The sequence below is a fragment of the Kutzneria sp. NPDC052558 genome (assembly GCF_044547355.1).
Taxonomy (GTDB): domain Bacteria; phylum Actinomycetota; class Actinomycetes; order Mycobacteriales; family Pseudonocardiaceae; genus Kutzneria.
The window spans coordinates 1-57671 of record NZ_JBIUAG010000036.1 but is presented as its reverse complement, the minus strand read 5'-3'; the positions used below and the strand labels follow the sequence as shown (position 1 = coordinate 57671).

Annotated in this window: 34 protein-coding genes and 4 pseudogenes; 27 read left to right on the top strand and 11 right to left on the bottom strand. The window is 68.8% G+C overall.

What is annotated here, in order from left to right; translation table 11 throughout:
- Nucleotides 1–17: 17 nt before the first annotated feature.
- Nucleotides 18–2663 (bottom strand): AAA family ATPase, encoded by a 2646-nt coding sequence (locus tag ACIG5F_RS40990; protein WP_396525538.1) that lies wholly within the window; start codon nt 2661–2663, stop codon nt 18–20.
- A 295-nt stretch (nt 2664–2958) separates the two neighbouring features.
- On the opposite strand from ACIG5F_RS40990, the gene ACIG5F_RS40985 reads away from it, so the two are divergent.
- From ACIG5F_RS40985 to ACIG5F_RS40950, 8 genes are all read left to right on the top strand, one after another.
- A complete protein-coding gene (locus ACIG5F_RS40985) occupies nt 2959–4626 on the top strand; it encodes a thiamine pyrophosphate-binding protein (RefSeq protein ID WP_396525537.1) in 1668 nt (555 codons plus the stop codon).
- A gap of 1 nt (nt 4627) precedes the next feature.
- A complete protein-coding gene (locus ACIG5F_RS40980; protein WP_396525536.1) occupies nt 4628–6052 on the top strand; it encodes an aldehyde dehydrogenase family protein in 1425 nt (474 codons plus the stop codon).
- A gap of 216 nt (nt 6053–6268) precedes the next feature.
- Nucleotides 6269–7330, top strand: coding sequence for a 3,5-dihydroxyphenylacetyl-CoA synthase DpgA (gene dpgA / locus ACIG5F_RS40975; protein WP_396525535.1), 1062 nt, complete (start codon nt 6269–6271; stop codon nt 7328–7330).
- Complete coding sequence (gene dpgB / locus ACIG5F_RS40970; protein WP_396525534.1) at nt 7327–7983, top strand: enoyl-CoA-hydratase DpgB; 657 nt, start codon at nt 7327–7329, stop codon at nt 7981–7983. The genes dpgA and dpgB overlap by 4 nt, the downstream gene beginning before the upstream one ends.
- On the top strand, nt 7980–9245 hold the full coding sequence (dpgC, locus tag ACIG5F_RS40965; RefSeq protein WP_396525533.1) for a (3,5-dihydroxyphenyl)acetyl-CoA 1,2-dioxygenase DpgC: 1266 nt from the start codon (nt 7980–7982) through the stop codon (nt 9243–9245). The genes dpgB and dpgC overlap by 4 nt, the downstream gene beginning before the upstream one ends.
- Nucleotides 9242–10033, top strand: a complete 792-nt coding sequence (gene dpgD / locus ACIG5F_RS40960) for an enoyl-CoA-hydratase DpgD (RefSeq protein ID WP_396525532.1) — start codon at nt 9242–9244, stop codon at nt 10031–10033. The genes dpgC and dpgD overlap by 4 nt, the downstream gene beginning before the upstream one ends.
- Nucleotides 10034–10050: 17 nt before the next feature.
- Nucleotides 10051–11007, top strand: coding sequence for a diiron oxygenase (locus ACIG5F_RS40955; protein WP_396525531.1), 957 nt, complete (start codon nt 10051–10053; stop codon nt 11005–11007).
- On the top strand, nt 11008–11487 hold the full coding sequence (locus tag ACIG5F_RS40950; protein WP_396525530.1) for a hypothetical protein: 480 nt from the start codon (nt 11008–11010) through the stop codon (nt 11485–11487). It abuts the gene before it with no gap.
- A gap of 3 nt (nt 11488–11490) precedes the next feature.
- On the opposite strand, the gene asnB is transcribed toward ACIG5F_RS40950, so the two are convergent.
- Nucleotides 11491–13329 carry an asparagine synthase (glutamine-hydrolyzing) gene (asnB, locus tag ACIG5F_RS40945; RefSeq protein ID WP_396525529.1) on the bottom strand — a complete coding sequence of 613 codons (1839 nt, stop codon included), beginning with the start codon at nt 13327–13329 and terminating at the stop codon, nt 11491–11493.
- A 180-nt stretch (nt 13330–13509) separates the two neighbouring features.
- Between asnB and ACIG5F_RS40940 the strand changes: the two genes are divergently transcribed.
- From ACIG5F_RS40940 to ACIG5F_RS40905, 8 genes and pseudogenes are all read left to right on the top strand, one after another.
- Nucleotides 13510–25479, top strand: a complete 11970-nt coding sequence (locus ACIG5F_RS40940) for an SDR family NAD(P)-dependent oxidoreductase (protein WP_396525528.1) — start codon at nt 13510–13512, stop codon at nt 25477–25479.
- A 9-nt stretch (nt 25480–25488) separates the two neighbouring features.
- Nucleotides 25489–30963, top strand: a pseudogene (locus ACIG5F_RS40935) (SDR family NAD(P)-dependent oxidoreductase); the annotation flags it as partial.
- Nucleotides 30960–32282 carry a condensation domain-containing protein gene (locus tag ACIG5F_RS40930; protein WP_396525526.1) on the top strand — a complete coding sequence of 441 codons (1323 nt, stop codon included), beginning with the start codon at nt 30960–30962 and terminating at the stop codon, nt 32280–32282. The pseudogene ACIG5F_RS40935 and the gene ACIG5F_RS40930, both read left to right, overlap by 4 nt.
- A 41-nt stretch (nt 32283–32323) precedes the next feature.
- Complete coding sequence (locus tag ACIG5F_RS40925) at nt 32324–33568, top strand: fatty acid--CoA ligase family protein (protein ID WP_396525525.1); 1245 nt, start codon at nt 32324–32326, stop codon at nt 33566–33568.
- Nucleotides 33565–33810 (top strand): acyl carrier protein, encoded by a 246-nt coding sequence (locus tag ACIG5F_RS40920; RefSeq protein ID WP_396525523.1) that lies wholly within the window; start codon nt 33565–33567, stop codon nt 33808–33810. The genes ACIG5F_RS40925 and ACIG5F_RS40920 overlap by 4 nt, the downstream gene beginning before the upstream one ends.
- Before the next feature lie 341 nt (nt 33811–34151).
- Nucleotides 34152–34559, top strand: coding sequence for an aldo/keto reductase (locus tag ACIG5F_RS40915; RefSeq protein WP_396525522.1), 408 nt, complete (start codon nt 34152–34154; stop codon nt 34557–34559).
- A 7-nt stretch (nt 34560–34566) separates the two neighbouring features.
- Nucleotides 34567–34983 (top strand): hypothetical protein, encoded by a 417-nt coding sequence (locus tag ACIG5F_RS40910; protein ID WP_396525521.1) that lies wholly within the window; start codon nt 34567–34569, stop codon nt 34981–34983.
- Between the two features lie 612 nt (nt 34984–35595).
- A complete protein-coding gene (locus ACIG5F_RS40905) occupies nt 35596–37911 on the top strand; it encodes a hypothetical protein (protein WP_396525520.1) in 2316 nt (771 codons plus the stop codon).
- 91 nt (nt 37912–38002) lie between these two features.
- Here ACIG5F_RS40905 and ACIG5F_RS40900 read toward each other — a convergent pair whose 3' ends face one another.
- Entirely contained in the window at nt 38003–39601 is a 1599-nt protein-coding gene (locus ACIG5F_RS40900) for a hypothetical protein (protein WP_396525519.1), read from the bottom strand.
- Nucleotides 39602–40200: 599 nt separating this feature from the next.
- Nucleotides 40201–41391, bottom strand: a complete 1191-nt coding sequence (locus ACIG5F_RS40895) for a hypothetical protein (RefSeq protein WP_396525518.1) — start codon at nt 41389–41391, stop codon at nt 40201–40203.
- A 281-nt stretch (nt 41392–41672) separates the two neighbouring features.
- On the opposite strand from ACIG5F_RS40895, the gene ACIG5F_RS40890 reads away from it, so the two are divergent.
- On the top strand, nt 41673–43208 hold the full coding sequence (locus ACIG5F_RS40890; RefSeq protein WP_396525517.1) for a transcriptional regulator: 1536 nt from the start codon (nt 41673–41675) through the stop codon (nt 43206–43208).
- On the opposite strand, the gene ACIG5F_RS40885 is transcribed toward ACIG5F_RS40890, so the two are convergent.
- The 4 genes from ACIG5F_RS40885 to ACIG5F_RS40870 all read right to left on the bottom strand — a co-directional run bounded on the left by ACIG5F_RS40885 (nt 43180) and on the right by ACIG5F_RS40870 (nt 45599).
- Nucleotides 43180–43530 (bottom strand): signal peptidase I, encoded by a 351-nt coding sequence (locus tag ACIG5F_RS40885; RefSeq protein WP_396525516.1) that lies wholly within the window; start codon nt 43528–43530, stop codon nt 43180–43182. The two genes, ACIG5F_RS40890 and ACIG5F_RS40885, sit on opposite strands and share 29 nt — an antisense overlap.
- Nucleotides 43530–44063 (bottom strand): hypothetical protein, encoded by a 534-nt coding sequence (locus tag ACIG5F_RS40880; protein WP_396525515.1) that lies wholly within the window; start codon nt 44061–44063, stop codon nt 43530–43532. Before ACIG5F_RS40880 ends, ACIG5F_RS40885 begins: the two co-directional genes overlap by 1 nt.
- Entirely contained in the window at nt 44006–45085 is a 1080-nt protein-coding gene (locus ACIG5F_RS40875) for a hypothetical protein (RefSeq protein ID WP_396525514.1), read from the bottom strand. Before ACIG5F_RS40875 ends, ACIG5F_RS40880 begins: the two co-directional genes overlap by 58 nt.
- Before the next feature lie 130 nt (nt 45086–45215).
- Complete coding sequence (locus ACIG5F_RS40870; protein WP_396525513.1) at nt 45216–45599, bottom strand: XRE family transcriptional regulator; 384 nt, start codon at nt 45597–45599, stop codon at nt 45216–45218.
- A 157-nt stretch (nt 45600–45756) separates the two neighbouring features.
- Here ACIG5F_RS40870 and ACIG5F_RS40865 point away from each other — a divergent pair, with 157 nt between their 5' ends.
- The 7 genes and pseudogenes from ACIG5F_RS40865 to ACIG5F_RS40835 all read left to right on the top strand — a co-directional run bounded on the left by ACIG5F_RS40865 (nt 45757) and on the right by ACIG5F_RS40835 (nt 52017).
- The gene (locus tag ACIG5F_RS40865) at nt 45757–45951 is read left to right on the top strand and encodes a helix-turn-helix domain-containing protein (RefSeq protein ID WP_396525512.1); all 195 of its coding nucleotides are present in this window, start codon (nt 45757–45759) and stop codon (nt 45949–45951) included.
- The gene (locus ACIG5F_RS40860) at nt 45948–46289 is read left to right on the top strand and encodes a WhiB family transcriptional regulator (RefSeq protein ID WP_396525511.1); all 342 of its coding nucleotides are present in this window, start codon (nt 45948–45950) and stop codon (nt 46287–46289) included. The genes ACIG5F_RS40865 and ACIG5F_RS40860 overlap by 4 nt, the downstream gene beginning before the upstream one ends.
- On the top strand, nt 46286–46615 hold the full coding sequence (locus ACIG5F_RS40855; protein WP_396525510.1) for a hypothetical protein: 330 nt from the start codon (nt 46286–46288) through the stop codon (nt 46613–46615). The genes ACIG5F_RS40860 and ACIG5F_RS40855 overlap by 4 nt, the downstream gene beginning before the upstream one ends.
- A pseudogene (locus ACIG5F_RS40850) lies at nt 46612–47185 on the top strand (hypothetical protein). Before ACIG5F_RS40855 ends, ACIG5F_RS40850 begins: the two are co-directional and overlap by 4 nt.
- Nucleotides 47182–49296 (top strand): cell division protein FtsK, encoded by a 2115-nt coding sequence (locus ACIG5F_RS40845; protein ID WP_396525509.1) that lies wholly within the window; start codon nt 47182–47184, stop codon nt 49294–49296. The pseudogene ACIG5F_RS40850 and the gene ACIG5F_RS40845 overlap by 4 nt, the downstream one beginning before the upstream one ends.
- A 189-nt stretch (nt 49297–49485) precedes the next feature.
- Nucleotides 49486–50412: pseudogene (locus ACIG5F_RS40840) on the top strand (recombinase family protein); the annotation flags it as partial.
- 834 nt (nt 50413–51246) lie between these two features.
- A complete protein-coding gene (locus ACIG5F_RS40835) occupies nt 51247–52017 on the top strand; it encodes a hypothetical protein (protein WP_396525583.1) in 771 nt (256 codons plus the stop codon).
- A gap of 254 nt (nt 52018–52271) precedes the next feature.
- On the opposite strand, the gene ACIG5F_RS40830 is transcribed toward ACIG5F_RS40835, so the two are convergent.
- The 3 genes from ACIG5F_RS40830 to ACIG5F_RS40820 are packed head-to-tail and all read right to left on the bottom strand — an operon-like array spanning nt 52272 to nt 55130.
- Complete coding sequence (locus tag ACIG5F_RS40830) at nt 52272–53669, bottom strand: DNA cytosine methyltransferase (RefSeq protein ID WP_396525507.1); 1398 nt, start codon at nt 53667–53669, stop codon at nt 52272–52274.
- Nucleotides 53666–54502 (bottom strand): DNA methyltransferase, encoded by an 837-nt coding sequence (locus tag ACIG5F_RS40825; protein WP_396525506.1) that lies wholly within the window; start codon nt 54500–54502, stop codon nt 53666–53668. Before ACIG5F_RS40825 ends, ACIG5F_RS40830 begins: the two co-directional genes overlap by 4 nt.
- Entirely contained in the window at nt 54495–55130 is a 636-nt protein-coding gene (locus ACIG5F_RS40820; RefSeq protein ID WP_396525505.1) for a hypothetical protein, read from the bottom strand. The genes ACIG5F_RS40825 and ACIG5F_RS40820 overlap by 8 nt, the downstream gene beginning before the upstream one ends.
- A 349-nt stretch (nt 55131–55479) precedes the next feature.
- Between ACIG5F_RS40820 and ACIG5F_RS40815 the strand changes: the two genes are divergently transcribed.
- The 3 genes and pseudogenes from ACIG5F_RS40815 to ACIG5F_RS40805 all read left to right on the top strand — a co-directional run.
- The gene (locus tag ACIG5F_RS40815) at nt 55480–56322 is read left to right on the top strand and encodes a hypothetical protein (RefSeq protein ID WP_396525504.1); all 843 of its coding nucleotides are present in this window, start codon (nt 55480–55482) and stop codon (nt 56320–56322) included.
- 50 nt (nt 56323–56372) lie between these two features.
- Complete coding sequence (locus tag ACIG5F_RS40810) at nt 56373–56717, top strand: hypothetical protein (protein ID WP_396525502.1); 345 nt, start codon at nt 56373–56375, stop codon at nt 56715–56717.
- A 48-nt stretch (nt 56718–56765) separates the two neighbouring features.
- Nucleotides 56766–57671, top strand: a pseudogene (locus ACIG5F_RS40805) (hypothetical protein); the annotation flags it as partial.

Here is a 57671-nt window from a genome sequence, read left to right as displayed (position 1 = left end):
CGTCCACAGTGGACAGCTCAGGCGAGGTTGGCCATCTCGGCCAGCGGCAGCACCGGCAGGTCGTCGCGGTGTTTGACGTTGAGCTTGCGGTAGATCTTGGTCATGTGCTGCTCAACGGTGCTCTCGGTGACGAACAGCTTGCGGGCGATGGCGCGGTTGCTGTGGCCGGCGGAGGCCAGCACGGCGACGCGGCGTTCGGCCCTGGTCAGAGAACGGATGGCGTCGTCGTCGGCGATGTCGGCGTCGATGTCGTCGCCGTCGGGGAACAGCTCCCGGCAGAGCGGCTCGGCGTGGCAGCCACGGGCCATGTGCCAGGCGCGGCGGGCGATCAGGCGGGCCCGGCGCTGCTCGCCGGCTGCCTGGTGGGCGCGGCTGAGGTCGGCAAGGGCGCGGGCCAGCTCGTAGCGGTCGCCGCCGGCCTCGATGATCTCGACGGCGTCGCCGAGCAGGTCGACCCGGCGGTGCTCGGCGCCGCATGCGGCGAGCAGCCGCAGGGCCCGGCCGCGGTGGAAGCCGAGGTCGGCGCCGATGCGGGCCAGCTGGTCGTTGAGCAGCCGGCGGGCCTGGTCCACCTCGCCCTGTCTCAGCAGCGCCTCGGCTGCGTTGATCCGCCACGGCACGAGCTCGGGCCGGTCAAGGGACCAGCTGCGCACCAGGTCCCCGCAGGTATGGAAGTCGGCCAGTGCGGCCCGGCTGTTGTCGCAGGCCAGATGGTAGTGGCCGCGGGCGTGCAGGTAGTGCAGGCCGTAGCGGCTCTCGAACATCGCCGGCGGAACGGGCAGCCGGAGGTGTTCGGCGGCCGCGGCGAGGTCCCCGGTGCGGGTGGCGGCCAGGATCGCGGCGCCGAGGGGGAAGCCGACAACGGTTCCCCATGACCGCGGCGACAGCTGGGTGAGGCTGTCCTTGGCCTCGGCCAACGCGGTGGCGAAGTCGCCCCGCCGGACCGCGATCTCGGCTGCCGTCGCGGCCAGCCGAGCCCGAATGACCGGCAGTTCGCGGACCCGCTTGTCCTGCGTCCACCGCTCGCACCAGCGGGCCGCCGATTCGGTGCGCCCGGCGTACATCTGGGACATCAGCGGGACCAGCGGGGTCTCCTTGGTCCAGAACGTGTCCCGGCGCAGGTCGGCCTGGCGCAGCAGGCCTTCGGCGGTGTCGTCCAGGTCGCCGTGCACAAGGACCCCGGCCAGCACCAGGCCGCCGGTCGTCTGGGCGGGCCGCGGCGGCAGCCGCTGGTTGGTGCGGCGGGCCAGCCGCGGATAGGTGCACGCCAGCCAGTACTCGAACGCCTGGAGCTCGGCAAGTGTGCCCTCGTCGTAGCGGTCGGCCTCCGCCCACAGCCGGTCGACGACCACGGCGGCCTCGTCGCTGCGGCCCTGCCACAGCAGCTGCCGGCACAATTCGAGGCTGTGGCTCAGACTCAGCTCCCCGGCGCGGACGTCGGTGATCAGCTGGGTCAGGTGCCTGGCCGCCGCCATCGGGTCGGCGCGGCACTCGACCAGCGCCAGTCGTGCCCGGATGTCCGGGGTGGGGCTGTAGCTGACCGCGTGTTCCAGGCAGGCCACGGCGGTGGTCATTCCGTTGTCCAGCAAATGGTTCTCGGCGGCGGTCAGCAACACCGTGGTCGAGGGGACGTCCTCGGCGTGGCCGCCGGCCACGATGTGCGGCGCCACCACCACCGCCGGCTCGCCGCGGTCGTGCAGCAGTCGCGCGGCCGCCTGGTGCAGCTCGCCGCGGTTGGGCAGCTCGTCGAGCACGGCCTGACGGCCGGTGTCGTTGATGAAGGCGCCATCGGCGAGAAGCCCGGAGGATTCCAGTGACCGCATCACTTCCGCGCCGTGGTCCAGGCCGAGTAGACGGTCCAGCAGCGTCGGGTCGCCGATGACCGCCAGCCCGCCGGCGACCAGCGTCGCGTCGGGGCCGGTCCGGCGGATTCCGGCCAGCAGCGCCTCGCGGTAGCACCGTCCGACGATCTCGTGGTCACGACGCCAGTCCTCGATCATGGCCGTCACCAGGAGCGGATTGCCACTGCTGGCGGCGTGCACGGCCGCGGCGTGGCGGCGGGCGATCGGCTCGCCCAGCTCGCGGGCCAGCAGCTCGTCGACCGCAGGCCGGGACAGCAGGTCGAGCGGCAGCACCTCGCAGTTGGGCAGCCGCAGCAACTCGGCCCGGGTGGCGCGAAACTCCGGACCGCAATTGGACACGCTGCTGGCCACCACGAGCACAGGCGCGGCGCCGATCCGGCGGGCCAGGTAGGCGAGCCAGCGCAGCGAAGCAGGGTCGGCGTGATGGACGTCGTCGATGCTGACCAGCGTTGGCCGGCGGTCGGCGAGGTCGAGCACGTCCAGGCACAGGGTGCTGAGCACCTCGGCGCTCGCGTCGCCATTGCGGATCACGCCTGCGGCGTGGGCGCGTAATCGCGGGGGCAGTCCGGGACGGGCCAGCAGCTGGCCGACCACGCCGAGGGAGAGCGAGCTTTCCGCCGGTGAGCAGACCGCTTGCAGCCGCAGGGCATCGGCGGATCGGCCGAAGGCGTGCAGCAGCTCGCTGCGGCCGGTGACGGCCGGACCCTCAACCAGCGCCGTGTGCCCTGAACCGGCCGTGGCCTGCGCGAGCAGCTCGGAAAGACGGGAAAGTTGGCCGTCGCGTTCCACCAACTCCGGCACTTGAGCCTCCCGGCGCTTCACCCGCGGAGCCGACCCGGCGACGCTGCCGGCCCTATGGTTTGGGTCCAAACGGTTCCGGCCAGGTTAACACGGCGGTGGCGCTGTGGCGATGGTCGCCTTTGTGGGCGGGCGTGGATGGCCCGCCCGGCCGGCGATGAACGGAGCGATTGATTGACGCGCGCAGTACTGGCCTTTCCGCGTCGCTGACGGCTGGTGTAGGGCCTGCTAGGGGGTGAACAGGGGTTCGGGCCGGTGGCGAAGGTGCGAGCCTGAATGGCGTGAATGGATGGGCATTGTGAGCGACAATCGGCTGCGGCCGATCGACGCCATGCTGAGCGTGCTCGCCGACGAGGGCGTCGACCGAGTATTCGGTAATCCAGGAACGTCCGAGCTGCCTTTTTTGGACGCGCTGGCCGGTCGGGACGACATCGAGTTCACGCTCGGCGTGCACGAGGGCTCGGTGGTCGCGATGGCCGACGGCTACGCCCGGGCGACCGGTCGGCCGTCGTTCGTGAGCCTGCACATCGCCGCCGGGCTGGCCAACGGCCTGATCGGGCTGCTCAACGCCACCCGGTCCCGGACCCCGATGGTGGTCACCGCCGGCCAGCAGGACCGCCGCCACCTGGCCGGCGACCCGATGCTGTCCGGCGACCTGGTCGGACTGGCCAAGCCGGCCGTGAAGGCCGTCTTCGACGTGCGGCACGGGCCCGACCTGCCGGTCCTGCTGCGCCGGGCGTTCGCCCTGGCCGTCCAGCCGCCGGCCGGGCCGGTGTTCCTGTCCGTTCCCATGGACCTGCTCCAGGAGGACGAGCCGGTCGCGACGCCGGTGAAGTCGCCGCTGACGCCGCCCGGCGCCCCGAGCGACATCGCCGCGGCGGTGGAGCTGCTGGCCGAGGCCCGGCATCCCGCGGTGGTCGCCGGGGACGACGTCGGCCGCCGCGGCGCGCTGGCCGAACTGGTGACACTGGCCGAGGCGATCGGCGCCACGGTCTATGACCAGCCGATGAACGACGGCGTCAACTTCCCGGCCTCGCATCCGCTGCACGCCGGCGGCCTGGCCCCGACACACCGTGCGATCCGGGACGGGCTCGCCGGCCACGACGTGGTCCTGATCGTCGGCTGCCACGCCTTCATGGCCCACCACTACACGCCAGGATCCCCGATTCCCGACGGGGTGGCCGTGGTGCAGTTGGACGTTGATCCCGCCGAGGTCGGCCGCAACTTCCCGGTGGCCGTGGGACTGGTCGGTGGCCTCGGCCCGACGCTGGAGGCGCTGGGGGCCGCGCTGGCCGGCAGCGTGCCGGACGCGAAGGCGCGGATCGAGCTCGCCGGCCGGCGAGCGGCGCAGCGGCGGGCCGCGTTCGAGGCCGACGCGCTGCACCGCTACGGCGACTCCCCGATGGATCCGCTGGCCGCTGTGCACGGCATCGTCGCTGGCCTGCCCGACGACGCGGTCGTGGTCGAGGAGGCGATCACCTCCGGCGTCCTGCTCCGCTCGATGCTGCGGCTGGACCGGCCCCGCTCCCTGGTGCACACCGTCGGCGGCGGCCTCGGCTGGGGGATCGGGGCGGCGACCGGCTCCCGGCTCGGGGATCCGACCCGGCCGGTGGTGGCCGTGCTCGGCGACGGCTGCACGCTGTTCGGCCTGCAGGGACTGTGGTCGGCGGCCCGCTACGAGGTGCCGGTGACCTTTGTCGTGATGAACAACGGCGAGTACCGCACCCTCAAGGACACGCTGGACTCCTGGCACAGCCGGTCCACCCGGCACACTCACGTCGGCCTCGATCTGGCCCCGCCGGTGCTGGATTTCACCCGCGCCGCCGAGTTCTTCGGCATCCGGGCGGTCCGCGCAGAGAGCACCGAACATCTGGCGAAGCTGGTCCGCGAGGGCGCCTCCTCGCCGTCGCCGCTGCTGATCGACGTGCCGATCACCGGACACGGCGCACGATCGACGAGGACGTGACATGGCATTCATCGAACCCCGCGTCTCGCTGTCCGGCGGCACTGCCACGGTGCGCGAGGTCGCGACCGGCGCCCTGCTGGCCACGATCGGCGTCGCCTCGGCAGCGGACGTCGACGTGGCCGTGCAGGCCGCCGTCGAGGCGCAGCCGGCGTGGGCCGCGTCCCCGGCGGTGGAGCGGGCCGCGGTGCTGCGTCGGGCTGCGCAGGCGTTGGCCGCGAACCGTGAATGCGTGGTCGAGTGGCTGATCCGGGAGGGCGGCGGCATTCGGGCCAAGGCGGAGCACGAAGTCGCCTCGACGCTGGACGAACTCTGGGTGGCGGCCTCGCTGCCGACCCGGCCGCACGGGGTCCTGCTGCCGGCCGAGCCCGGTCGGCGCAGCCACGCGCGCCGGGTGCCGCTCGGCGTGGTCGGCGTGATCAGCCCGTGGAACTTCCCGTTGCTGCTGGCCATGCGGGCGGTCGCGCCGGCACTGGCGCTCGGCAACGCCGTCGTGCTGAAGCCGGACCCGCGGACCGCGGTGTCCGGCGGGCACGTGATCGCGCGACTGTTCGAGGAGGCCGACCTGCCCGCTGACCTGCTTCAGGTGGTGCCGGGACCGGCCGACCCCGGCCGGGCGCTGGTGGCCCATCCGGCGGTCGCGATGATCGCGTTCACCGGGTCGACGGCGGTCGGGCGGCAGATCGGCGAGCGGGCCGGCGGCCTGCTGAAGCGGGTGTCGCTGGAGCTCGGCGGCAACAACGCGATGATCGTGCTGGCCGACGCCGATGTCGACGCGGCCGCCTCGGCCGGAGCCTGGGGGGCGTTTTTCCACCAGGGCCAGGTGTGCATGGCGGCCGGCCGGCACATCGTGGTGGCCGAGGTCGCCGAGGAGTACCTCGACCGGCTGGCCGCGCGGGCGGACGCGCTGCGGGTCGGCGATCCCTGGACGCAGGACGTGCAGTTGGGGCCGATCATCGACGAGGTCCAGCTGAAGCGGGTGCGGCGCATCGTCGAGGACACGCTCGCGGGTGGCGGGGTGCTGCGGGCCGGTGGCGGCGCGGACGGGCTGTTCCACCGGCCGACCGTGATCCAGGTCGACAGCCCGGACGCGCCGGCCTTCGCCGAAGAGGTCTTCGGGCCGGTCGCGCCGGTGCTGGTGGTGCGGGACGAGGAGGAGGCGCTGCGGGTGGCCAACGGCGTCGAGCACGGCCTGACGGCGGCGATTCGCACCGCCGATTCGGTCCACGGCCTGGAGTTGGCCGCCCGGCTGCGCACCGGCGTCGCTCATGTCAACGACCAGACGATCAATGACAACGCGTTTGTGCCGTTCGGCGGTCGGGGCGCGTCCGGCAATGGCACGAGGTATGGCGCCGAGCAGAGTGTCGAGGAATTCACTCAATGGCAGTGGCTGACAGTCCGGGCCGACCAGTCGCACCTGCCGTTCTGAGACGTCACGTCCGCTGACGGCGGCCGATGCGGATGATGGCGGAGTATCACTTGCTCGAAACATCTAACCCCGATATTGTCGTTTGGAGCCGAACGATCTTGGGTTCTCGTGAATATCGCCGAAACTCGTGAATGCGCTTGTTGATCTCCGAGATGGAGGGGAAATGGGCTGTAGGACCGTTGCGGTGATCCGCGACAGACGAGGGGTGGTGGGGCGATGACGGCCTGCCTGTCGGAGATCTCCCGGATGGCCGGGGTGGCCACCGCCGTGTCCGGGGAGCCGGTCACCCAGCCGGAGCTGCTCGACCTGATGCGGATCGAGGATCCCCGGGTCCGGTCGGTGTTCCTCAACAGCGCCATCGAGCGCCGCCATCTCACCCTGCCCGAGCCCGACGCGTCCGGCCGGCTCGAACCCGAGCCGCAGGGCGACCTGCTGGCCAAGCACAAGCGGATTGCCGTCGAGATGGGCGGCGCCGCGTTGCAGGGCTGCCTCAAGCGGGCCGGCGCCAGCCTGTCCGACCTGCGCCACCTGTGCTGCGTGACGTCCACCGGCTTTCTCACCCCCGGCCTGAGCGCGCTGCTGATCCGGCAGTTGGGCATCGACCCGCATTGCAGCCGCTCCGACATCGTCGGCATGGGCTGCAACGCCGGGCTCAACGCGCTCAACGTCGTCGCCGGCTGGACGGCCGCCCATCCCGGCGAGCTCGCGGTCGTGCTGTGCGCCGAAGCCTGCTCGGCCGCGTACACCTTCGACGGCTCGATGCGCACCGCCGTGGTCAACAGCCTGTTCGGCGACGGCGCGGCGGCCGTGGCGCTGGTGGCCGACGGCGAGGCGCCTGGCCCGCGCCTGCTCAAGTTCGCCAGCCTGCTGGTCACCGACGCCATCGACGCCATGCGCTACGACTGGGACCGTGACCAGGGCCGGTTCAGCTTTTTCCTCGACCCCGAGATCCCCTACGTGGTCGGCGCGCACGCGGAGGTCGTGGTGGACCGGCTGCTGACCGGAACTGGTTTACGCCGCAACGACATCGCGCACTGGCTGGTGCATTCCGGCGGCAAGAAGGTCATCGACGCGACCGTGGTCAACCTCGGCCTGAGCCGCCACGACGTCCGGCACACTATCGGCGTCCTGCACGACTACGGCAACGTCTCCAGCGGCTCGTTCCTGTTCTCCTACGAGCGTCTGCTCGACGAGGACGTGTGCCAGCCGGGGGAGTACGGCGTCCTGATGACCATGGGGCCCGGCTCCACCATCGAGACGGCGCTGGTCCAGTGGTGACCCCGGCGATCGACGAGGTCCGGGTGGACGGGGCGCGGCCGCTGTCGGCCCCGACGACCGAGGCCCTCAATCAGGTGTGCGACCGCGCCGAGGATCTCGACGCCTCAGGGCTGGTGACCCTGCACGTGTCCGGTGCCCCCGAGCCGGGCTGGCCGGCGGACCTGACCGTGGGCCTGGTGGCCAAGTGGGAACGCGCGGTGCGGCGGCTGGAGCGTCTCTGGCTGCCCACGGTCGCGGTGGCCGCAGGCGATGTCGGCGGCACGGCGCTCGACGTCCTGTTGGCTGTCGACGTCCGGGTCGCCGCGCCCGGAACCCGCCTGGTGGTGCCGGTGGACGGCGAAGCGACGTGGCCGGGCATGGCGATCTACCGGCTGGCCCGGCAGGCCGGGACGGGCCGGGTCCGCCGGGCGGCCCTGCTCGGTGAGCCGATCGACGCCGAGGACGCGGTGGCGTTCGGCCTGCTGGACCAGATCGCGCCGGAGCCGGACCAGGCCGTGGCGGCGGTGGCCGAGCGGGCGGCCGACATCGCCGGCCAGGAACTGGCGATCCGCCGGCAGCTGCTGCTGGACGCCGGGCGGACCAGTTTCGAGGACGCGCTCGGCTCCCATCTCGCCGCCTGCGACCGCGCCCTACGACGAGGCCGGACGCCGTGACCGACTTTTCCGAGGCCAGGGCCCGGTTGGCCGAGACCGCGTCCGACATCGAGCGGGTGCTGGCCATTCTGCCGCCACCCGACGCCCGCACTGCGGAGCAGCGGGCCGCGGCCGCGGCAGCGCACACCTCGGCCCGCCGGTCCCGGGTGGCGTTCATGGCCGAGCACGCCGAGGCCGTGTACGACAAGCTCACCGATGGACGGCGGCTGCGGCCGCGGCTCGAGGAGCTGGTCCTCGCCGCGACGGCCGCTTTCCCGGAGCTGGTGCCGGGGCCTGCGGCCGAGCGGACCCGGCCGCAGGCGGCCAAAGAGGGATTCGAGATCGACCAGGGCATCTTCGTGCGCGGCGTGCTGGACTCCCCGGCCGCAGGCCGGCACCTGATGGACTCGATGCTGCGGCCGACCACCCGCGCCCTGCGGCTGCTGCCGGAGTTCGAACGCACCGGCACGCTGGAGACCGAGTCGGTGCGGGTGGAGCGGCGCGACGGCGTCGCGCGGCTGACGATGTGCCGGGACGACTGCCTCAACGCCGAGGACGAACGCCAGGTCGACGACATGGAGACCGCCGTCGACCTGGCGCTGCTGGACCCGGCGACGCGGGTCGGACTGATCCGCGGCGGCGAGATGTCCCATCCCCGCTACCGGGGGCGGCGGGTGTTCAGCGCCGGCATCAACCTCAAGAGCATCAGCGCCGGCGAGATCACCCTGGTCGGTTTTCTGCTGCGCCGGGAACTGGGCTACCTCAACAAGATGCGCCGCGGGCTGTGGCACGACGACCCGGACCGGTGGCGCTCGCCGCTGGTCGACAAGCCATGGCTGGCCGTGGTCGACACGTTCGCGATCGGCGGCGGCTGCCAACTGCTGCTCGTTGTCGATCACGTTGTCGCCGCCGCGGACGCGTACCTCAGTTTGCCGGCGGCCAAGGAGGGCATCGTGCCGGGGGTGAGCAACCTGCGGCTCACCCGGGCCGTCGGCGCTCGGCTGTCCCGGCAGATGATCCTGGGCGGCCGGCGGATCCACGCGACCGAGCCGGCGGCCGCCGCGCTGGTGGACGAGGTGGTCGAACCGTCGGAAATGGACGCCGCGGCCGACCGGGCCGCGGCCGCCCTGTCCGCCGACTCGGTGGCCGCGAACCGCCGGATGGTGAACAGGGCCGAGGAGTCGCCCGACGATTTGCGTTGCTACCTGGCGGAATTCGCCGTAGAGCAGGCGCTGCGCATGCACGCCGACGACGTGGTGGCGAAGGTGGGCCGGTTCACATGACCCGCGTCCGCTACGAGAAGCGGGGCCACGTCGCCTGGGTGACGATCAACCGGCCCGAGGTGCTCAACGCGCTGGATCTGCGCACCCACGAGGAACTCGGCCGGATCTGGGACGACGTGGAGGCCGACGACGAGATCCGGGTGGCGGTGCTGACCGGCGCCGGCGGCCGCGCCTTCTCGGTCGGCCAGGACCTCAAGGAACGGGCCCGCCTCGACGCGGCGGGCGGGCCGGCCTCGACCTTCGGCAGCCGGGGCGGGCCCGGCTGGCCCCGGCTGACCGAGCGGTTCGACCTGAGCAAACCGGTGCTGGCGCGGGTCGACGGCTACGCGCTGGGCGGCGGCTTCGAGCTGGCGCTGGCCTGCGACCTGGTGATCGCCTCGGACCGCTCGGTGTTCGCGCTGCCGGAGGTGCGACTCGGGCTGGTGCCCGGGGCCGGCGGCGTGTTCCGGCTGGTGCGCCAGTTGCCGCAGAAGATCGCGACCGGGCTGCTGCTGACCGGCCGGCAGGTGGACGCGAACACGTTGCACGCCAACGGACTCGTCAACGAGGTGGTGTCGGCCGAGCGGCTTGACGGGTGTGTCCAGGCCTGGGTGGCCGACCTGGTGGCGGCCGCGCCGCTGGCCGTGCGGGCGATCAAGGAGGCGGCGCTGCGCTCGGTCGACCTGCCGCTGCCGGACGCGTTCGATGCCGCCTACCACTGGGAGAAGCGGCGGCAGGCGAGCCGGGACGCCGTCGAGGGCCCGCTGGCGTTCACGGAGAAACGCACACCGCGATGGGCCGGGCGCTGAGCGAAGGGAACGGGTCGGTGACCGAGGTGGGTCGGCTGGACGACGGGGACTATCGTTCCGGCTTCGCCCGGTGGGACGAGCGGTCGTGGGTGCGGGCCAAACCGCGCCGTGGGGCCGAGTTCGAGCCGGGCAAGCACTTCTTCTCGCCGGACCTGTGCGTGCCGCTGGCCCATCCACGGGTGCTGGCCGCGCCGCGGGGCGTGCGCGAGGCGCTGCTCGTGCACAATCTCTATATATATCTGGAGTTCACGGTCCGGCTGGAAATGGGGCCGGTCAACGAGACCTGCGCCCTGCTGCACTCCCCGGCGTTTCTGCCGTGGCTGCCGCCGGGCATGAAGGCCGACGCGCTGCGCATCTACACCGACGAGGCCGGGCACGCCGAGATGTCCAACACCCTGCTGGCGGCGGTGCACGAGGCGACCGGGATCGCGCCGATCGCGCACGAGCCGGCGTTCCTCGGCGACCTGCGCCGCCTGTACGCGGCCGAGCCGCCGGTGTACCGCCCGCTGCTGAAGATGTTCTTCACCGTGGTCTCGGAGACGTTGATCACCGGCAGCCTGACCAAGCTGCCCAAGGATCCCAGCGTGCAGCGGGCGGTCCGCGAGGTGGCCCAGGACCACGCCACCGACGAGGGCCTGCACCACGCCTACTTCCGCCGCCTGTTCGACCTGCTGTGGCCGCGGCTGCCGATCCCGTTGCGGCGTAAGATCGGCGTGCTGCTGCCGGTGATCACCAATGCCTTCCTGCGGCCGGACGAGGCGGCGCTGCGGGCCGCGCTGCACGACGTGCGGTTCCCCGACGCCGATCGCGTCGCCGCCGAGTCGGTGGCGCTGCCGGCCGTGCGCGCGGCGGTCGCCGACAACGCCGCGCCCACGATCCGAATGCTGTGCCGTGGCGGCGTGTTCGAGGACCCGGTGGTGCGTGAGGCGTTCCGTGCCGCGGGTCTGCCGACGGAATTGGCCGGGAGGTCGTAGATGTCCACAGTGGTGCGTGACTATGTGCTCGCCATGCTGGCCGTGCCGATGGACGCCGAGCCGGCCGTCGGTCCTCGGCGATGGGCCGAGGGGTTGCGGGCATGGCTGGACCAGGCCCGGCGTCTTGACGACGAGTTCCGGTGCGTCGAGCTGAGCCACCAGTCCGGGCGAGAGTGGTTGCTGGCCTGGATCAGCCGGCCGCTGTCGGCCACTGTCGCCTTCCACGCGCTGACCGACGGGATCGATGGACCCATCGCGGCGCCGGTCGAGTGCGACCTGCTGGTGCTGCTGGGCCGGCCGGACAGGTGGCCGCCCGACGCCGAGCAAACCCTGGCCCGGCGGGCGTTCGAGGCCGGTTACGGCGACCGCTGTCTGGTGCTTGAGCCCCGCTGGGCCGGCGCCGTGCTGCGCGGCACCGAGGACGGCCCGCTGTTCTGGGAGGTCGCCGCCCGAGAGCGGCAACCCTCCTGTTTGGACTGAAGATCACCCGATCTTCAGCGCCGGCCTGCGCAGATCCAGCCAGGCCACCATGTCCAGTAGCTTCTCGAACATCGCCCGCTGCGGGCCGAGGAGCTGGCCGGTCGGGGCCTGCGTGGCGGTGACGACCCGGCTCCGGTCGAACAGGTCGAACACCGGGTCCGACGGCGAGGCCAGCACCTGCCGCACCTGCTCCCGCAACGCCTCCACGTACATCGGGTCCTGAGTGGACGGATAGGGGCTCTTGCGCCGGCGCGACACCGAGGCCGGCAGCAGATCGGCGACCGCCGCACGCAGCAGGCTCTTCTCCCGCCCGTCGAAGGAATGCATTCGCCCCGGCACGTTGAACGCGTACTGCACCAGCCGGTGATCGCAGAACGGAACCCGGGTCTCCAGTCCGACCCCCATCGCCATCCGGTCGAGACGATCCTCCATGAACCGGAGGAAGTGGACCAGTCCGGCGTACCGGGCGGTGCGCGCCTCCCGCTCGTCCGCGTCCTCGCCGTCCAGCCGCGGCGTCGCGGCCACCGTGTCCGAGTGCAGATCCCGGTTGAACACCGGCATATCCAGCGCCGCCTGCACTTCGTCGGTCAGGAACGGCGTCGGGTCGACCCGTGACAACAGCGTGGCGTGCCATGGCAGCAGACCGCCGCGCAGCGCGTCCTCGGACCGGTGCCAGATGTGGCCGGCGAACACCTCGTCCGCCGCCTCGCCCGACAGCGCCACTGTGACATGCTCCCGCACCGCCCGCAACAGCAGGTACAGCGAGGAGTTCAGATCCCCCATGCCGGTCGGCCAGTCCCATGCCGCCACCACCGCGCGGCGCAGCTCGGGATCGCTCAACTGCTTGTGGTCCAACACGATCCGCCGGTGGTCGGAGCCTAGGTGCTCGACCATCGCCGTCACGAACGGCGCGTCGGCCGCGTCCTGCTCGGGACTGGACCGGAAGTTCTCGGCCTGGCCGGGGAAATCGACCGAGAACGTGCGCGGCCGCGACCCGCTGTCGGCCATCCGCCGGTTCGCCACCGCGACCAGCGCGCTGGAGTCCAACCCGCCCGACAGCAGGAAACCCAGCGGCACATCGGCCACCAACTCGTGCCGGACGTTGTCCTCCACCATGTCCCGGATCCGGGCGATGGTGGTGGCCTGGTCGTCCTCGTGCTCGGCCGCGGTCAGCCGCCAGTAGGTGTGCTCCCGCACGCCGTCCCGGTCGATCTGCACCACCGTTCCCGGCTCGACCACCCGCTGCCCCGAGTAGACGCCGTCCCGAAACCACACGCAGGCGGCGAACATCCGCCGCAGCCCGTCGGTGTCAACCGCCGGGTCGACGCCGGGATGGGCCAGGATCGCCTTGGGCTCAGACCCGAACAGCACCCCGTCCTCGAACCGTTGGAAGTGCAGCGGCTTGACGCCCATCCGGTCGCGGATCAGGGTGAGCCGCTCGTACCGGGAGTCCCAGATCCCGATGGCGCACATGCCGACCAGCCGCTCCGCGACCGCGGCGCCCCACTCGAGGTATCCCCGCAGCACGACCTCGGTGTCGCTGTCGGTGCGGAACCGGTGCCCCCGGCCGGAGAGTTCGGCCCGCAGCTCCCGGAAGTTGTAGGTCTCGCCGCTGTAGGCCATCACGACCGGACCGCCGGGCGTGTCCACCGACATCGGCTGCGTGCCGCCGGGCAGGTCGATCACCGACAGCCGGCGGTGCCCCAGCGCGGCCCGCGGCGAGAGCCAGACGCCCCATTCGTCCGGACCCCGGCAGGCCATGCTGTGCGTCATCGCCTCTACCGTCGGCCGCTGCGTCGAAAGGTCTCGGCTGAACGACACCCAACCGGCTACCCCGCACATGCCTACCGCCCCTCGACCGGGAACCTTGACTCCCCGACGACGCTACCAACGGCCGCGGTCGGCCAAACCCTTGCCGCGCACCGACTTAGGGTGCGTTAGGGGGTCGCTAGGGGGCCGGGCGGAACCGATGCCGCCGGATACTCGACTCCTCGTTCCCGTCCGATCGGAAGTGGTGTCATCGTGCGTCCGGATCTGATCCGCCCGTTGGCCGAGCTGCTCACCGACCACGCGGAACATCGCGGCGACACGATCGCGTTCGCCGACTCGCGGCGGGCCGTCACCTACCGGGAGCTGGCGAAGCGGACCGGACGGCTGGCCGGCCACCTGGCGCGGCTGCGGCTGCACCCCGGCGACCGGGCGGCGATCCTGCTCGGCAACCGGGTGGAGACGATCGAGAGCTACCTGGCCATCGCCCGCGCCGGCGGCATCGGCGTGCCGTTGAACCCGGCGGCCGCCGCCCCGGAACTGGCCTACCTGCTCGACGACAGCGCGGCCCGGATCCTGATCACCGAACAGGTCCGCCTGCCCGAGATCGAACCGGTGCTGAGGCAGCGGCCGCACCTGCGGGTGGTGGTCGTCGGCGGCGATTGCGCCGAATCGTTCGAGCGCCTGGCCACGACGCGTCCCCCGCAACCGGCCCGGGACGACCTCGACCTGGACGACATCGCCTGGATGCTCTACACCTCGGGGACGACCGGCCAGCCCAAGGCGGTGATGTCGACCCAGCGCGGCTGCCTGTGGTCGGTGGCGGCGAGCTCGGTCGGCGTGCTGGGACTGTCCGAGGCCGACCGGGTGCTGTGGCCGGTGCCGCTGTTCCACAGTTTCGCCCACATCCACTGCGTGCTGTCGGTGACCGCGGTCGGCGCCTCGGCAAGGATCGTCGAGTCGTTCGACCCTGAACAGGTCCTGAGCACGTTGCGGGGCGGTGACTTCACGTTCCTGGTTGGCGTGCCGACCATGTACCGCTACCTGATCGACGCCGCCCTGGACGGCGAGTTGTCGCTGCCAAGCCTACGGGTCTGCGTCGCCACCGGGGCGCCGGCCGGCCCGACGCTGTCGGCCGAGTTCGACGAGGCCTTCGGCCTGCGCCTGCTCGACTGCTACGGCAGCACCGAGACGTGCGGCATCGTCGCCGCCAACCGGCCGGGGGTGACGCCGGTCGCGGGGTCGTGCGGGCCGGCCGTGCCCGGGATCTCGATGCGACTGGTCGACCCGGACACCGGGGTCGACGTCGCGACCGGGGTCGAGGGCGAGATCTGGGTGAGCGGCCCGAATCTGATGGTGGGCTACCACAACCAGCCGGCGGCGACCGAGGAGGCGATGCTGGGTGGCTGGTACCGCACCGGGGATCTCGCCCGGCGAGACGAGTGGGGCAACGTCACGATCACCGGCCGGATCAAGGAACTCGTGATCCGCGGCGGCGAGAACATCCACCCGGCCGAGATCGAACAGGTGCTGCGGGCCGTGGCGGGAGTGCGGGACGTCGCGGTGACCGGCCGGCCGCACCGCGCCTTCGGCGAGGTTCCGATCGCCTTTGTGGTGGCCGATCCGGGCTTCGACCCGGACGCGGCGTACGCGGCGTGCCGCGAGCGGCTGGCGCACTTCAAAACCCCGGACGAAATATATGAGGTCTCCTCGATCCCGCGCACGGCGTCGGGCAAGGTGCTGCGGCACGGGCTGCGGACCGAGTCCGCCCGGCTGCGCGCGGTCGGCCGGGGTCACTTCGACTCGGTGTTCCGGGTGGAGTGGTCGCCGGGGACCGCCGACGACACCACCGGGCTGCCGGCGCGGGGATCGCTGTCGCCCCGGCTGGCGCCGGTCGGTCCAGGACCGGACGTGCTGCGGTTCGAGCCGGACGGGGTACTGCTGGTGAGCGGGGCCGACGCCGCGTTGACCGAGCACCTCGCTCGTGCCTACGGCATACACAATCTGCTGTTGCTGGACCCGGTGTCGGTGCCGGACCTGCCGGTGACCGTCGTGTCCTGCGATCTGCGCGACCGGGAGGCCGTGGCGTCGCTGCTGGGCGGGCATCGGGTGTCGGGGATCGTGCACGTGGTCGGCTCGGTGCCGGACGTGTTCCTCCAGGACGCGGTGGCGGCGGCGACCGTGCTGCACGAGCTCTCCAACGGCCCCTTGGTGTTGTCGGTGGCGGCGGAATGCTCGACGCCGTTCGCCGAGCTCGCCGAGCGTCGTGCCGCCGCCGCCCTGCCGGTGCGGGCCATCTCGTGGGGGCCGCTGCCCGAGGAGGACCGGCTCGCCGCCTTCGACGCGGCGTTGACCGTGGACGAGGTGTTCGTGCACGTCATGCGGCACGAATTGGCGCCTGCCGCGGTGAATCCCCGGCTGCGGGAGGAAGTGTTGGCGCTGCCGGCTTCGTCGCGGCTGGCGGCGTTGCTGGACGCCGTGATCGCCGAGGTGGCCGTGCTGGCCGGGGGGCGGCGGATCGGCGAGCGGCAGCCGTTCCGAGAGATCGGGTTGACTTCGCTGACGGCGGTGGAGCTACGCACCCGGCTGTCGGCCGCACTCGGCTCGCCATTGCCGGCGACACTGGCCTTCGACCATCCAAACCCTGTGGCCGTCGCGGAATTCCTGCTCGCCGAGCTGACCGACGGGCAGCCGGTCCATCGATTCGACGCCCCGGTCGCGGGTCTGGCTGAGCCGATCGCCATCGTGTCGATGGCCTGCCGGCTGCCCGGCGGGGTGCGGTCCCCGGAACAACTGTGGGACATGCTGTGCGCTGGAGGCGAGGGCATCAGCGCGTTTCCGACCGATCGCGGCTGGGACCTGGACGCCTTGTTCGACAAGGATCCCGACCGCCCTGGCTCCGCATACGTTCGGCACGGCGGGTTTCTGCTCGACGCTGCGGAGTTCGACGCGGAGTTCTTCGGGATCTCGCCGCGTGAGGCGCTTGCGATGGATCCGCAGCAGCGGTTGTTGCTCGAGGCGTCGTGGGAGTTGCTCGAGCGGGCCGGCATCGATCCGTTGTCCTTGCGGGGCAGTCCGACCGGGGTGTTCGCCGGTGTCATGCACCACGACTACCTGTCCCGCCTGCGGTCGGTTCCGGCCGAGCTGGAGGGATATCTGAGCGTCGGCGGCGCCGGCAGCGTCGTGTCCGGGCGGATCGCTTACACCTTCGGCTTCGAGGGTCCCGCGGTGTCCGTGGACACGGCCTGCTCGTCGTCGTTGGTGGCGCTGCACCAAGCCGTGCAGGCGCTGCGATCCGGTGACTGCGCGCTGGCACTGGCCGGCGGTGTGACAGTGATGTCCTCACCGGCGTCCTTTGTGGAATTCTCCCGCCAGCGCGGGCTGGCGCCGGACGGCCGCTGCAAGTCGTTCGCCGCCGCCGCGGACGGCGCGGGATGGTCCGAAGGCGTCGCCCTGGTTCTGGTGGAGCGGCTGTCGGACGCCAGGCGGCTGGGGCATCCCGTGCTGGCGGTGGTGCGTGGTTCCGCGGTGAACCAGGATGGGGCGTCGAACGGCTTGACCGCGCCGAACGGTCCGTCGCAGCAACGGGTCATCCGCGCGGCGCTGGCCAATGCCGGCCTGTCGGCCGCGGATGTCGATGTCGTCGAGGCGCACGGGACCGGCACCCGTCTCGGGGATCCCATTGAGGCGCAGGCGGTGCTGGCCACCTACGGACAGGACCGTTCGACGCCGTTGTGGTTGGGGTCGTTGAAGTCCAACCTCGGCCACACGCAGGCGGCGGCTGGTGTCGCCGGCGTGATCAAGATGGTGCTGGCCATGCGGCATGGCATGCTGCCAAGGACTTTGCACGTGGATGCGCCAACTCCTGCGGTGGACTGGTCGGCGGGTTCGGTGCGATTGTTGACGGAGGCCAGGAACTGGCCTGGCGAGGTGCGCCGGGCCGGGGTGTCCTCTTTCGGTGTGAGCGGCACCAACGCCCATGTGATCTTGGAGGGCGTCGCGGTGCCGTCGGAGTCGGTGACCGACGCGGCCGGTGTGGCGCCGTTGGTGGTGTCGGCTCGCTCGGAGTCCGCGCTGGTCGCGATGGCCGGGGCGCTGGCTCCCACCCAGAATGTGGCGTTCTCGTTGCTGGGCAAGGCTGAGCTGCCGATTCGCGGCGTCGTCGTCGACGGCGATCTGGTGGTGGGCCGGCCGATCGAGGGACCGGTGGCGGTGTTGTTCTCCGGTCAGGGTTCGCAGTGGTCGGGGATGGGAAAGGCTTTGTACGCCCGGTTCCCGGTGTTCGCCGAGGCTTTGGACCAGGTGGTCGACCCCCGGCTGCGCGAAGTGATGTTCGAGCACGCCGATGCCCTGACCCACACGGAGTTCGCCCAGGTGGCGTTGTTCGGGTTCGAAGTGGCGCTGTTCCGGCTGTGGGAGTCGTGGGGTTTTCGGCCGGACTTCGTTGGCGGTCATTCGGTGGGGGAGATCGCGGCGGCGCATGTGGCGGGGGTGTTGTCGCTGTCGGATGCGGTGCGGTTGGTGAGCACCAGGGGGCGGTTGATGGGGGCGTTGCCCGAGGGCGGGGCAATGCTGTCGGTCGCGGCCTCCGAAGCGGAGGTGTTGCCGTTGCTGGCCGATGCCGTGTCGGTGGCGGCGGTGAACGGTCCGACTTCGGTCGTGTTGTCGGGGGAACGTACGGCCCTGGAGGCGATCGCGGCCCGGGTGGCGTGCAAGACGTCGTGGTTGCGGGTCAGCCATGCGTTCCATTCGCCGTTGATGCGTCCGATGTTGGAGGACTTCGCGGCGGAGTTGGCCGAGATCGAGTTCGGGTCGGCGCGGATTCCGTTGGTGTCCATGGTGACTGGTGGGCTTGCCCGACCGATGTCGGCGGAGTATTGGTTGGAGCACGTCGAGGCCACGGTGCGGTTCGCTGATGGCGTGGAGTGGTTGGCGGGTCAGGGCGTCGCCGGGTTTGTCGAGTTGGGCCCGGACGCGGTGTTGACGGCCATGGCCCGGCAGTGTGTCCCGGGCGGCCAGTTCGTGGCGTCCGGCCGCCGGGACCACGATGAGGTGGCGGTGGTGTTGAAGGCCCTTGCGACCGTGCACGGCTGGGGGCGAACCATTGACTGGGCGACGGTTGTCGGGCCGGGGCGGCGGGTGGAGCTGCCCACGTACCCGTTCCAGGGTGAACGGTTCTGGCTCCAGGACTCGGCGCCGGCCGACGCCGCCGGGCTTGGCCTGGAGCCGGCGGCGCATCCCTTGCTGGGCGGGGTCACCACGATCGGCGGCAGCGGCGCGGTTGTGCTGTCGGGCCGGCTCTCCCCGTCGGCCCACCCCTGGCTGGCCGATCCCGCCGTGCTCGCCTCGGCGCTCGTGGAGATGGCGATCCGGGCCGGTGACGAGGTCGGGTTGGCCGTGCTCGACGAGCTGGTCATGCCGGAGCCGCTGGTGCTGGCACGCCCGATGGCGGTGCAGGTCTGCGTCGATCCCGTCGATGCCACCGGCCGGCGCGCAGTGGCGATCTTCGCCCGTGAGGACGCCGGCGAATGGATCCGGCACGCCCGCGGCACCCTCCGTCAAGCCGACGACCTCGTCCCGACTCTGGGCGAGGTGTGCGCGGAGGTCGCCGTCCCGGTCGAGGCCGACGGGTTCGGCATTCACCCGACCCTGCTCGACGCCGCGCTGCGGGTCGGCGACCCCGACATCGGCGAGGCCCGGATTCCGTATGCCTGGCACGGGGTCCGTCTGCACGCCGGCAATGCCCGCACCCTGCGGGTCTGCGTGCGGGCCGACGGTGACAGCATGTCCATCGCCGCCCACGATCCAGCCGGCCGCCCGGTGCTGTCGGTCGACTCGGTGACCAGCCGGCCGGCCGAGCCGGGGCCCGCGCGGCACCTGCACACCGTCGAATGGATCCCGTACCCGGTCGCACCGGCCGGGACCGCCGAGTTCGACCAGTACATCGTGCCCGCGACCGGCTCGGACGTCGTCGCCGACGTGCACCGGATCACCGCCGAGGCCATGGCCCACATCCAGCGGCGGCTCGCCGGCGGCGGCCCGATGCTGGTCGTTCGCGCCGACCCGGACGACCTGGCCGGTGCCGCCGTCTGGGGTCTGGTCCGCGCCGCTCAGACCGAGAACCCCGGCCGCCTGGTGCTGATCGACAGTCCCGAACCGTCCGACCTGGTGCCGGCGGTGGTCGCCGCCGGGCTGACTCAGGCCCGGATCACCGCCGCCGAGGTCCTGGTGCCACGGCTCACCCCCGTGCGGGGAACGCGGGTAAGGCGTCCTTCCCCGCATGACGAGGGGAGCCGGGGGACGGTGTTGGTGACGGGGGCGGGCCTGGGCGGGCTGATCGCCCGGCACCTCGTCGCCGAGCACGGCGTCCGGGACCTGGTGCTCGTGACGCGTTCGGGCCGGACGCCGGACCTCAGCGATCTCGACGCCCGGGTTCGGGTCGTGGCCTGCGACGTGGCCGACCGCGCCGCCCTGGCGGCGGTGATCGACGAGGTCGGCCCGCTGTCCGGGGTGGTGCACGCGGCCGGCACGGTGGCGGACGGCCTCATCACCGGCATGGATGCCGACCAGCTGACCACCGTGCTGCGGCCGAAGGTGGACGCCGCGTGGTGGTTGCACGAGCTCACCGCCGGCCACGACCTGTCGATGTTCGTGCTGTTCTCCTCGGTGTCGGGCGTGCTGGGCACGGCCGGGAAGGCGAACTACTCCGCGGCGAACGGCTTCCTGGATGCGCTGGCCACGCAGCGTCGGGCCCATGGACTGCCGGGGCTGTCGCTGGCGTGGGGTGCGTGGCAGCGGGCCAGCGCCCTCAGCGGGCAGCTCACCACCGCCGATCACCACCTGATTGCCCGCGCCGGTCTGCGGCCGCTGACCGACGACGAGGGGACGGCGCTGTTCGACGCGGCGTCCGAGCTTGGCGCCGCCGCCGTGGTGCCGGCCAAGCTGGATCTGGCGGTCTTCCGTGGCGCGACGACGATTCCAGAGGTGTTGCGGGCAATGGTGCGGCCGACCCGGCCGACCGCAGCCACCGAGGCCGAGGGGCTGGCCGGCCTCTCGGAAGACGAGCGTCGGCGTCGGATGCTGGCACTGGTGCGCGGCCAAGCGGCAGCAGTGCTGGGACACAAGGGAACCGACCGCATCGGTGACGCCAAGGCGTTCAAGGAGATGGGTTTCGACTCGCTGACGGCGGTTGAGTTCGGCGAACGGCTGTCCGCCGCGACCGGTCGACGGCTGCCGGCGACGCTGGTCTTCGACCACCCGAACCCGTTGGCCGTAACGGCGTTCCTGCTGGCCGACGTGACAGCCGCCGAGCCGTCGCCCCAGCCGGCCGCCGACGCGGCGGAGCCGATCGCGATCGTGTCGATGGCCTGCCGGCTGCCCGGCGGCGTGCGGACGCCGGAGCAGCTGTGGGACATGCTGTCACTTGGCGGAGACGGCATCGGCGCGTTCCCGACCGATCGCGGCTGGGATCTGGACGGACTGTTCGACGATGATCCCGACCACCCGGGCACCTCCTACGCCCGTACGGGCGGATTCCTTGGTGACGCCGGCGATTTCGACCCGGCCTTCTTCGGGATCTCGCCGCGTGAGGCGCTCGTCATGGATCCACAGCAGCGGTTGCTGCTTGAGGCGTCGTGGGAGTTGCTGGAGCGGGCCGGCATCGATCCAGCGATGGTGAAGGGCAGCCGAACCGGCGTGTTCGCCGGCGTGATCGACAACGGCTACCTGAGCCGCATGCACACCCTGCCGCCGGAGCTCGAAGGCTCCCTGACGACCGGGGCCAGCGTGGTGTCCGGCCGCGTGGCGTACACGCTGGGCCTGGAGGGGCCGGCGGTGTCCGTCGACACAGCGTGCTCATCGTCCTTGGTGGCACTGCATTTGGCGGTGCAGTCGCTGCGGTCCGGTGAGTGCTCGCTGGCGCTGGCCGGCGGCGTGACCGTGCTGCCGGCCCCGAATCCGTTCATCGACTTCAGCCGCCAACGCGGGCTCGCCGTCGACGGACGGGTCAAGGCCTTCGCGGCCGGGGCGGACGGGACGGCGCTGTCGGAGGGGCTTGCGCTGCTGCTGGTGGAACGGTTGTCGGACGCCAGGCGGCTGGGGCATCAGGTGTTGGCGGTCGTGCGCGGCTCGGCCGTGAACCAGGATGGGGCGTCGAATGGATTGGCCGCGCCGAACGGTCCGTCGCAGCAGCGGGTCATCCGGGACGCGCTGGCAAACGGCGGACTGCGCCCGTCCGATGTGGATGTTGTCGAAGCTCACGGCACGGGCACCCGCCTTGGCGATCCGATCGAGGCCCAGGCGATCCTGGCCACCTACGGCCAGCAACGGCCGACGCCATTGTGGTTGGGGTCGCTGAAGTCCAACATCGGCCACACCTTGGCGGCGGCCGGCGTCGCCGGCGTGATCAAGATGGTGTTGGCGATGCGGCATGGCGTGCTGCCAAGGACTTTGCACGTGGACGAGCCGACACCGGCGGTGGACTGGTCGGCGGGCGCGGTGGAGTTGTTGACGGAGAACAGGAATTGGTCGGCGGAGGTTCGCAGGGCCGGTGTCTCGTCGTTCGGGGTGAGCGGCACCAACGCGCATGTCATCCTGGAAAGCGTTGAACCCGAACAAGTTGCGGAGCCGGTCGCGGGGCTCATCGCCGACGGTCCCGTGCCGTGGCTACTGTCGGCCCGGGACGAGGCCGGGTTGCGCGCCCTGGCCGCGCGGATCGCGGCGGTGGACGAGTCGCCGGTGGATGTGGCGCGGTCGTTGCTGGCCCGACCGGTGTTGCCGTGCCGGGCCGTGCTGGTGGCGTCGAGCCGTGAGGAGTTCCAGGCAGCCGCCGGTGATCTGGCCGGTCGTGTCGCCGGCGCCGGTCGGGTGGCCTTCGTCTTCCCGGGCCAGGGTTCCCAGTGGGTGGGGATGGGCCGGCAGCTGTGGGAGTCCGTGCCGGCGTTCCGGGACAGCATTCGGCGGACCGACCACGCGCTGGCCGAGTTCGTCGACTGGTCGGTTGCGGATGTCCTGCACGGCGAGGCGATGTGGGACCGGGTCGACGTCGTGCAGCCGACGCTGTTCGCGGTGCTGGTCGCGCTGGCCGAACTGTGGCGTGCCTGTGGTGTGGAACCCGTTGCCGTGGTGGGACATTCGCAAGGTGAGATCGCCGCCGCCCATGTGGCCGGCGCACTCTCGCTCCGCGACGCGGCCCGGGTCGTGTGCCTGCGCAGCCGTGCCCTGAAAGCGTTGGCCGGGCTGGGCGGCATGGCCGTCGTGCACCGACCGCTGGCCGAGGTCGAACAAGTGTTGGCCGGCGAACTATCAGTGGCGGTGGTGAACTCGTCGGCGTCGGTGGTGGTCTCGGGCCCGGTCGCTGCCTTGGCGGAGCTACTTGCGACCGATGAGCGGGCACGACGGGTGGCCGTGGACTACGCGTCGCACTCGGCCCAGGTCGAGGCGATCGAGGCCGACTTGGCCGCCGCCCTGGCCGGGCTGCGCCCCACCACATCGTCGATTCCGCTGTACTCGACCGTGGACCGCCGCTGGCTCGACACCTCCACAATGGACGGTGACTACTGGTACCGAAACCTGCGCCAGACAGTCCGCTTCGACGCCGCGGTCGACGCGCTCGTCGCCGACGGCATCGACGTGATCGTCGAGGTGAGCCCGCACCCGGTGTTGACCAGCGCGATCGAGGACGTCGCGCAGGACGCCGTCGTCACCGCGACCCTGCGGCGCGAACACCCCGAGATCGGATCAATGCTCTCCGCGCTGGGCGCGGTGTGGGCTCGGGGCGTCACTGTGCGCTGGGACAAGGTCTTCACCGGTGGCCACCGGGTCCCGCTGCCCACCTACCCGTTCCGACGCGAACGCTTCTGGCTGTCCAACAGCGAGCCCGCCGACGCGTCCGGCCTCGGCCTCGTCCCCGCCGCGCATCCCTTGCTGGGGGCGGTGACCACCGTCATCGACACCGGCGGCGTCGTCCTTTCCGGACGGCTCTCCCCGGCCACACAGCCGTGGCTCGCCGACCACGCCTTGTCCGACACGGTCATCGTGCCCGGCACCGCCCTGGTGGAGATGGCCATTCGGGCTGGCGACGAGGTGGGTTTCCCTGTCCTCGACGAGTTGGTCATCCACGAGCCCCTGACCCTGGGCCACGCAGCTGCCGTACAGGTCGCCGTCGGCGCCGAAGACCCGGCCGGCCGCCGCCAAGTGTCCATCCACGCCCGGCTCAGCACGGGCGAATGGCGCCGACACGCCGTAGGTTCCCTCCGTCAGTCCACGGTGGATGGTCGATCCGCGGTGTCCGCGCAGTGGCCACCGGCTGGGGCTGAGCCCGTCGACCTGGCAGGCTGCTACGAGCGGTTGGCCGACATCGGGTTGCGGTTCGGGCCGGCGTTTCGGGGGCTGACCGCGTTGTGGCGGCGCGGCGGGGAGCTGTTCGCGGAGGTGCGGACCGGGGCCGAGGTGGGCGGGTTCGGGCTGCACCCGGCGTTGTTCGACGCGGTTCTGCACGCGGCAGCGGTGGATGCTGAGCAGGTGCGACTGCCGTTCGCCTGGAACGGGGTGGAGGTGCACGCGACCGGGGCGACCGAGCTGAGGGCCAGGCTGGTGGTCGCGGACGACGGGACGTTGTCGGTGCTTGCCACCGACTCGACGGGACAGCCGGTGGTTTCGGTGGAGTCCTTGGTCATGAGACCGCCGGCGGCCGTGCGGGCCCGTGCAGTCGATGGGCTCTACACCGTGGAGTGGACGCCGTGGACGTTGCCCGGAGCCGATTCGGGGGCAGTCGGGTTCGATCTGCACGTGGTGCCGTCGACCGGCGCGGACGTGGTCGCCGAGGTGCACCGCATCACGGCCGATACGATGATCCACGTCCAGAAGTGGTTGGCGGGCAACCACTCCGGGGTGCTGGTGGTGCGCGCGAGCGGCAAAGACCTGGCCGGCGCGGCGGTGTGGGGGCTGATCAGGTCGGCCCAGTCGGAGCACCCGGGCCGGCTGGTGCTGGTGGACACCGACGACGACAGGGTTCTGCCGCTGGTGGTGGCATCGGGGCAGCCGCAGGTGCGGGTGAACGCCGGTGCGGCGAGCGTGCCCCGGCTGGTGCCGGTGGCGGCCGAGCCGGGGCGGATCGAGGGGCCGGTGCTGGTCACGGGCGGCACCGGCGGGCTGGGATCTCTGCTGGTGCGGCATCTTGTGCGCGAACACGGCGTACGCGACGTGGTGGTGCTGAGCCGTTCCGGCATGGCCGACAGGTTCGCCGACCTGGACGCGCGCATCCGGGTGGTGGCCTGCGACGTGGCCGACCGCGCCGCCCTGGCGGCGGTGATCGACGAGGTCGGACCGCTGTCCGGGGTGGTACACGCGGCCGGCGTGTTGGCGGACGCCGTGTTCGAGCAGGTGGACACGGATCGGCTGGCCACGGTGCTGCGACCCAAGGTGGACGCCGCATGGTGGCTGCACGAGCTCACCGCCGGCCACGACCTGTCGACGTTCATCGTGTTCTCTTCCTACGCCGGATTGGCGGGCAACCCGGGGCAGTCGAACTACGCCGCCGCCAACGGGTTTCTCGACGGACTGGTGGCCTACCGCCGAGCCCGTGGACTGCCGGGAACATCGCTGGCCTGGGGTTGGTGGCGGTCCACGACCGGCATGACCGAGCGGGTCGACCGGGACCGGATGGCCCGGATCGGGTCGCGCGGACTGTCCGATGAGGACGGTCTGGCCCTGTTCGACGCCGCGGTGGGCTCCGGCCGGTCCCAGCTGGCTCCGGTGCGGTTCGACCTGGCGGCGATGGCCCGGTCGGGCGAGATTCCCTTGGTGTTGAGAGGATTGGTGCGACCGGCCCGCCCGGCGGCCAGCGGCGGTGTCGCCGGCGGCGAGCGAGGATGGGCCGAGCGGCTGGCGGGCCTGGCCGGGCCGGACCGGGAGCGGTTCGCGCTCGACACCGTTCGTGGGCGGGTGGCGGCCGTGCTCGGCCACGCCGATCCGGCGGAGATTGAACCGCACCAACCATTCCGAGAGCTCGGGTTCGACTCGTTGACCGCGGTGGAGTTCCGCAACCGCCTGGCCGAGACGACCGGGTTACGCCTGCCCGCCACCCTCGTGTTCGACTATCCCGCGCCGGCCCCGCTGGCACGTCACCTGCTCGACCAGTTCGCGCCGCCGGCCGCAGACGCCCCGGACGACGACGTCGACGCCATGGACGCCGACGAGCTGATCAAGCACGTGTTGGAGGGCTGAGCCGTGGCTGACGACCAACTCCTTGACGCGCTGCGGAAATCGGTGAAGGAGAACCGCCGCCTGCGGGCCGAGAACGCCGAGCTGCGGACGGAGCGGGCCGAGCCGGTCGCGATCGTGTCGATGGCGTGCCGGCTGCCCGGCGGGGTGCGCTCGCCCGAAGACCTGTGGACACTGCTGGCCGCAGGCGGCGATGCGATCACCCCGTTTCCGACCGACCGCGGCTGGGATCTGTCCGATACCTCGTACCGCCGTGAGGGCGGATTCCTTTCTGACGCTGCGGAGTTCGACCCGGAGTTCTTCGGGATCTCGCCGCGTGAGGCGCTTGCGATGGATCCGCAGCAGCGGTTGTTGCTCGAGGCGTCGTGGGAGTTGCTCGAGCGGGCCGGCATCGATCCGTTGTCGTTGCGGGGCAGCCGAAGCGGTGTGTTCACCGGCGTGATGTACCACGAATACGCCAGTCGGCTGCGCAGGCCCCCGAAGGAGCTTGCCGGCTATCTCGGCAACGGCGGCGCCGGCAGCGTCGCCTCCGGCCGGATCGCCTACACGTTCGGCTTCGAGGGGCCGGCGATGACTGTCGACACGGCCTGCTCGTCGTCGCTGGTGGCGCTGCACCTGGCCGTGCGGGCCCTGCGCGCAGGGGAGTGCTCGTTGGCTGTCGCCGGCGGCGTGACGGTCCTGTCGACCCCGGATGTGTTCGCCGGCTTCAGTGTGCAGCAGGGCCTGTCTCCGGACTGCCGGGTGAAGGCCTTCGCCAGGGCCGCCGACGGCACTGCCCTCTCCGAGGGATTGGCGCTGCTGCTGGTGGAACGGCTGTCGGACGCGCAGCGCCTCGGGCATGAGGTGCTGGCGGTCGTGCGCGGTTCGGCGGTGAACCAGGATGGGGCGTCGAACGGCTTGACCGCGCCGAACGGTCCAGCGCAACAGCGGCTGATCCGCGCGGCCCTGGCCGACGCGGGCCTCACCGCCGCGGATGTCGATGTCGTCGAGGCGCACGGGACCGGCACCCGTCTCGGGGATCCCATTGAGGCGCAGGCGGTGCTGGCCACCTACGGACAGGACCGTTCGACGCCGTTGTGGTTGGGGTCGCTGAAGTCTAACCTCGGGCACACCCAGGGCGCGGCCGGCGTGGCTGGTGTGATCAAGATGGTGCTGGCGATGCGGCACGGTGTGCTGCCACGGACTTTGCACGTCGACGCGCCCACGCCCGAGGTGGATTGGTCCGCCGGGGCGGTCGAACTGCTGACCGGGGCCCGGGAGTGGCCGGGTGACGTGCGTCGGGCCGGCGTCTCCTCGTTTGGCATCAGTGGCACCAACGCCCATGTGATCCTGGAGGGCGTTGCGGTGCCGTCGGAGTCGGTGACCGACACGGCCGGTGTGGCGCCGTTGGTGGTGTCGGCTCGGTCGGAGTCGGCGTTGGCCGCGATGGCAGAGACGTTGGAGCCCACCCACGATGTGGCGTTTTCGCTGCTGGGCAAGGCGAAGTTGCCGGTTCGTGGGGTCGTTGTGGACGGTGAGTTGGTGCTGGGCCGGCCGGTCGACGGTTCGGTGGCGGTGTTGTTCTCCGGTCAGGGTTCGCAGTGGTCGGGGATGGGAAAGGCGTTGTACGCCCGGTTCCCGGTGTTCGCGAAGGTGCTGGACGAGGTGGCCGGGCCGGGTTTGCGTGACCTGATGTTCGAGCCCGAGTCTGCGGTGAATCGCACGGAGTTCGCCCAGTTGGCGTTGTTCGCGTACGAGGTGGCGTTGTTCCGGTTGTGGGAGTCGTTGGGCTTCCGGCCGGATTTTGTCGGTGGTCATTCGGTGGGGGAGATCGCGGCGGCGCATGTGGCGGGGGTGTTGTCGCTGGCGGATGCGGTGCGGCTGGTGGGTGCGCGGGGCCGGCTTATGGGGGCGTTGCCGGCCGGCGGCGCGATGCTGTCGGTTGCGATGACCGAGACGGAAGTGTTGTCGTTGCTGAGGGATCGGGAGGCGGTTGGGACGGCTGAGACCGGTGTGCCGCTGGCGGATGCGGTGTCGGTGGCGGCGGTGAACGGTCCGACTTCGGTCGTGTTGTCGGGGGAACGTGCGGCCCTGGAGGCGATCGCGGCCCGGGTGGCGTGCAAGACGTCGTGGTTGCGGGTCAGCCATGCGTTCCATTCGCCGTTGATGCGTCCGATGTTGGAGGATTTCGCGGCGGAGTTGGCCGAGATCGAGTTCGGCTCGGCGCGGATTCCGTTGGTGTCCATGGTGACTGGTGGGCTTGCCCGACCGATGTCGGCGGAGTATTGGTTGGAGCACGTCGAGGCCACGGTGCGGTTCGCTGATGGTGTGGAGTGGTTGGCGGGTCAGGGCGTCGCCGGGTTTGTCGAGTTGGGCCCGGATGCGGTGTTGACGGCCATGGCGCAGCGGTGCTTGCCGGAGGCGCGGTGCGTGGCGTCGGGGCGGCGGGACCACGATGAGGTGGCGGCGGTGTTGAAGGCCCTTGCGACCGTGCACGGCTGGGGGCGAACCATTGACTGGGCGACGGTTGTCGGGCCGGGGCGGCGGGTGGAGCTGCCCACGTACCCGTTCCAGCGTAAGCGGTTCTGGCTCAACGACACCAGCGCCGGTGATGTGGCGGCCGCTGGGCTCGGGGCTGTCGAGCATCCGCTGCTGAGCGCGGTCACCATGGTCGCCGACACCGGCTCGGTCGTGCTGTCGGGGCGGATCTCCGTCGCGGCGCAGCCATGGCTGGCCGACCACCGGATCGGCGGCGAGGTGGTGCTGCCGGGAACGGCTCTGGTGGAGATGGCATTGCGGGCCGGCGAGGAGGTCGGCTGCGATGTGCTGCGCGAGCTGGTGATCCAGGCCCCGTTGGTGCTCGACGGCGACCTGTCGGTGCAGGTCAGCGTCGGCCCCGAGAACGCGGGCGCGCGGCCGGTGACCGTCAGCGCCCGCACCGGAGGCGAGTGGCTGCCGCACGCGACGGGGCTGCTGGGCCGGGAAGATGCCCCGCCAATCCCTGCGGCGCAGTGGCCGCCGGCCGATGCCGAGGAAATCGACGTCGCCGACGCCTACGAGCGACTCCCCGGCTACGGACCGGCGTTCCAAGGACTGACCCGGTTGTGGCGGTGTGGTAGCCGGCTGTTCGCCGAAGTGCGGGTGACCAGCGACGTTGGCGGCTTCGGCGTGCATCCGGCGCTGCTGGACGCGGCGCTGCACGGTCCTGCGGTGAACGCCGACGAGTTCCGGCTGCCGTTCGCATGGGAAGGTGTTCGGATCCACGCGCACGGGGCGACCAGCCTGCGCGTCGAGTTGGACACCGACGACAACGGCGCCGTGAGCCTGCGCGCCACCGATCCCACCGGCCAGCCGGTCGTGTCGGTCAAGTCGCTGACCACGCGCCCGATGACCGGTCACGCCCGGAGATTGGCCGACCTGCGGGCGACCGACTGGATCACGGTCGACGTCGCCGAGGCCACAGCCGAGTTCGGCGTCTACGACGTGCCGCCGACCGGGGACGATGTCGTGGCCGACGTGCACCGTGTAACCCAGGAGGCGCTCGAGTTCCTGCAAAGCTGGCTCGCGGCGGAGGAAAAGCCGCTGGTAGTCAACGCCCGCCGGAACCAGGGCCTGGCCAGCACGGCCGTGGCGGCGATGGCGCGGTCCGCGCAGGCCGAGCACCCGGGCCGGATCCTGTTGACCGACACCGATTCCGCCGCCCTTCTACCGTCGGTGGTCGCCGCCGGGCTGGCGGAGTCGCGGATCCTCGACGGCACAGTGACGATCCCCCGCCTCGTGACCGCTGTGCCCGGGGAGCCGGTGCGACTGGCCGGCACGATCCTGGTCACCGGGGGGACCGGCGCGCTTGGCCGGCTCATCGCCCGGCGACTGCTCGATCGCGGCGCGGACGAGATCGTGCTGCTCAGTCGCGGCGGCGGCCAGGATTGTGGGCCCGGGACCCGGGTTGTCGCCTGCGACGTGGCGGACCGCGAGCAGTTGGCCAAGGTGATCGACGAGACCGGCCCGTTGTCCGGGGTGGTGCACGCGGCGGGGATCCTCGACGACGGCCTGCTCACCGGGCTGACGCCCGAGCGGCTGCACTCGGTGCTGCGGCCGAAGGTGGACGCGGCGTGGTGGTTGCACGAGCTGACGGCCGGGCATGAGTTGCGGCTGTTCGCGATGTTCTCCTCGGTGGCCAGCGTGCTGGGCGCGCCGGGGCAGGCGAACTACGCGGCAGCCAACGGATTTCTCGACGGGCTGGCCGAGCACCGCCGACGCGAGGGCCGGCCGGCGGTGTCGCTGTCCTGGGGCTGGTGGCAGCGGGAAAGCGTCATGACCAGGTCGGCCGATCACGAACGCATGGCACGGGCCGGAATCGGCGCCCTCACCGATGACGATGGCCTGGCCCTGTTCGACGCAGCGATTGGCGCCGACCGCGCCCATCTGGTGCCGGCCAAGCTGGCAAAGCAGCGTCGGTCCCGGCCGGTGGCGGGCACGAACTCGACTCTCGACCTCGTGTGCGCCCACGCCGCGGCGGTGCTCGGCCACGCGGAGCCCAGCACCGTCGACCCCAGCCGGGAGCTCCGTGACCACGGGTTCGATTCGTTGGCGGCCATCGAGTTCCGCAACCGGCTGGCCGCGGCCACGGGACGGGCGCTGCCGGCGACCTTGGCCTTCGACCATCCGACCCCGAACGCCGTCGCGGCCTTCCTCGACCGGCCGGCGCCGTCCACGTACTCGATCTCCTCGGTGTACGAGCGGCTCTACCGGTCCGGGAAGATCATCGAGGCCGGGCAGCTGCTGGCGGCGGCCTCGCGTGCGCTGCCGATATTCAGCAGCGGCGGCGAGTCGATCCCGATTCGGCTGACCGCCGGACGGCCCGGCGTCAAACTGGTCTGTGTCCCGGCCGTCACGCCGACGCTCGTTCCGCACGAGTACGACGCGCTGGGCCGGCAGCTGGCGGGCAAGATCGACACGGCGGTGCTGCCACATCCCGGGCCATCGATCCCGGCGGACCTCGACACACTGACCGATGCGCACGCGCGGTCGGTCCTCGGTCACGTTGACGGAGATCCGTTCGTCCTGCTGGGACGATCGATGGGCGGTGTCCTCGCGCACGCCGTGACGGCCAGGCTGGAGGCGCTCGGCCATGCCCCACAAGGACTTGTCCTGATCGACACCTACGAGCCAGTCGTCGACCCGCCGCAGTGGCTGCTGCGCCTGCCGGCCCGGTCGGCGCTGGCCGACGGCACACCGGAAGACGGCGCGTTGCTGGCCATGGGCGGCTACCTGCGCATTCTCGCCGAGTGGCAGCCGAATCCGGTGACAACGCCGATCCTGTTCCTCGGGGCCACCACGCCGACACCGGAGATGGCCGGCATCGAGGACTGGCCGGCGCGCTGGTCGATGCCACACGAGTTCGCGGTGGTGCCGGGCGATCACTTCACCATGCTCGGCGCGCACGCGGCCGACACCGCCGCGGCCGTGCTGACCTGGATCGACAAGCTGGAACTGGAGGGGCGATGACAGCGGTCCCGTTCGCGGGCGAGCGCGGCGACATCGAGGGATCCACCACGTGGGCACAAGAGGCGGTCTGGCGGGGGATCCGGCCCGATCGGCCGAACGACGGATACACCAACGCGCGGTTCTCGATCCCGGTGCCCCCGGGGGCCGACGTCCTGTCGGCTGTCGGCCGTGTGATGACCGTCCACGAAGGACTGCGCACGACCTTCCCGGACACCGGGGCCGAGCGCCTTGGCCGCCAGCGCGTTCACCGCGAAGGCATGATCGACGTGCCGACGGTCGAGCTGAGCGATCGGTCCATCGAGTCCTTTGTGGAGGAATGGGGCCAGCAGACGTTCGACACCATGCGGGACTGGCCGGCGCGGTTCGCGATCGTGCGGTCGGGCGATGGTTCGGTCGCACTGGCCGGCGCGGTGTCGCACCTGGTTGCGGACAAGCTCGGCGAGGGCGCGCTGGTTCGGGACTTCCGCGCGTTGCTGGACGGCCGCGACCTCTGGCCGGGGCCTGACCGTGTCACCGCCGTCGGCCGAGCTGCGGACGAGGCCGGCGACCGGCTGAAGGTCAGCTCTCACCGTGCCGTGCAGCGGTGGGCGGACATGCTGGATGCTCCGGCCAACTTCGAGCCGGCCCCGGCCGAGTCACGGTGCTGGCGGCGCGCGTCGCTGATCAGCCCGATGGCGACGCTGGCCGCCGAGGAGATCGCCGCCCGCACGCGGGCCAGCACCGCCAGTGTGTTCATGGCCGCCACCGCCGTTCTCGTGTCGGCCATGACCGGCCGCGAGTCGGCCGCCATGGCCAGCCTGCTGTCGAACAGATTCTCCGTGGCGGAGGTGGCCTTCGTCGGGACCCTCGTCCAGCCATGGGGCCTGACGCTCGACATCGGGGCGTTGTGCTTCGACGACATCGTCCGGGCTGCTTACCGGGTGTCGCTGCGCTCGTATCGGGTCGGCCGCTACAACCCGTACGACCTCTATGCTCTGCGGGCGGAACTGCGGGACCGCAAGGGACTTGCGGACCTGCCGTGGTTCGACTGTCTGCACAACGACAGTCGCTCCACCAGGACGCGGTCGATGGCGCGCCGCGGCGCCGGCGAGAGAATCCTGACGCGGCATATCGATCTCGCCCGGTTCGGACTCGGCTACCGGCTGTTCGTGGAGATCCGCGAGGCGGGTGAGTTGGCGGAGATCTTCGTCATCGCCAATGCTCGGTTCGACGCGAAGGCAATAGCGATCGCCATCGAGTCCTTTGTGGACCGAGTGGCGAGTGGGGTCGAGAACCCGGCCAGAGAAGTCATGGCCGTGGCATTGGACAGTGCGCGGTGATCGTCACTGACGCACTGGAGGCAGCCGGGGACGCGCCGGTCGTGCACGAGGCCGGCAACTGGGTCACCGCCGATGAACTGCTGGTCGCCGGCCGGGCCGTCGCCCGGGAAGGCGCGGGCCCGTTGGTGTGCCGGAGCGCATCGGTGGTCGACATTCTCGTGGCGGCGATCGCCGCCGAGCGGCTGGGAACCGGCGTCACCTTTGTCGACCCCCGGCTGGCGCTGGACACTGTGGGCATCGAAGTCGGCGAACAGGCGGCTATCACCGCGGAGCTGGGGTCGGAACCGGTGCGGGAAAACGGATTCCACTTCCTGTCGTCCGGTTCGACGGCCGCACCGACCCGCGTGGTCCGGCCCGCGGCGGTCACCCTGGCCGACAGCCGTCAGATCGCCGGCGCGGTCTACGCCGAGCCCGGCGATGTCGCGCTGGCGACCCCGTGTTTCCACTCCTACGGATTCAGCCATCTGGCCGCTGCCCTCGGCCGTGGCCGGCGCGTGCGGGTGGTGCGGCCCAATGCCACCGCGGCGGGATTGTCGGCGCTCGACGGCGTGGAAGTATTTGTCGGACTGCCTTTTCACCTGGATCTCGTGCTGGCAGTCGGCGGCCGGGCCGCGTTCACCGCGCTGCGGACCGTGGTGTCCTCGGCCGGGCGGCTGAGCGTGGAGACGGCCGACCGGGCGGTGGCCGCCGGCATTCCGCTCCGCAACGCTTACGGGTCAACCGAAACCGGCACGATCGCCATCGGCGAGGTCGCGGCCGTGCGCGACCGCGCCGGCTTTGTCGGACCATCCTTGGATGGTGTCGAGGTGCGCCTCGATGAATCGGGGCTCCTGCGGGTTCGGACCGGCGCGCTGGCCGCCGGCATCATCCGGGACGGGCGCTACGTCGAGATCGAGACGGAAGACGGCTGGCATACCACCGGCGACGTGGCCAAGGCGACCGAACAGGGCATCTGGCTGCTCGGCCGGCAGGCGGATTTCCTCAAGGTGTCCGGCATTCGTGTGAGCTGCGCCCGGATCCGCGACATGGTCCTTCGCCACCCCGCCGTCTCCGACGTCGATGTCTATGGCACGAGCGACCGCATCCGCGGCGAGGTGGCGGCGTGCCGGGTCGTCGCGGCCAGGCCGTTGCCGGTCGCGGATCTGCGGAAATGGTGCCATCAGCACCTGAACGCGGAAGAGGTTCCTAGGGTCATCGAATTTGTCGACCACATCGTGCGTTCGGCCACCGGCAAGGCCATGCGCGTCCCAGCAGCGATCAGATCCGAGGAGTGTGCGCCGAAGTGACCGTTCTGGATGAGCTTTCCGCGATCGTCGGCCGAGTGCTGGCCGACGGCCAGCCCCACGCCGTGTTCGATGTGGATGATGATCTGCGAGAAGTGCTTGGGTTTGACTCTCTCGCGGTCATGCACGTGCTGTCCAGTGCCGAGGAGAGATTCGACGTCCTGTTGGATGATGACGAGGCGATCGCCAGCACCACGAGCGTCCGCTCGCTGGCGTCCTGCATCAGCAGCCGCATGTCGGGCTGAGAGCCGGCCGCCATGGGGAGGCCGCCTTCCTGTCTGACCGCCTCGGCGGTCCGACGGAGGAAACTCCCGTGGTCGTGATGTAGATCACCCGGAGTGGAGAATCGGCCTCGCCATTATCGTGTGGTCGGAAGTCAGCGGGCCACTCGTGCCTGTCGACTACCTGACGATCTCGGGTGGTCCAGCCATCGATGCAGGACGGTTCGACAGGTTGCTCACAGGGTTTTGCTCACGCGCTATTGTCCAATTGAGACTCATCGAGTTGGCGCGAGGAGCGAACCTGCATGGAGTACGTCAACGTGGGCCGAAGTGGACTTACGGTTTCCCGGGTGATCTTGGGTTGCATGAGTTACGGCGCCCCGCAAGCGAACGGCGGCGGATGGACGCTGGGGTTGGACGACGCTCGGCCGCTTTTCCGTGAGGCGATCGAGGCGGGCATCACCACCTTCGACACCGCCAATGCCTACGGTGGCGGCAGCAGTGAGGAGATCACGGGGAAGCTGCTCGGTGAGCTGGCCAAGCGGGACGAGGTGGTCATCGCGACCAAGGTGCACTTCGCGATGGGGCCTGGGCCCAACGGGGTCGGTCTGTCCCGTGGCGCGATCATGACCCAGTTCGACAACAGCCTGCGGCGGCTCGGCACCGACTACGTCGACCTCTACCAGATCCACCGGCACGACCCCAGGACGCCGATCGAGGAGACCATGCAGGCCCTGCACGATCTCGTCCGGGCCGGCAAGGTCCGCTCGTGACGCAGAGGTGCGAGGCCGCAATTCGGCGAAGAAACGGTTTTCGGATGCCGAGAAGCGGTTGCAGCGGTACAAGGCCGCGATTGCCGCCGGAGTGGATCCGGCGGCGCTGCTCGAAGCGATCAACGAAGCCCAAGCTGAGCGGGCTGCGGCGCGAGCTGAGCTGGACAACGCACCCACGCCAGACGCACTGGCCGACGCGGACGTGTTCGCGATGATCGACTCGCTCGGTGATGTAGGAGCGGTGCTGTCTGAAGCCAAGCCCACGGGACTAAGTCGCCTTTATCGGCAATTGGCTTTGCAGCTGAGATATGAGCCAGGGGAACAGGCTGTGTATGCCACAGTTTCGCCCCGTGTAGATAGTGTGCGTGTCCGAGGACGGTCGTGCACACTATCCACCCGGCTCAGCCTTCGCGATGGCCTGTGACGTGTACGCATCGCGCCGTCCCTGTCGGGCCGAAGACCTCGCCACCTGTCCTGCTCGCTGGGACAGGTGAACACGGGCCTGGCCGGCATGAACGTTGAAGTGGGGGGGGGGGGGGGGGGGGGGGGGCCCCCCCCCCCCCCCCCCCCCACGTTTGCGCTCGGGAGGTCGTGCTCCAGTAGAGCTCGCAGCCCTTGGTCTGCCAGGGTGACACAGCCTTGGGTGAAGGGGCCGCTGTTCGGGCGCCGCGATGTGACGGGAACGTCGTCGCGGCCACGCTGTACGCACGTCGGGGCCCTTGCGGCCAGGGCCGCCGGGGCGGTGTCAGCCTGCCCCAGCCGTGGGCGTGGCTGAGGACCACCAGGTGCTCTCGATGCCAATAATGTTCTGACGCTGCTCCATTTGGGGAGTAAAGCGTAGATGTATTGTCGAGGGCGCTCGACAGTAGGCAGTATTGTCCCGAGCAAGCCACAAGGATGCGGTCAGGTCAGCGCAAGGAGGTTTGAGAACGATCGGCCACGAAAGAGGTTATTGCGATACGAAATTAAACCCGGATGGCAAGGTTGAGGTTAAGGTCATTCTGGAGCAGTTGAGGTTGACAGCATAGGAGTCATTTTGGCGGGAACATTGTCGTATCGCCTTAGGGTTGATCACATCTACCAGAGGCGCTTTGACTCTTCGAGCCTGGCGCAAGCTCTTTCGTCTAGTCACTGGTACATTATTACCAGGCGTCCATCGACAAAAATTATCGCCGAGTCGACAGCGGTCGGTGACGGAATACTGACGGTCGACTTTCTTTTCCGTGAAGACTTTGGGGCCTCTCAACGCGTGCAGACGCTAGGGTCGGACTTTTCCCCTGTTGGCAAGATTCGAGGTTTTCACGTTCACGAGAATGGGGCTTACTTTTCTCTCTATGTTGATGATCAGCTTATTCATGGAGATGCTTGGGCGCTAGCTTCGCTGCTATCTGGTGCTAAAATGGAGATTGCTAAGCAAGAAGTTCTCTATATCGGTCAGGCGTTCGGTCAGGATGGTGGAAGTAATGCCTGGAAGCGCACAAGCGATCACAAGAAATTGCAGCGGATATACGAGGATCACGTTAATGCTGACTGTGAGATCTTTGTTGCCCCACTCTCCCTTGAACGTAAAGTCTGGACGGGAGACGACCATATTGAGGACGATGAGGATGGGCCGAGCCTTGACGCGTACTATGACACTCTGGCTTTCACGGATGGTCGGATGCGCAAAACCTCGATTGATCTCGTTGAGCACAGTCTTATCTCGTATTTCAACCCTCACTACAATGAGAAGCTAAAAGAATGGCAAGCAGGAAATCCGACGGATGCAATGCGTAAGATGCGTTCGGCCGGGTTTCGCCTAATCCACGTTCATCTCAGTGGTTGGTGGGGGCTCGCGCGCTTCTACTCTGCTCAGGAGCCCGATGCGATTCGAAGCCACTTTATCTCTCACGACATACCGCCGGAGCCGCGGCGGCCAGTGCTGCGCGGAATTTCGGCGGAGCAGCTGAGCGAATGGCGAATCGACGCGATGCTAGTTCGTGAAGGTGCCGATTTCTTCGCAGACAAAGCCGAGCAAACAGGTGCGACTCTCAGGATCTTCGGAGACGAAGCGCCGATAGTGCGGAAACCTCCGGGCGTCCAACTCTTTGCGGCTCATGAAACCAAAATGTCAAATTTGGTCAACAACACAAAAGCGCACGGCGAAATTCGGGCAGCTATCCTGGCTCGCCGAGAAGAAGAACGCAAGGCAAACGAGCCTTTGGAACATTCTGGTAAGTCTAGCTATGATCCCGAGACAGGGACAATAAAGGTTGGGGTTTATGAGGACGGGGATACTGAGCGATGTGTTTTACATGACCCCGGGACCGGCTATGTGAACTCTGTCCTGATAATTGGGGAGCCCGGCATGGGTAAGTCGAATCACCTTCGGGTGCTGACGCTTGAGGCCCTGCTGACTGAACGATTCTTTGTAATTCCCTCCGATCCTTCCGGGAAAAACAACTTGCGCCGCAAATGGCGTGGAGTGTGCGAAGATCACTACTTCGCCGAAGATCTTGAAGAGACTGTAGCTAATCTACAGGCGGCTTGCAGAATTATCGACTCTAGATATCGTGAAAACAATTATTCCCAGCCTAGTCGCGAGATTCCCGGGATAATATTCCCTATTGATGATGCGGATAGCGTTCTGCAAGATGCGCGCGGCCTTCGGCTAGTCGAAAAGATACTCGCCACTGGTGGCAAGGTTGGTGTGGGACTTTTTATTGTTGCGGCGAACATCTTTGCCATGGAGGCGAACCCGGCAATAATCCACACACTGATGTCATGTGAAATTAAGACCGCATTTGCAACAAACGGCTACTTCGTTCTGGCGGACTTGCAGGCGCGATACGGCGAACCGCGACCGAGCACCTGGAATGCCGAATCGTTATCAATGCTACTTTACACTAGCAAGAAAGACGCTGTTCTGGGATTCCTTGCTGCCGCGACAAGTTGTGAACTTTCTCCTGCTGACGCCTGTGAATGGGCCGACGGCCTGCTGGGTGCCAATAGTATGCCGGAAGTGGGTCGTAAACTTGCGCCTTGGAAAATGGTGGATGGCGACCCGCGCTCATGGTGGACCCTTGATCTCCTTGAAGCCTGTCGCTGGTACATTCGCAGAAATAACGATGCGTGGGCACTGGTTAGGGTGATTGCTAACTTTCCGCCAATCGGAACTACACGAAATGCGGACATGCTTGAATGGGCGATTGGTGCTATCGGCAATCGCTTTACTGTGGACCTTGCTAAGTGGCGGATTGGACCCTCGACAGGAGAAAAGGGGTTGAGTGCGTTGTATGTCGATGTTAAAGGTTCAATCGTTGGCAAGGATCGTTCCGAGTCGATCAAGCAGCTCATATTTGGCCTGCGGTAGCCATTGTCGAAATTTCTTAACGGAAGTGGTGCTAAACTCAAAATGAGTGATAGGCGGGCTTCTTGATTTAGCCCGCCTACCCTGCTTGAATTTATAAATCTGTCATCTCTTGGATAGCGCCGAGAATTATCTCGCTTCCACGGGCTGATGAATCTAGATTGTAGAGTGTCGGGTAGTTGTATAGCTTACGTGTAGCCACTAGGCCGAGTTCCACTGCGCGGTCTCGTAGCCGGCTCGCTTCTTCCACGTTAGGTTCGGTACTACCATGGACAAGTTGACTGCGTACGGTGTATATAGTTTTCAGTTCTCTAAACAATTCCTTGCGCGCTGTAAAGCTGGAAGGTTCGATTAGATGCGACATTGCTCCGCAGACTCTTAGATTGGTCTCCGGCGTGCCGCTGAACATGCTCTCCCAGGCAAGGACGGCGTCAATAAGTCCATCGAGTGGATCGGCACGTGCTGTCGCGGCTGCCAATAGGCGGCGCATCGCTGTGTCCAGCTTTGCTGGATGATTCAAGGTTCTTGTCAGCCAGAATATGATCGATTCGAAAGAGTCGGAGTTGATGACCGTTTGAGGGCTTGAGGGGGGTGTATATCTCGGCATGGATGCCATAGCTACATCACTCAGTGGCTCAAAAATTCTCGTCATCCCCTGCTGTGCTGTAAAGTACGGCAATTTATCGGACGCGAGCAAGAGTCCGAAGCGAATAGTGTCAATATGGCGCTGCAACGCTTTGTCGGCCGCCAGGGTTGTAGATTGATGCTTGGACAACTCGGCGTGTTGAGAGGCGGCGTCAATCTGCATTGCCGATTTTACCGATAGGAGCCTGAATGGGGTCGTTGTGGAAACCTCTATCGAGATTGGAACTTGGATAGAAATTAACCTCGAACTGCCAACGGTGTCGGCCCGTGATATTTTAATTCCTGATACTTCTAAGGGAAGGTCTGTGTCGAAGTCTATGTTGCCGAGGCCGGCGACGACGGGAACATTAACCGATTTGCCTGTCGCAAGGGTTCGAATCTCGTTGATTAGACCGACGGCGGATTCAATGTAGGAATGGACATCATTTAGATCTGACAGCAGGATGCGTTCATATGCATTCTTCAACACCCGGTCCGCCAGTAAGGCTAGAGGTAGACCCTCCGCCTTCCCGGTTGATGAGACTATGTGTGATGAAATTGACCGTAGATCGGTGTCGCTTTCCGGAAAGTTGCTACGCGCCTGAGGGAACAGCCTGACGAGCGCATCGTCCATTAGTGTCGCACGCATGAGCATTTGATTTACCGGGTGTCGCAGCATGGGGGTCGGATCCACTGTATACGGAAGTCCGTACCCGGTAACCTGTGGCAATAGGAAAACGGGGTAGAAGTCGCGAGCAAGGCGTGCGATATGATCTTTGACGTCATCGTCAAGATTCGCGGGCTCGTAAATCTCACCTCCCGCAGTCCGTCTTAGATCGTTAACGTAAGTGGTTTCGCTACTTTCGACGTAAGAAAGCAGCGATCTCTGAATTGAAGTCGCGGCGTCAATTGAATTTTTCCCGTCAACCTCCAGTAGGATTTGGTTGAGGCTGCTGACAACTTGCGATTCGTTAGCGTTCAAGTTTTGCGATTGGTTTATGTCTATGTCGGGAAGAATGTAATCGAGTAGTTTGCCGAATCTGGAGGCGAGGTTACCTTCTGTGCTCAAGGCAAGACTCCCTATTTAGGTTGACCTGCTAAGTTGCTGCCACCCGAACGATAGCGTCTGCTGTAAGTCTCGCTACGACCTTGCTTGCTGAGTGTAGAATATGTTCGACTGTGACGGCGCGGAGAGCGTTACTTGCATCGTTAGGCGGCGTGGCAGGTTTCGTGACAGGACGGCCAGTGGCAAGTTCGATGGCCAAGCCGTTGCGAGGAAATCCGAGTCGCTGAGTGAGCTCGGCGGCAGCCTGAGCGAGCTGATGTCTGGCGTCGTCAAGGCTCTCACCGACAAGTGCGGCGCGGCGCACCGCGCTCGTAGCTAACTCGACGGCTGTCAAGGAATCCAAGACGTGGCCAGTCGAGCGCGGAGGACGCGCTGGCGACAGGTTGCGTCGTGGTAGCGGGCCGGACGGCCGCAGCTGGCGCCGGCAGGTAGGTTGATCCGCATCCTGTGCACTTCACGGCGTGACTTCTCCGTTTCGCGACTCGTTACGTGACAGCTAGGTCGAGACTATCGGATGGCGTCACGAAATGGGTCACGGAATGTGGTACTGCCGCCCGCGCCGGAGGCGCAAGCGGCAGTTCGGCGCCAGTGTTCGTCTGAGCTCATGGTCTCAGAATGAGCGGCGTCGGATCGAATCCGAATGCAGGGAGGGGTATCCTGGCGCGCCGAGCGAGGTTGACGAGCACGTCGTGATCGGCTGACAGCACGGAGACGTGCGCGGGGTAGATCTCTTCTACGCTGACTTTGAACCAGCGCTGGCGGCTGCCGGCGGTCGTCAGCACGGTCGTCGTACGCGTGTGGCCGACCAAGGGCGAGTCTGCCGGATCGGCACCGTAGGCGTGGATGTGACCGCCGTTGATGCTGGTGGCGATGTGGGCGCATAGGGCTTCGGCGGTCAGCGGGTGCTCGGTGCTGGTCATGTTGGGAGTCCGTTCGGTGGTCGTTTCGGGCCGGAGGTCAGGTCCGCGCAGCAGGAGACGGGTTGACGTGGTGTCCAGGGACAGGTGGGTGTCGGTGGCGAACAGGTCGGCGGTGGTGGCGATCCCGCCGACCTGATGGACCAGTGCGCGTATGACACGTGCCGTCGATGGGCCGTGGTACCAGTCGAGCGCGCAGACATCGGGATGGTCGGAGGAAGTCGTCACCTCAGGCGGGGATCGGAAGAGCAACAGACGACGGAGGATTGCGCTCGCGAGGGCAGCGTGGGGCTTGATGTGCTCCAACTCCAGTTCGACGGGGCGTAGTGGAGTTGGGTCGTTTCCCAGCCAGCGCAGGGGATTCTGTGGGGACTCGACCTCGGCCAGTGCTTCAGTCCAGGGGCGGTAGCTGACGGCGGGAAGCAGGAGCGTCGCCTTCGGGATGCTGTGCAGGAGGTACAGCTCGATGTGGCGGCGGTGGACGACGGCGCGGAGGCCGGGGATGCCGCGGAAGGAGCCGTCCGGGCCTTCGGTGGGCAGTAGCTCGCGCAGGAGTGGGGCGAGTGCGTTGGGCTGGAGATGGAGGTCGATGCGGTCGCGATGGGGGCGGACCATGCGCAGGAGTGCGGGGTGGTGGAAGCCGGCGCGGCTGACGGCGTCGAGGACGGAGGCTTCGAGGTGCTGCTGAGGCTGGCTGATGGCGCCGGGAATCAGCAGTCCGCGTAGGTGCTGCGGGAGCGGGTCCAGGTAGGTGCCGTCTAGGGTCGCGGACAGCACGGCGCGGTCGTCGGCGTCCAGGCCGGCCAGGCAGTAGTGGATCTCGGGGACGACGGCGTTTCTGGTCTCGCCGGTATAGGTCTGGCGCAGGGCGGCCATGCGGTTGAACAGGGAAGACCGGTGTGGCATGGCGACCTCGCGGAGTTGGCACAGGGGCCGTGCACCAGGGTCGGGGCAACCTGGTGCACGGCCCCTGCGGGTGTCCGGCGGCGCTTGAGGCGGCGCGGAGGCCACGCCGCCGGACGGCTCGGGTGACCGGTGGAGCGGTCCGTGTCAGACTGAAATCACCATGTCATCAGCGCGTCGTCAGCGGAACGATCTCCGGGCGACATGAGGGCGACCTGGGACGACACGGCCGGTGCGGGGATGGGAGGTCTGGGGTGCGCACCTTCCGGACGGTGCTCGAACAGCGGATCTGGGAACGGCGCCAGACGCTGGAGGAGTTCGCGGAGTACGCCGAGACGTTCGCTCGCGAGCATGGCGAGCCGGGGACGCTTGGGGTTCGGCATCTGCAACGGCTCATTGCTGGTCGGGGGCCGAAGGGGCAGCCGCTCGGGCCGGTGAGGCCGGCGACGGCGAGGCTGTTGGAGAGCATCTTCGAGTTGCGTGTTGACGAGCTGCTGGCGCCGCCCGCGGTCGGGGCCGGTGCCGACGTGCCGGTGCTCCGAGAGGGCTTCGCTGCGGTCTTGGAGTGGTTCGACGAGTACGCGGGCTGGAAGCGGGGGACGGCTGGGCGGAGGGTGCACGGCAGCGTGGTCGGGGACCGCTCGGCGGGGCGTCGGAAGATCGGGCGGGAGCAGCTGGCAGGCCTGCTTGCCGAGTACTACTCGGATTCGGTGCAGGGGTGCGGCATGTACGGCATTCGTTGCGGTGAAAAGGAAGTTGCGACGACCATTGTGACACGACCAGGCTGGCTGGACCTCGCGTGTGTGCTGGGCGAGGGCGATCAGCTGACCTACGCTCCGGACGCACCGCCACCGCCGCGGCGGATGGATGACCTCGGCTTGAACGCGGCGGTGCGCCGGCTCGCGGAGGTGGCCGGCTCTGGGGTGCGGATGTCGGACGTGCCGCTATACCGGCTGGTCGATATCGAGGCTCGGACGGGGAAGATCACGGGCACGGTGACCGAGGCGAGCTTCGTCGAGTACGCGCTGACGATGGACTTGCTTGAGCGCGAGTTGGTGGACGCGATTGCCGCGAGGGAGCCGGCGTTGCTGTTGAGGGGCAGGTACTTGCCGAACCTCGCGTCCGTGTTGGACCTGTCCGGCAGGCTGTGCGCGGGAGGGGTGTTGGCGCTGTGCGCGATCGCGAGGCCGGCGGACCGGTACCGCGGGCCGGCGGACTACGCGCTCTTGGTGCAGAAGCGTTCTGAGACCGTCCTCAATGCGGCGGGCAGGTTGGCGGTGATCCCGAAGGGCTTCCACCAGCCGATGAACGACGTCCGGGCCGACGCGCAGATCGGCGTGACCCTCTTGCGGGAGCTGGAGGAGGAGCTGTTCGGCCGGGGCGAGGTGGACATCACCGCCACGACCCGGCGGATTGCGGCGCCGATGCATCCGGGGCGGACGTCGGAGCCGATGCGGTGGCTGCTGGAGCAGCCTGGCCGTCTGCGCATGGAGTGCACGGGGTTCGGGCTGAACCTCGTGAGCGGCAACTACGAGTTCGCGAGCCTCATCGTCATCGAAGATGACGAGTTCTGGGCGCGGTACGGCGGGCACATCGAAGCCAACTGGGAGTCGACGGGACTCCGGGTGTACTCCAGCCTCGACCGCGAACTGCACGGCGAGCTGATCTCGGAGGAGAGCTGGAGCAATGAGGGGTTGTTCGCGTTCTGCGAAGGGCTCCGGCGCTTGGCGCAGCTCGGCGGCGACCGCGTGAACGTGCCGTCTATGGAGCTGACGGCCAGCGGACGGTGATGACGACGGCGTCGGTGAGGGCTTCCCATGAGTGATCGATGCCCGGACCCCAGGTCACGTAGTCGCCCTGACGCTCAAGGACGATGCTGCCTTCGGTGAGGTCGAGCTTGAAGCGGCCCTCGACCAACAGGAGAAGCGTGGTGCGCTGGTCGTCGGAAGTCCACTCGGGGCGCTTGTCGCCGGCGGGGTGGATTCCCCACTTGACTTCGACGTCCTTTGTCGAGCGGACGCCGGTTGACGGGTCCATGAAGTGGCCGAGGATCCACCCGCGGTTGTCCTGCCCGTCATCGGCGGCGTTGCCGTGGTACCAGGTGGGGGCCACTACTGCACCTTCCAGTCGATCGCGGGCAGGTTCGCGCGGTCCCCGCCGATCTGCGAAAGCCGCCGGAGGCCTTGCAGTAGTGCGAAGAGCCCTTCGTTACTCCAGGCTACATCGCCAATCAGCTCGGTCAGCAGTTGGGGGTCAAGGCTGGAGTATTGGCGCAGGCTGGCTGATTCCCAATTCGCCTCGATTTGGCCGCCGAAGCGCGTCCAGAAATCTTCGTCCTCGATCACGATGAGGCTGGCGAACTCGAAGTTGCCGCTCACCATGTTCAGGCCGAACCCGGTGCACTCCATCCGGAGACGGCCGGGCTCGTCCATCAGCCAGCGCATCGGCTCCGAAAGACGGCTCGGATGCATGGGGTCGGCTCGGAGCCAGTCGGTGACGGTGCTGTCGATGTCGTCGCGGCCGAACAGCTCCTCTTCCATCTCCCGCCGAAGCGTGGCGCCGATCTGGGCGTCGGCCCGGACATCCGTCATCGGCTCGTGGAAGCCCTTGGGGATGACGGCCAGGCGGTGAGCGGCGTTGAGCACGCGGCCCGAGCGTTCCTGAACAAGCAGGACGTAGTCGGCCTCACCGCGGTATGGACTTGCTGGGCGGGCAATTGCGGTGAGAGCAAGTGCTCCGCCTGAACAGAGGCGGCTGGACACGTCGATGACGACGCGAAGCTGGGCAGGTATCTGTCGCGTAGCGGAAGTGAGCCGGGGCGGGGCGGGCGGCCGGCGGCGATCGCGTCGGTCAGTTCGGCCTCAAGCAGGTCCATGGTGACCGCGTACCCGACGAAGTTCGTGGTGCCGACTGAGCCGGCTATCTGGCCCTTGCGGACATCGATGCCGAGCAGCCGGTACAGCGGCGTGTCGATGAGACGAATCCCAGCCGCCAGGGAAGCGGCCAGCCGCCGGACGGCGAGCTCGGCGGCTTCTTCGTCCAGTGCTACGTCGATGTCCGCGGGTATGGGGGCTACCGACAGACGGTCATTGCTCGCGACGAGCGGGCAAGCAAGGTCCAGCCAATCTGTGCAGGTCAACACGCTCGTGACGGCATCGCCGGCCCCGCCGTACGTGGCGGTATACCGGCCATGCGGCTGAAGCCGGGGACCGTAGTACTCGGCGAGCGCGTCGGCGATGTGTCGTTGGTCGACCAGGCTACGCCGCCTGGCGTTGTCGCTCAGCGCTTGTAGGTCGAGCTGGGGCAAGACTGTCGCGACTCGACGGCGCGCGGTACCCGGGTCCCAACCCGCATGGTGATCGAGCCAGTTGAGCGCGGCGCCGACGTTCGGATCGTCGGCAAGCCGCTGTTCGGCATCGGTCGCAGGGCCGGCGCTTCGCCCCGTTGTGAGCTGGTCGAACCGGGCGCGAGCTGCTGGTGATGCCTTCTCCAGGGCACTGTCGAGGAGCTGCTGCATCCCCGTCTGGGGCTTGGTGCTGGGCTTCTTGTGCCAGTCCGCGACGGTGCGGACGCCGATCTTGAGATGACCGGCGAACGCCTCATTGCTCATTTGTAACGCGGCTTGGAGCGCGCATGCGGTCTCGCCGGTCCAGCTCATCGGATCCATCGGCCAAGCGCCCCCAGAATCGTGTTCCGCACTGCTTCTGCGCCGGTTCCGCATCGCTTACGCATGGTTCCCCCGATGGATTCGCAGTGGAATTGTTGGCATGCGAAACACGGAAACCAACGGACCGGTCCTAGTGATCCGGGCGAACATGGTCGATGACGGTCGAGATGCCGGACTCGATGCCGTCGAGGCGGTCGGTGATCTCGGCCAGGCGCTGTTCGAGGGCGTCGAGCCGGGACCACAGGGTGTCGCCGGCGTCCGCGACGGGCTCGTCTGCCTCGGGTGGCCTTTGGCCGTGCAGCACGGCATCCAGGTGCTTGGGATGCCAGCCGAGGGTCGTCGACAGCGACTCCAGCGTCCGCGGGCTGCGGCGCCGCTCGACGGTGTGGTGCTGCACCTCGCGGACGATCGCCTGCGAGACGTGCGACCGCTCCGCGAGCTCCCGCTGACGCCATCCGAGCTCATTCACGCGCTCGTTGATGGCCTTGGCGACTGCCGCCCAATCCTCAGACACCCATTCCTCCGCGCTCCGCCTCAGCGCCGAGATTAGCGGCTTCACGTCGATCGGCTGCATGACACGGCGGCGGTTAGTGAAACGCGCGCTGATATGCGCTGATTTCAACAACATACTGTTGAAACCATCAAACTTTCTAGCCCGAAGGACATTTCTCATGCGCACTTCCATGCCCAAGCAGAGCTACTACTCCGTCCGAGAGGCCTCGTGGCTCCTCGGCATCGACCCCTCGACCGCATCGCGCGCCGTCCGACTCGGCAACCTGCGGACCGTCCGGCGTCGCGGCCGGCTCGTCGTTCCGGCGACGGTCGTGGCTCGGCTGCTCGGTGACCCGTCCGGAGGTGCCTCTTGACGGATGACCGCTGGTTGATCGTGATCGCCTGGCAGCTTGACCAGCTGCGGTGGGTGCCGGACGACGTGCTCGACGAGATCGTGCGGCGCGAGGGCACCTGCATGTACGCGGCCGTCGAGGACGAGCCGGATCGGAACGAGGAGCACCTGACCGATCGGGCACTGGCGGCGCGGCTGTGCGCTGGCTGCCCGGTCCAGGACGAGTGCCTGGAGCTTGAACTACGAACGGCCGGCGAACACACGGTGGGTGTCTGGGGCGCCCTGACAGAGGACGACCGGCGGGCGCTGTACTGGCACTGGCGTCAGCGGGGCGAGCGTGCTGAGGGAGGTTCCCGATGACGCTCAACATGACGCCGACCCAGATCATGGCCGGTATCGGTGTCCTCCTGGTCCTGGTGCTCGTGTGGCGCGCGGGCTCTCGACGAGCCAAGGCTGCGGCTGAGGCTGCGCGCAATGGGGCGCGACTGGTCTCGCTCGTCGGACGGGTGCTGTTCACGGCGGCGCTGATCGTGGTTGTGCAGTGGATCGTGATCACTTACAGCGGCGGTAGTTGGTTGACGCTCGCGACGTTGGGATTTCCGGCGCTGTTCGCTGCGCACACGCTGACGCGGGCCTTGACGGTGACCACGTCCGAGCCACGTCGCCGGGGCGGTGGTCGGCGGTGAAGGATGTCGATCGCCTTTGCTGGGCTGGGATTCTGCTCGGACTGGCGTTCACGATGACCAACGTTCAGCAGTTCGCGGCCGCAGGTTCGCCTTTGTGGTCGCTGGCGTGGTTCGCAGCCTGGCTGCTCGACCCGATGGTGTCGCTGGTGCTGCTGGCCATCCTGCGTGCCGAGCAGATGGCCGCTCGTCGGGGAATCCGGATGGGTGGCTGGGTCCGTGCCGCGAAGTGGTTCACGCTCGGCGCCACGTACGTCATGAACACCTGGAGCGCGTTCGCGCTCGGCTCGCCGGCTCTGGTTGTGCTGCACTCAGTACCGCCGTTGGTGGTGTTCGTCGCTGCCGAGGCAGTGACCGAGATGCGGGACAAGCTCGGCCTGGCGTTCACGAGTACGCCGGTAGAGCCGGAGCGTTCACAGGCGCGGCGGACGTCGTTCGCGGACTACCTTGCGATCGCGAGGGCAGCGCGGACGGCAGAGGTCGAAGTGACTCCGGCGTGGATCCGCGAGGTCACGGGGGTGCTCGCGCGGGTTGTCGCCTCGGCTGGCTGCGGCGCTGAGGGCTGAGTCATGAGTGCTGGGGAGAGGCTGCCAGTGCCGGCCGATCCGGTGTTCGAGGGCGAGTTGGTCGGCGACGACGTGCCGGTGTCTCGACAGCCGGCGCAGCACCGGTTCATGAACTGGTGGATGCGTTCACGGCGTGTGCCGGTGCCGCTCAAGTCTCGTAAGGCTGCCGAGCGGGCGGGCCGGGATGCGGCTGTGTGGGTGCTGCGCTCGCCGTTCCGGTTTGCTTCGTCGGTCGTACGGGGCGTGGTGCTGGCTGTTCGTGGCTGGCGGCGGTGGGTGCGCGTTCACGACTACCGCGAGGCGGCGGAGCAGTCCGAGAAGCTGGCGGACAAGTTCGTCGAGATCCGGGCGCTGACGCTGTTCCGGTGGAAGGTGACCGGTCTCGTCGTGGTGGCTTCGGCGGCTGTGCCGGTTGTGGTCTACCTGCTCTATGGCGAGTTGGCTCTGTGGTGCGCGGCTGGCGCCGCGGCGGTGGCGCTGGCGATCACCGGCCGGCGCAAGGACGGTTCGCCGGGGAGGAAGCCGGTGCTTGCCGGGCCGCGGACGCTCACTTGGACGATGGACCCGCAGGTGCTCGTCGAGGCCTTTCGGGACGCGAAGCTGATCGGCAAGGACGAGTCGCTGCGCCTGGTCGAGCGAGCGGCCCGGGTCGGTGATGGGTGGGCCATCACCGTGGATCTGCCGGCGACGCGCAAGGCGACCGACGTTATCAAGCACCGCGACGCGCTCGCTTCGGCGTTGGCGGTGGACGAGGTGCAGTTGATCCTCGAGCGGGTTCGTGGCAAGGGCGGCCACGCCGGCAGGGTGTTCCTCTGGGTGGCGGATGAGGATCCGTACAGCGGGCCGCCGCTGCGGACGCCGCTGGTCGACGTCGAGTGGTGGGACGCGTGGCGGCCGGTGCCGTTTGGGCGGGACGCTCGGCAGCGTCGGATCGATCTTCCGCTGGTTTGGACGTCCCTTTTGGTCGGTGCGATTCCTCGGCAGGGCAAGACGTTCGCGACTCGGCTGGCGGCTGCCGGGTTGGTTCTGGACGCGTACGCGCGGCTGTACGTGTTCGACGGGAAGGGTGGCAAGGACTGGGAGGCGGCCGAACAGATCGCCTACCGGTTCGTCTGCGGTGACGAGCTGGTGCACGCCGAGGCGGTGCGTGATCACCTCGTGGAACTGGTGGCAGAAGTCCAATCGCGGTACGCGCGGATGGCTACTTTGGATGATGAGATCTGCCCGGAGTCGAAGATCACGCCGGCGATCTCGCGGGACCTGAGCTTGGGGATGCCGATTACGGCGGTGATCATCGACGAGGTTCAGGTCTTTCTGGAGAACCCGACGCGGGAGCAGGTCGGCGGCAAGAAGACGACGCTTGGTGAGTACATCGCGGACCTGTTGACGTACCTGGTCCGGAAGGGGCCGGCGGCTGGGATCGTCGTTATCCTGGCGACCCAGCGGCCGGACTCGAACACGATCCCGTCGAGGCTGCGGGCGGTGCTGGGGTCGCGGTTCGCGCTGCGGGTGATGGACTGGCGGGACTCCAACATCGTGCTCGGCGAGCAGATGAACACACGGGGGTACGACGCGTCCACGCTGCTGCCGAGTCATAAGGGCGTCGGGATCCTGCGGCCGGACGGCGAGACGGACGCCGGTGCCGACGTGCTCGCGATGACCGTGCGGACGTACTACATGCCGAACCCGGAGTGGCGGGCGATCTGCGCTCGCGGGCGGGCGTTGAGGGAGGCGGCCGGGACGCTCGCCGGCCACGCGGTCGGCGACGACGAGCGGCGGGCGATCGACTCGGCGGCCGTGGTGAAGGCCCTCGGCGCCGGTCAGCCGGTGCAGGCGTCGGTCGAGTTGCCAGAGCCGTTGGCGTCGGTGGTGCAGCTGCTCGGCGACGAGTTGGACGAGCGGGAGTTCGTTCCTACTGCCGAGTTGGTCGAGGCGCTGGACGTTGAGCCGACGGCGTTCGGACGGGAGATGGGCGAGCTGGGATGTCGGCCGACCCGGCAGTACGTGCCGTCCGAAGGTGGGATGCGGCGGGTGCGCGGCTACCTGACGGCGGAGATCAAAGCGGCTGCTGAGCGGCTTGTAGCTGATGAAATCGGCTCTGCTGGCGAGCAGTCATGAGCGAGGGCGAGGAGGAGATCGTTGTCCGCGTACCGGATCAACTACCTATCCTGACCAGGCAGGTGAGCCGGATACTGCTTGCCATACTGGTCGAGCTGACCGAGGTCGAGGTCCTGGACGGACCTCAGGGAGGGGGTCGGAGTGACTGTTGAAATCAACAGCGACCCGTGGGCGACGCTGGACGAGCTGATGGGCGTCGAGGTCGTAGACGCGGTGGACGACGGCATCGGGTCGGTGGCGTTCTACGGCCGGTGCTCGACGGAGGACAACCAGGATCCGGAGACCTCGCACGGCTGGCAGGTGGGCAACGCGTGGAAGTTCGTCGAGCCGATGGGCGGATCGGTGACGGCCGAGTACTTCGACATCGGACAGTCGCGGTCGGTGCCGTGGGAACGGAGGGAGGAGGCGTCACGGCTGCTGTCGGCGCTGAAGGACCCATACCGAGGCTGGAACGCCGTTGTCGTGGGGGAAGGGACGCGGTGCTGGTTCGGAAACCAGTTCTCGTTGATTGCGCCGAGGTTTGCGGCACATGGCGTGGAGCTATGGGTGCCGGAGCTGGGTGGGAAGTACGACCCGCGGAACCCCTCGCACAAGATGCTGATGAGCGTGCTCGGCGGCATGAGCGAGTCGGAGCGGCAGCACGTCCAAGCTCGCGTGCGAGCGGCGATGGATGCGCAGGTGGTCAACGAAGGCAGGCACCAGGGCGGCCGAGCACCCTACGGGTATGTCGTCGTGGATGGTGGTCCACATCCGAACCCGCGTAAGGCGGCTGAGGGGTATCGCCTTCGGTTGCTGGCGGTGGACGACGCTTCGGCGGAGATCGTGCGGAGAATCTTCGCGGAGTACCTGGACGGTCGAGGTGATCGGGCGATCGCGAACGGACTGAACCGGGACGGGATTCTGTGTCCTTCGGCGCGGCGGCCGGATCAGAACCGGCACCGGTTGGCGGACGGCTGGCAAGGCAGTACGGTGCGCGCCGTTCTGGAGAACCCGCGCTATACGGGGTATGCCGTTTTCGGGCGTTGGACCAAGCAAGAGACGCTGCTCGACCCGGACGACGTGGCGGCTGGACACGTAGTCCGATTCCGGCGATCCAGCCCCGATCGGGTCGTGCGGTCTCGTCGGCCGGCGCACCCGACGATCGTGTCAGTGGAGGATTTCACGGAGGCGCAGTTGTTGCGGTGGTCGAAGGGAGCCGGTGGGTTGAGGACGGCTCGGAAGACCGAGCGGAGCGGGCGGGCGACGAAGCGGGCTTACCTGTTCAGGGGTCGGATTCGATGCGCTGTGTGTTCGCGGAAGATGGAGGCGAGTCCTCGGGCGCACGCGATGTACTACCGGTGCCCGGCGAGGACACTGGCGCCAGGTTCACCTGTTCTGGCGACGCATCCGCCCGCGGTCTACCTCCGCGAGGATCCGATTCAGGAGGCGGTCAACAAGTGGCTCGGCGGGTTGTTCGACAGCAAGAACGTTGGCCGGACCGTGGCGGCGCTCGTGGCCTCGCAAGCGGGCGGCATCCCGACCAGCGGTGATTGGGCGAAGAAACGACTTGCCGACGCTGAGGCGAGGCTCCGGAAGTTCCAAGCGGCGATCGCTGCTGGAGTCGAGCCGGCGGCGCTGGTAGAAGCGATCAACGAGGCTCAGGCGGAACGCGCGGCGGCGAAAGCGGAATTGGAGAACACCCGAGCGCCGAACACGGTTAGCGATGCCGAGATCTGGGCGATGATCGATTCGCTTGGTGATGTTGGTGCGGCTCTGTCGGGAGTGAAGCCGGAGAGCCTGGCGAACCTGTACGAGGCCGTTGACCTGCAAGTTTGCTACGACCTGGCCGCGAACACGGCCGATGTGAGTATTCAGCCGATGAGACGGGTGAATAGTAAGTGTGTCCGAGGGGGGAGTTGCCCACTGGGCACACGTCCTCCACCAGCGGACCCTGTTGACGGTGGCGTCGTGATGGGCGTCGGAGTGGGTGTCCCTGTGGGGCAGCCTCCAACTGGGCCTGCTGTCATCGTTCGGGCCGTCACTGTGATCACGGCAACTGTCGTCGGGCTGACGTTCCTGTTCGGCTTCGGGAATGTGCTTGCCCTTGCGCTTCGTCTGGGGGTTTCGCTCTGGGTTGCGCCACTCGTAGCTCCGGCGGTCGATCTCTCTATTCTTGGGTTGTTGCTGGGTATTCGTTATCTCGCACTGAGTGGCGCCTCCGGGGAGGCGCTACGTTCACCTCGGAAACTGCTGATTTTTGCTAGCGCGGTCACCTTGGCGCTCAATGTGGCAGACCCTGTCATTGCTGGCGACTTTGGGCTGGCGGCTTTTGATTCTGTTGGGCCGCTTCTGCTTATAGGGTGGGCTGAGGTTGGCCCCGAATTTCTGAGGTCTCTTAGTGTGATTGGACAATTGCGCTCTTTTGAACGTTGTGACGAAGTCGGGCGACAGGGATTCAGGGCTGGTGAACTTGTTGACCAGGGCGTCGATGCGAACGACGTTGCTCGGTCCGGCCAAGAATCGCTTGTGCCTACCGTCCGGGCCTCCGGAGGGCGATCAGAAGGCGAACTCTTGGACAGCGCCCGAAGGTTGGACGCCAAGCATCGAGCTGTCCACCAGAGGCCGATATCGGCCGACGTTCTACGGGGTCAGCTGGGGATTGGTGCCGCTCAAGCGCGGCGTCTGGTCAAGACCGTACGATCGGAATTTGCCGAACAATGCGGCTGTCGGTGTCCTACGTAGAATCAACGGCTTGCTTGGTGCGAGCCGGTCGATGCTCGTGACGAGCGCAAAGTCGCTCTGTTGGTGCTACCCCGCGCCGCTCGTGCTGGACTGCGACGAGTCATCGCTCCGCTCGACGAGGAGTTTCGGCGAAGGAACCGCCCGGACTCCGTGGCAAGGTCCGTGAGTTCCTGGCACGCTGCTGCATGGTGGCGACAGCGCCTGCATTGGCGGTACGGCAGGCTGCGGTTGCGATTGATTTGCGGATGATCTGGTCATGCCGTGCGCAACTCCGCCGTGTTGTGGTCGAGCAGGGCGGCTAGGTCAGCCAAGAGCAGGGAAGTGGCGTGGGCGGCTTGGTGGGGGACGACGCCGTTGCCGAGTGCGCGGAGTTGGGCGGTGCGGGGTAGGGGGAGGTCGGTGACCCAGCCGGGCGGTAGGCCCATCAGGTGTTCGACGAACCGGGGTGCGAGGACGGGCCGGCCGTGCCGGCCGGTTTCGGTCGGGTGCGGGGTCGGCTGGCCGAGGATGTCTTCCCAGCGGCGGATCGCCTGTGTGTACGGGCCCCAGTCGACGACGCCGATGGGCTGCTCGTCGTCAGGACGCTGACCACCGCGGAGGGCAGCATCAGGTCGCCCTTGGAGCCCCGTTGCGCCGGGCAGCCCTTCGTCCCGTCGGTCGTTCGCGGCGTCGGGAGAAGGGTGTCCTGGGCGACGAGGGGAAGCACTTGCTGCGACAGCGGTGGCCGGAATCCGGGGCCGGCTTTGCGGCCGCTGGTGCCGGTGTCCGAGGCCCGGGGAGTGGGCAGCAGCAGGACCTCGTGCGGGAGCGAGGGGCCGCCGTTCTGTCCGGCGTGGGTGCAGTTCTTGGCGTCCGAGGCGGTTGGTGTCGGCAGCAGGCGTACCGCGATCGACAGCGGCATCCCCATGCCGTTGCCGTTGATCCCGCGGGCTCGTTGCTGGTCCCGGCGGGCCAGCCAACGGTCGGTGCTCTCCCGGTCGTTGGGGCTCGTCGCGGTCGGTGTGGGCAGGAGTCGGAGTTGGTCCACAAGGGACTGGCTGCCCTGGCGGCGTGGCGCGCCGGAGCCGTTGGAGGTTCCGTCGTGCGCGGTCGGTGTCGGCAGCAGCGGGTCGGGTGAGGAGGGTGTGGTTCCAGGCGAGCAGGAACACGCGTTCGCGGCGGTGCGCGCAGCCGACGTCGGAGGCGCGCAGGCTACGCCAGAGCGCGTCATACCCTGTGGCGGCCAGGTCGCCGAGTACACGGTGGAGACCTCCGTTGCGCCAGCGAAGCGCGGCGACGTTCTCCACGACGAGCAGCGCGGGTCGTAGTAGGCGAACGGCGGCCACGATGTCGGTCCACAGGCCACTGCGCGCTCCGTTCTCGATGCCGGCGCGCCGGCCGGCGGCGGAGATGTCCTGGCAGGGGAAGCCCGCCGTGAGGACGTCGATCGGTTCGACGACCTTCCAGTCGACGGTGCGGATGTCGCCGAGGTTGGGGACGTCGGGCATGCGGGCGGCCAGGATCTCGGTGACGTGGGGGTCGGGGTCGGCGCACCAGACGACGCGGCCGCCGCCCAGGGCGGCGAGCACGCCGAGGTCCAGCCCGCCGAAGCCGGTGCACACCGATCCGATGACCGGCCCCGCCGAGGCGGGAACGCGAAGGTGGGTGGTCATGCGGCCCTCGCGAACAACTCGGTCTCCAGGTTCGCTTGGGCGGCGAGCAAGCGATCAGGGAGCGGCACGGCCACGGCGGCCGGTAGGTCGGGAGCGCGGAGGACGACGACGTCCTGGTGGGCCACGCGCATGACCGGCGCTGCCGGCCGCCGGCCGCGCCGGGTCCGGGAGTCCGGGGTGATCCGTTTGGGCGTGGTACGGGCGATCAGGGCCGCCCGGCGGTGGGCCGGGCGTAGTCCCGCGACGCGGCCGGCGGCGAGGATGAGGCCGGGCAGGTCGATCAGTTCGCCGGCGACGTGGCGGGGTCGGGCGGTGATCACGAGGTGGCCGCCGGGGCGGAGCAGGGGCAGGCAGTGGGAGAGGGTGTCGGCGAGGTTGTCCACAGCGGTTGTGGGTCGCCAGTCGGGCCCGGGGTGGCTACGGATCGTGGTCAGCACCAGGGTGGCCCGCCCGATCAGCCCAACGCCGGCGGGACCGGCCAGCACGCTGGGGCAGCCGGCGAGGACGGTGCCGTCGCCGATGGCGCCGGCGCGTTTGGCGGCGGTGACGCTGGCGCGGGCGATCTCCCACCAGCGGCGGTTGGCGGTCGCGCCGACGGCGTGCCGGCCAGCGCGCAGGGCCTCGGCCAGGGTGGTGCCGGCGCCGCAGTCGGGGTCGAGCACGAGGTCCCCGCGCCGGGTGTAGCGGGTCAGGGCGTGCGCGGCCACGGCCGGTGGCATCGCCATCCGGTCGGCCTGGACGTGCGGGCCGTAGACGGTGTCGAACTGGTCGCTGAACGGGACCTCGCCGCTGCGCCAGACCGCGCCCTGGAACGGAACGGTCGGCTCAGGCATCGGCGGGTCCCGCCGTGAAGACCAGCAAGTCGAAATAGCGAGTGCCGGAATCGCGCAGGAGAATGATGTGGTCGTGGTAGCGGAATCCAGCGGACCGTGCGGCGCGAATGATGTCGACGGTCCGGTCGCGGAGATGGCCGTCGATTTCCTCGGCGTGGGTGATGACCGCGAGGATCCCGTTGCCGGCGAGCTGGGTGGTGAGGGCGCGCGGGTCTGGGATGCCGTGTCGGTCGGGCTGGACCACCGCCAATGCGAGGCAGGCGCGCTCGCCATCTGGGGCAGCGGCGAGACGGGCGCTCTCAGTGTTGGAGGAGATGATCACCGCGCGGCCGAGGCGGATGACCGTCCAGGCCGTGTCGCTCAGCGACACGTGCGGGTAGGTCGAGACGGTCGTGCTCGGCTGGCCGGCGTCGTGGAGGAGGACGCGGTCGCAGGGGGAGGTGTAGGTGGTGACGGTCTTGGCGACCGCGGCGGTCAGCCAGTCCTCGCCGCATGGCCAGACCGTCGTGCCGGCGCCGATGGAGCGGGCGATGTCGGGCCCGCCGGCTCGCCGGAATGAGCGGCGCGCCAGGGGAGACCGTGGCCCGCGTGGGGGTCTGGTCTGCTTGACGAGGGATTCCGTGGGCATCGGTGGTCGCCTCCGGGATCGGGAGTTCAGAGCCTCTGACACCCCTGAACTCCCGATTCGGGTCCCACCTTGGACCGCAGGATTCGGTCGAGAATTTTCTGGTGCCGCTGGTCTTGGCGCCCAGGTCCGTGTCGGCCGTGCTAGGGCGCTACTAGGTCCCCACTGTTTTCGCAGGTCCGGGCCCATTTGGGTGATCATGGTCGAGCGGGTGAAGGGTGGGCCTTACGGTCTCGAACTAGTAGTTGGCTATTGCTAGGTCGCCGGATCCCAGTAGTGGGCCAGCATTTTTCTAGTAGGCGTTGTCGCGCACTGGATGGCGTTCTCGCTCGCGCCGATCCAGGAGGCGACAATGACGCCCCGCTCGCACAGTCATGAATTCCGGAACTCGCTCGACGTCGTCCGTGACGCGTTCACGATGCTGGTCGCCGGACCGCGCCCGCTAGCTCTGGACGGGAGCCAGTTCGCCGGCCTGCCCGACCGGTCGCTGCCGCTGGACGAGGTCCGGGACCGGCTGCTGGCCCGCTCCTGCCCGCAGGCCACCCGTGACGAGGTGTGGGCGCATCTCGTGCGGGCGTCGAGGGAGGGCGACTCGTCCTGGACGATCGGCGCGGCCGGTGTCGCGTTGCCGGGGTTGACCGCGATCGCCGCAGCGTTGACCGCCCGGTTCGCGGGGGATCCGGGCGATGTCCACGCCGAGGTGCTGGCCGGGTTCCTCGCGGCGCTGGCACAGGTCGACCTGGACCGGCCGCGGATCATGCTCCGGCTGCGGTGGGCGGCCTACCGCGCCGGCCACCAGGAGGTGATGGCCGCGCTGAACGGGCCGGTCCCCGTGGACCCGTCGACGCTGCCGGACGAGCCGCAGGTGCCGCCGGGCAACCCGGACATGCTGCTGGTCGACGCGATCACCGACGGCGTCCTGACCGGCGCCGAGGCCGAGCTGATCGGGGCGACCCGGCTGGACAAGGTCCCGCTCGGCACGTGGGCGCGGGAGCACGACGCGAACCTGTGGGGCACCTACAAGGCCCGCAGCCGGGCCGAGGACCGGCTCGCCGGCCACTTGTTCGACGGCGCGCCGAACAGGTTCAAGAAGTCGCCGGGGTCGAAGTCCAAAAAAGCGGCGGGTCCGGGAGTTCAGGAATGCGGAACAACGGCCCGTGATTCCCGGACTTCGGAGGTGCCCCCATGCGCCTGACCCACATTCGCGAGCATTCTCGCCTCGACAAAGCCAAGGCCGGTGGGCCGGTGAGTCCGAAGCCCTGGCGACGTGCCGCGGCGATCGTCAGCGGCGGCCTGGCGGTGTTGCTCGCGCCGGCCGGGCGGGCCGACGCGGCGACCGTCGAGGTGGTCGCGTTGGTCGGGAAGATCAACGATGTCCTGACCAACATCCAGGTGTGGTTGACCGGCCTGCTGCTGTTGCTGGCGACCGTCGCCCTGCTGTTCGGCGCCGTGCGCTACCTGGCCGGCAGCGGCGAGCCCGGCGAGGTCGAGAAGGCCAAGCAGGCGATGAAGAACGCCGGCAAGGGCTACCTGCTGGCCGCGCTCGCCCCGGTGATCGTGGAAATCCTCCGCGGGTTCGTCGGGGCCTGACCGATGCCGACCCGACCCCCGCGACACACCCCCGGGCGGCGACGCTGGGTGACCGCCGGCCTCGCCCTGGGCCTGTCCGCGGTCCTGACCGGAGCAGCGGTCGCGACCGCCGTCGCGGACCCGGCCCCGCCGGTCCCGATCCCGACCGGGCCGCCTGCGGACAGCTGCCCGACCTCGGTGCCGCTGCCCGCGTGCTCCCCGCCCTCGGCCACGGTCGCGCCGACGCAGCCCGGCATCCCGACCGCGACCACCACGGCCCCGCCCTCGTCGTCCTGCTCCGGCCTGGACTGCCTGCCCACCCCGACCACCACACCGCCGACCACCCCGCCCAGCACGAGTGGCGGTGGCGAGGACGGGTGCGGTGTCGGCGACTGGTTCAGCGACTTCGGCGGCTGCGCCGCGAAGGCGATCAACTCGTGGTTCGCCGGCATCGTCACCTCCGCGCTGCACCCGCTGCTGGACCTGCTCGGGCAGAGCCTGCTGTCCACGCCGCCGCTGGAGGCGCTGCCGCAGGTCGGACCGCTGTGGGCGAACTCCTGGCAGTTGGTGCTGGCCGGCTACGCGGTGCTGGTCCTGCTCGGCGGCATCCTGGTCATGGCGCATCAGAGCGTGCAGACCCGGGCCGGGCTCAAGGAGATCCTGCCCCGGCTGCTGCTGGCGTTCTGCGGCTCGGCGATGTCGCTGTGGGCCGCGGATCAGGCGATCGTGCTGGCCAACGCGTTGAGCCGGGCGGTGCTAGGCCAGGACATCGACCCGGCCCAGGCCACCGGCGCGCTGGCCAACCTGCTGCTCCTACAGGCCACGGTGACCCCGAACCTGGCGTTCACCGTGTTGCTGGCGCTGGCGGCGGTGGTGCTGCTGGTCGGGCTGTTGGTGACGTATGTGGTGCGGGCGGTGGTCACGATCATGCTGGTGGTGGCCGCGCCGTTGTGCATCGCCTGCCACGCCCTGCCG

Excerpts from the sequence above, each read along its gene's own strand:
- ACIG5F_RS40980 (WP_396525536.1), top strand. The coding sequence starts at position 4,628 with ATGGCATTCATCGAACCCCGCGTCTCGCTGTCCGGCGGCACTGCCACG.
- dpgA (WP_396525535.1), top strand. The coding sequence starts at position 6,269 with ATGACGGCCTGCCTGTCGGAGATCTCCCGGATGGCCGGGGTGGCCACC.
- dpgD (WP_396525532.1), top strand. The coding sequence starts at position 9,242 with ATGACCCGCGTCCGCTACGAGAAGCGGGGCCACGTCGCCTGGGTGACG.
- ACIG5F_RS40950 (WP_396525530.1), top strand. The coding sequence starts at position 11,008 with ATGTCCACAGTGGTGCGTGACTATGTGCTCGCCATGCTGGCCGTGCCG.
- asnB (WP_396525529.1), bottom strand. The coding sequence starts at position 13,329 with ATGTGCGGGGTAGCCGGTTGGGTGTCGTTCAGCCGAGACCTTTCGACG.
- ACIG5F_RS40930 (WP_396525526.1), top strand. The coding sequence starts at position 30,960 with ATGACAGCGGTCCCGTTCGCGGGCGAGCGCGGCGACATCGAGGGATCC.
- ACIG5F_RS40915 (WP_396525522.1), top strand. The coding sequence starts at position 34,152 with ATGAGTTACGGCGCCCCGCAAGCGAACGGCGGCGGATGGACGCTGGGG.
- ACIG5F_RS40895 (WP_396525518.1), bottom strand. The coding sequence starts at position 41,391 with ATGGCCGCCCTGCGCCAGACCTATACCGGCGAGACCAGAAACGCCGTC.
- ACIG5F_RS40875 (WP_396525514.1), bottom strand. The coding sequence starts at position 45,085 with ATGGATCCGATGAGCTGGACCGGCGAGACCGCATGCGCGCTCCAAGCC.
- ACIG5F_RS40865 (WP_396525512.1), top strand. The coding sequence starts at position 45,757 with ATGCGCACTTCCATGCCCAAGCAGAGCTACTACTCCGTCCGAGAGGCC.
- ACIG5F_RS40855 (WP_396525510.1), top strand. The coding sequence starts at position 46,286 with ATGACGCTCAACATGACGCCGACCCAGATCATGGCCGGTATCGGTGTC.
- ACIG5F_RS40845 (WP_396525509.1), top strand. The coding sequence starts at position 47,182 with ATGAGTGCTGGGGAGAGGCTGCCAGTGCCGGCCGATCCGGTGTTCGAG.
- ACIG5F_RS40835 (WP_396525583.1), top strand. The coding sequence starts at position 51,247 with ATGGGCGTCGGAGTGGGTGTCCCTGTGGGGCAGCCTCCAACTGGGCCT.
- ACIG5F_RS40830 (WP_396525507.1), bottom strand. The coding sequence starts at position 53,669 with ATGACCACCCACCTTCGCGTTCCCGCCTCGGCGGGGCCGGTCATCGGA.
- ACIG5F_RS40825 (WP_396525506.1), bottom strand. The coding sequence starts at position 54,502 with ATGCCTGAGCCGACCGTTCCGTTCCAGGGCGCGGTCTGGCGCAGCGGC.
- ACIG5F_RS40820 (WP_396525505.1), bottom strand. The coding sequence starts at position 55,130 with ATGCCCACGGAATCCCTCGTCAAGCAGACCAGACCCCCACGCGGGCCA.
- ACIG5F_RS40815 (WP_396525504.1), top strand. The coding sequence starts at position 55,480 with ATGACGCCCCGCTCGCACAGTCATGAATTCCGGAACTCGCTCGACGTC.